Source organism: Corallibacter sp. (assembly GCF_048381695.1).
Lineage (GTDB): Bacteria > Bacteroidota > Bacteroidia > Flavobacteriales > Flavobacteriaceae > Corallibacter > Corallibacter vietnamensis.
Genome location: NZ_JBLXHI010000005.1, coordinates 1 through 57671 on the forward strand (window position 1 = coordinate 1; position 57671 = coordinate 57671).

Here is a 57671-nt window from a genome sequence, read left to right on the forward strand (position 1 = left end):
AATCTTCGCTGCGTCCTTCGCTCATAAACTTAATAGGAATACCAGATGTATTTGATGTAATTAAAGTACCTGGTGTACGGTGTTGTTCTAGTTTTTCAAATACTTGCTTTTTAATGTCAAGTCTTTCTACAACGACTTCCATGATCCAATCTACATTTGCCACTTTTGCTATATCATCTTCAAGATTACCAGTCGTAACTCTGTTAGCAAAATCTTTGTGATAGATTGGTGATGGTTTAGATTTTAATGATGCAGCTAATGCATTGTTTACAATACGGTTTCTTACAACCTTGTCTTCTAAAGTTAGTCCTTTAGCTTTTTCGGCATCGTTTAATTCTCTTGGTACAATGTCTAATAATAAGACTTCTACACCAATATTGGCAAAATGACAAGCAATACCGCTTCCCATAATTCCGGATCCAATAATGGCTACTTTTTTGATTCTACGTTTACTCATATCTATTTTAGAATATTATCTTTTTGATTGTATATTTTCTTGTTTGAAATTAGTTCATTAATGACTTCGGCTACTTCATAAAAGCTTTGAAGCTTCTCTAATGGGATGTGTTTTTTTATGGCATCATTAAAGGTTAATACCTTTTCTCTAGAGTAAGCTCTCTTTTCTCTACCAAAATCTGTAAGGTGTATTAAAACACCTCTGCCATCTTCAGGGTTAGGTTTACGCTCAATTAAACCTCTTGTTTCCATAGTTTTTAGTATTCTGGAAAGGCTAGTTGCTTCCATACCCATTTTAGGGCCTAATGAAGTAGAAGGTGTTCCTTTTTCAGGATCAATACTTAATAGCGTAAAACCTGTTGCCATAGTACTATCAAACTTGGCAGCTTCTTCATTATACATTTTGTTTACTGCTAGCCAAGTAGTTCGCAAAACATAATCAATAGTTTTATCTTTCATTTAAAATATTTTCAATGATTCAAATATAATAAATTTTGTTATGCATGCATAATAAATAATGATAATTTAACATAAAAAAAGACCTTTTATTAAGGTCTTTCTATTTTTGGGTATGTTTAATTGTATATTTTATCATAAAGATCTTGATAGATGCCTTTTATAACATCGCGCTTCATCTTCATAGTTGGTGTAAGTTGACCACCATCTATAGACCAAATATCTGGTGTGAGTTCAAAGCGTTTTATTTGTTCCCATTTACCAAAATGTTTGTTACAGTTATCAATTTCTTTTTGTATTCTGTCTATAACTTCTTGGGATTCTGAAATTTCTTTGTTGCTTGTACCTATATTTAGTTTTTTACGTTCTATCCATTCTTTGATAAATTCAAAGTTAGGTTGAATAAGTGCGGCTGGCATTTTTTGTCCTTCACCAATGACCATTATTTGTTCTATGAAACGCGATTGTTTCAATTCGTTTTCTAATAGGGTAGGGATTACGTATTTTCCGCCAGAGGTTTTGAACATTTCCTTTTTTCGTCCTGTAATTTTAAGGAAGCCATCTTTGTCTACTTCACCTTTGTCTCCAGTATGGAAATACTCTCCAGTCATAACGCTTGCGGTTTTTTCTGGGTCTTTGTAGTAGCCCATCATAACATTAGGGCCTTTTACGAGTATTTCGCCATCATCAGCTATTTTTACTTCAACGTTGTTGATGAGTTTACCTACAGTTCCTACTTTGAACATGTTGTCAGCATATTTACCTACGGAAATAACGGGTGATGTTTCTGTAAGGCCATAGCCTTCCATGATTTGCATTCCGGCGGCACAAAAAATACGTGTTAGTCGTGGCTGTAGTGCAGCACTTCCGGATACCATAGTGTTAAGGTTACCACCTAGGGCTTCTTGCCACTTACTGAAAATGAGTTTTCTGGCAATGCTTAATTTGAATTCATACCAAGCTCCGTTTTGCTTATAGGGTTTCCATTGTTCTCCTAATTCTATAGCCCAGTAAAACAGTTTCTTTTTGATACCTGTAAGGTCTTCGCCTTTGGCGTATATTTTATCGTATACTTTTTCTAGTAGTCTAGGTACCACACTCATGAGGTGTGGTTTTACTTCTTTTATGTTATCGCTTATCTTGTCTATACTTTCAGCAAAGTAAATGTTGGCGCCTGCGTATTGGTAAATGTATATTAATACGCGTTCAAAAATGTGACAAATAGGAAGGAAGCTTAAAACAATAGTTCCGGCACCATAAATAGGTAAGCGCGGAATACTGTCTAGGGCATTACTAACAATGTTTTTGTGAGATAGCATAACGCCTTTGGGTCTGCCTGTGGTACCAGAGGTATAAATGATGGTTGCTAAATCGTCTTCGGTTACATTGTCTTTTCTGGCTTCAACTTCGTTTTGGTTGCTTGTGTCTTTACCTAGTTCAAGTAGTTCAGAATAGTGTTTGCAACCTTTGATATGATTGAAAGAATAAACGTCTTTGATTTTTGTTTTGTGCTTAACCTTATTGACTTTTTCTAGGACTTCTTCGTCAGAAACGAAACAGTAAATAGACTCACTGTGGTTTAATACATACTCGTAATCTTCAGCAGAAATGGTAGGGTATATTGGGATGTTTTGGGCTCCTGTTTGTAGGATGCCTATGTCCATGATATTCCATTCGGTTCTGTTTGAGGATGAAATTACGGCTATTTTATCGTTTTTTTGGATTCCTAAACGTAAAAGTGCACGACTCACAGCATTAGCTTTGTCTATGTAATCTTTTGTGGATGTGGCTACCCACTTACCATCATATTTAGTTACTAAAGCTTTTTCAAGGTTGTATGTTTCCAGTTGGTAATATGGAAAATCAAAGAGTCTAGTTATTTGTGTCATTGGTTTAAGTACGATTGAAGACATGCAAATTATGAAATTAGAAGTGATTTTCAAATATGTTGTTAAAAAAAGGGTGTTATTTTATGATTTTGATGTTTTAAGGGTGTGTAAATTAAGGATATATAAATTTTGTGTTTTTTGAGAATAGCTGTTGAATTCTCTTACATTATTTGTGAGATTATTGGGGTTTTTGACCCGAACTCACCCGAGTTGACCCGACTTTGACCCGAAGTTAACCCGAACTAAACCCGAAGGAAACCCGAACTAGACCCGAAGTAGCTATGGGAAACAGTGTAGGGTGATGGGCGTGGGACTTTTTGTTGTTATTTGTTATTATGTGCGTTGTTTTTTTTGATGATTTTTTCTGTTTGCTATTTTGCAAGATGAATTGGTAAAAGCGGTAAGGGTTAGGAGGAAAACAATACCTGCTATGGAATTAGGGATATATGTTTTGTGAGCGGTTTTGGCTTTGGGAATGGCAGAAGTTTTTGAAATAGATGTAAACAAAATCATTACTTTAGAAGACTCTGATTGGGATTCGTTTATAACTACTAACAGAAACTATGTTTTATGATTACCTGTTATTTTTTAAAATGTACTATAATTGCTAATACAAAAATTAAGAAACCAATCACTCCAAAAGTATAATGTATTACACCATTTTCAGATTTAAAACTACTAGCTATAATAATAAAAGCTCCTGAAAGTATATACAAAAACACAGGATTTGTTTTTTGAAAATTTATCATCATTTAATTGTAATATAAGGTACTTTTCATAATCATTACCAAAAGTTTATTTTGGTTTTAAAGTTATTTGTTTTTTAACTCAGTTCTTTGTTGGCAGCAGTAATTATTTCATTTATTGTAAGTTCAAAAGGAATTACAATGCTTTTATTTGATAATTCATCAATTTTCTCATTTGAGTAATCTATATATTCAATTTTTGGATTAATATCTTCATATTTAAAATAAAAGGGGTCATCCATTGTCATTAATGGTCTAATTTTATTATAAGGAAAGTCTTTTGGTAGTTCACAAGCAATTTTTTTCTTATTATTCCAGTACCTTTCTCTAAATTCTTTTTTTACATTCCAAGGTGATTGTAATATGTAAACAATATTATTTTGTGGAATATTGAAATTAATGGATAATTCTTTAATCCTTTGTGGAATCTCATTTTCAATAGAACCTCTTGCCCAACCAAGGCTAGTTTTAATTTCAATGATGAATAGTTCTTTGTTTTTGAATTTAATTAAAATATCTGGTTGGAATTTCCCTTTTTTTTCTTCCAGTATAATTTCAAAATCATCTGATAGATATGATTTTAGGTAAAAGGCAATTATATCTTGAAACAAGTCAGAGTTCGCAACTTTTTTCATTCTTCTAAATTCAATTTTTTGCTTCCAAAGGGCTAATTTTATTTTAAAAATATGCTTATATATTGATTTAGATATTTCAAGGTTTTCTATATCGAAGTCACTTTTATTTGTTTTATAAAAAGCTTCTATAAATTTTATATAGTTATCTGTTAAGTTGTTGTGCTCCAATGGTTTTGGTTTTTATTGCTGTCAACGTGTTGTGTATGGTTTGTAGTGTTTTAGACTAAGTTAATTAAAAAGGATAGAAGAGTTGCGGGATTTCACTAGAAATCTGCGAAGTTTGATTAAACACTATGAACGATACACGTTGTTGTAGGTAGTTTTTATTTTGCGATTTTCTTTCTTTTCAAATAAGAGATATAAAATTCAATATTATTATCTGTCTTAAAAGGTCCATATAAATTGTTGTTTTCAATATTATCTTGGATATTAAAAAAATCTAATAGCTTCTGAATTTCATTTTCGTTTTTTATAATTTTAGTATTTCCGTCTATTTCTATTTGATAGATACAGAATACACATTTTTTAATATTTAATTGTTCAGCGTATTTAATTGTCCCATATAGCCCTGTAATTAATTGATACTTTAAATCATTAAATTTTTCTATATCAGTGGTCTGCCATATTGAATATAGAATATTTTTAATCCTATTTTGAATATTAGATTTTAACTTATTACCTTCTTCCCACTTCTTTTTTATGGTCTTATCAAAATCTTCATTAACTTTTGCTTCAATACAAATTGCGATTTTTTCATTTTCATTTTCGGAATACAATGTTAAATCATGATTTCTTTGTCCTCCTCTAAAATCATCTAATTTGGTTATTTGTTCTGGAATTGCCAATAGAATATTTTGATTAGAACTTATTTTGTTAAGGATATTATATTTTATATCATCTTCAAAAGTCTCATCTAAAACAAGTTTTGCAAATTCTAAAGCACTATGGTCTACTTTCCATTGAGTTTCTTTATCCTTTGGTCCTGCTTTAGCATACCACTCAAAAATGTTTTTTATTTCTCCTGCAATTGTCATTTTCATGTTTTATCAAATTACCTACAACATATGGATAAACACCCTCGTGTGTTTATTTTGATTATGTATATACCTACAAATCTAACAGATTTTTTATAAAATCAAAGCTGTGTTTTGATATAAGTGTATGAATTTGTGTGGTTTGGGTTGCTGATTAAGTAAAAGTTCTCGAGCCAAAAGGGAGTACGTAGGGTTTTCCGAGTTGGTGAGGACAGTGCCATTACTTATAGGTATTGTTGGTAAACGTAATTATTTATATAAATTTTAAAATGAAACCTGATTAGACCTTTGATTACATTGATTCATTAATTCAACTTTCCATTCATAACCAGGAAAAGCATTTTCTAAAGACTGAGAAGCTGTTTCACCATTAGTACCACAACTACTACCATTATATCTATAGATATCAATAGCAATAGTTCCAGCATTGAAGTCACCAGATTGTAAATTAACGCTATAGCCGTTTGCAGCTATACTAAAATCAGGTGCACCTGGGTTTTTAAAATACAATCTAGTTGGATAACATAATTCAGAAGGATCGCAAGAACCAAATCCATCATTTATTAATGCACCTGAACCATCAGCTGTAAAATCAATTAAAGCAACTATACTTGAATTTTGACAAACTAGTTGAACATTGTTGATAATAGGTGCAGTCATATTTGAGCAAGGGTCGTTCAAAACATTAGCGTTTATTGTTGTTGTTTCAGAAAAACCTTCTTTTGTTATTTCAACATCGAAACTAAAACTCTCATCATCGCCTGATAAAGATTTAAATGAGACATTTTGACCACTTAAAGATTCTAACTCAACATTAGAATTTGAAATGTTTGTAATGGTTATTTGGTCAGAGTTACTGTCAAAATAGACATTTTCAGATGTTTCTTGATAATTTATAGGATTACCAAAAAGAGCTGTAAGTTGAGTCCAATAACCATTTAAAGTATTTAAAGAAGTAATGAAAAATCCTGTCTCTTGTGAAATTCCACTGTCGTTTGAGTTCATACTTCTAAAATTAGGAGTAACATTTAGACTAGCTTCTGATTCACTATTAAATTCTTCTAAAACGTCTAAAAATGTTTCTTGAGTTAATATCCAGTTTGCACCAATAAATGACCTTAAACTTGATTTAAACTGTATGAAATGAGGTCTTACTTCAGTCATATAAATATATGCAGCTGTTCCTAATCCAAGAAATGTACCAACTGCAGATAAGCCAAAAGATGCAGGTGCTAGATATGCAGAAGCACCAGCCAATGTCAATATTTGTAGAAATTCTTTTGAGCTATTCTTTAGTGCGATGGCACTGTTTCCTAAATTTTCAGCGGTACAACTGTAAAATGCTTTGTTGTTACTTGTAGGACAATCTGATTGCGGTGTTCTTGACAATATTGTTGGGCCATTTAAATTAGTGATAATATCATTTTTAAAATTTTCAAAAACTTCTTTATTTGCCTCATAGAACATAGCAGTTTGTCTTTTTTGTTCATCGCTTAATGAGTTATATAATGCTAAAACTTCTGTATTGTACGACTGTGCTTCTGTAATTTCATTTGCAATAAATGGGTCGCTATTATCCAAATTGCCTATGTCAGTACTAAAATTATCAAATACGTTTTGAATTATTTCATCAGTGTTTGAAACTTGTGTTTCTGTAACGTTGAATTGAAGAGTTCCTAAAGAAAGTGATAACGAGTAAGTTCCTTCTTCTATCTCAGGGACTGAAAATATTAGAGAATTATCATCATATTTAATTAATGTGATTTCGCTATTACCAAATGTGGCTTGATAAGTGTTGTTTGTCAGTTCTAAATTACTAACTGTAACTGAAACAACTTCAAATGTTTTGACGTCGTTGTCTTCAACAGCTAAGTTTTGTTCTGTTGGTTGTTCAGGTACTATTAAGGAATTATCATCTTTAGAGCAACCGATAACAATAATTAACGTAAAAATTAGAAGTACTTTTTTCATTTGTTATTACTTTAAGTTTCAAAACTAATTTTTCGCAATTGTAAATAAAATACCTAATAGTAGGTATTTTTGTTCTTATGTTTGCTAATGGTCTTGGCTATGATTTGCTTCGCTAGTTCGCACTTCGTACCCGTGTATGAAGTAGGCGAGAATAAGTAATTACTTATAGGTGTTGTTTGTTTCCAACAGGCTTTATTTTTAATTCCATAATGGGTAGAAATCTACCCTCGATTGAAGTTTCTAACTTTCCAATTACTTTAAATCCTATTTTCTCATAGAAATTTGCAGCATTTGGGTCAGAATCCAATATGATTTTTTCGGTTCTTGTTTTTTTAATCCGCTCAATAAAATCATTCATTAACATTTTTCCATATCCGCATCCTATATACTTTGGTTCAACAAATAAATTCTCCAATTTTATGTTTAGTTCGTCAATTTTGAAGTATGAATAATATCCAATTATTTTATCTTTAGAGTCAACCAATTTATACACTTCTTTTTCAAAAATATAATTTTCAGATACCATTAAATCATCTCTCCATTTTTCGATTTGTTGCATACTATAATCCCAATGAGATTTAGAACGAATTGTTAGTTCCGTTAATTTCTTCGAATCTGTTTGTATGCTTTTCTCGATTTTCATTTTTCAGCTTGTTACTGACATGTAGATAAACACACTCGTGTGTTTATTTTTATAATGTATATACTTATAAATATAAAGGATTTTTTATAAAACCAAAGCTGTGTTTTGATATAAGTATGTGAATTTGTGTGGTTTGGGGTGTGTTGTGCCACAGAATACTTGTGTATGCTTGAGGTTTTTAATGTTTATGAAAAAAAGAGGCCAAAACGTTTTATGGTTTTGACCTCTTGGGGTAATTGATTAATAGCTACGTTTAATTTTGTTGCGCTGGTTTGTAAGTGCCACAAAGACAAGGGAGGTATAGATTATTCATAACTTCTTGTTCCACATTAAAAAATCGTGGTATTGTTGTGCCACCACCGTTTCCTATACTTGTGTAGTTAAAAACAATAGTACCTCTAACTCCTCTAGAGACATCTCCTGCGTTATCTGATAGGTTTTGTGAATTATTATAACCAGAAGAATTAGAAGTATTAGAAGTATCTCCTTTAATAGCAGAAGAGGTAATAACCCAAAAAGAGACGTTGTCATAATTTGAATTAGATGAATAATTACCAATAACAATGGCTTGTGTTATTTGTTCGGCAGTAAATGCTCTTGCATACGGTTCGTTGGGATAGCTATTCTTGCACATTTCATTTGCTGCTTGCCAACCAGTTTTGCCATTGTAACTAAATTTTCCATTACTAGAAGGGGCGCTTCTACCTAAAATATAAGGCTCCATAAGTACTGGGTTAGTTACCGTAGAGGCCGTTTTGGCATGTAGTGCATACGGTACACTTAATAATTGGCTTGTGGCTGTTATGGTATAGTTTGTTCCGCCGGTAGGGTCTGTTTCTGTTTTTATAAAGTATGTGTTATCTGCCCAGTTTATGGTTGTTAAATCTCCAGATATAATTGTACCTGTTCCTATTTCAATACTTATTAGTCCGTTTTGGTTTGTAGTAGGTGCGTGTGTTTCAGTAAAAACCGTATTGCCTGATGCATTGCCTTGTAAAATACTTATTTGCATACTAACATTGGTATTGCTTATAAGCTCATTTGCAGCATCTCTAATTACTGCTTGGTAATTCATTTTTTCTGGTGTTTGAGCTTGCATGCTAAAGTAACAAATAAGGGATAAGGCTATGTATAGTTTTTTCATGTTACTTAATTTTTAATGATTTTGAAAGTTTTGATGTGTTTAGATTGTTTGTAGATACTTAAAAAATAAGTAGCCGCAGGGTATGATTGCATATTGATTATGGTTTGCTGGTTTGATATTTTATGGAGGCTTAAGGTTTTTCCTGAAATGTCTGAAAGGTTGTAAGATGTATCATTATTATAGTTTTCTATTTTGAGTTGTAGTGTGTTTGTTGTGGGATTAGGAAATGCTATCATTTTTAGCGATATATCATTATTAATAGTTCCTAATGTTTGAGAAATAATATAGGGTTGCTGAATACCTTGTTCTATAGTTCCGTGAGTTGATGTACTGTTTGTAAATACCGTTTGACCTATTGTGTAGCTAATAGACCCTTGTGATGATTGTGCATTGTTTGCACTACTTACCATACTATTTTGAGCTAGCGTGCTTATAGCGGTTGATAGAAAAATAATGTGTAATAGTTTTTTCATTTATAAATAGATTAGGTTTTCTGGAGAAATAAGGTGTAAAGTTAGGTTGGTTACTATTTTATGACAATACGTAGGTCTACGTATAGTATTTTATGAAAAAAAGCCAAAACGTTTTACGGTTTTGACCTTTTAAGGTAATTGATTAATAGCCTCTTTGATATTTTTAAATTACGATCATATGGTATTGAGGTGTGCCATATTTCTTAAAAGTGTTGTTTTACATTTTTGTAATTCTTCTTGTTGTTGTTTCATTGTCTGAATAAAGTTTGAAAATGTATGTTCCTGAAGACAGGTCTTGAATGTTGATGACATTTTCAATTTGATTTAGATTCATTACTTGTCTGCCCAACGTATCATAAACTTCAACCTTATCAATCGTTATGTTATTAGGTATTTTAAGGTTTAGTATGCCGCTATTATTCGGGTTAGGGTAGAGTTTGATGTTTTGCAATGCATTAGCATCGTTTACACTTAATGTTGATACAACCGTTACTTGTGCTGTACATGAGCTTGTATTGTTGTTACTATCTTGAGCCGTAAATGTTACATCAAACGTGCCTTCTTCAGTAAATGTGTCTTGAGATAGACTTACGATTAAATCTGTAGTGCTCGTACAGTTATCTGTGCTACCGTTGTTAACATCATCAGGTGATATTGTTACAAAGCCTATCGTTTCATCTAATGGTACTGTTATGTTTTGACATACTGTAGTAGGTGCTATAGCGTCTGTAATGACCACTCTTTGTATTTGTGTAGACTGATTACCTGTAGTGTCTTGATATACCCAAGTAACTAAATACTCTCCTGGTTGGTTGTAGGTTGTAGCATCTGTTGTTGAGGCTGTAACGGCACCACTACAATCATCAGTAGCTGTTGGCGCTGTTAAGGTTACACTACATTCAGCCTCTACTAGCGGTAATGTATTAGTGTCTGGTATAGGCGCAGAATTTGCGTTATAAACCGTAATAACATAGCTTTTTTCTTCAACATCACCATGGTTGTCTGCAATGTTTAAAATCACTTGGTGTTTACCTATTTGGTCTTGCGTAGGTGTCCAGTTTATGACATCACCGGTAAGTGTCATGCCTGCTGGATGTGTAGGCATGGTTAATGTTAAGTCGTCTTCAGAATCAGGGTCAGAATAACTCACCGTAAATGTATAAGGGTTACAAGGATCAGTAACATCTGCTAGACTTTGAGTTTCTAGTTTAGGGATGTTATTAACATCAGGACTGATGAATTCAAAGTCAATGACGTTTGATAAGTTAGATTCAGTAAAAGACCCATCAGCTTCTTCTCTCATAGCCGTTACACCAAATTTGTAAGTACGGCCAGGAGCTATTTCAGTAAAGTCGAAAGCAGTTGCGCTACCAACACCTTGGCTTTTGCTAAAGCGAGAAACTTCTTCTTCATCTATATACATGACGTAGTGATCAGCATCTCTTACTGGATTCCAAGCAAGTTTAAAGACATTGTCAACTAACTCACCAATTAGCGTTGGTGTGTTTACAGGAGACTCATTTACAACAGTAAATGTCGTTGTCGCATAAACGTATTCAGCAGGGTTGGATTCGTCTTCAATTTTAGCATACACATGGTATGTACCACTTATTAAATCTGATGCATTGAACGTGTATTGATTTGTGTTATCGTTTTCAGATATATCTCCAACTATTTGTTTACCATTGGCACCTTTACCATCAATATCATAATATAGAGACACTAAAGCATCACTATCAACGTCTTGGTCGCTCCAAGTAATTGTAAGGTCTTTTGTGGTATTGTTGTAATTTACATTTGTTATTTCGATTTCAGGCGCATAACCCGCACCGAAAATATCAAATTGATATGTGTCAGTTCCTTCAATGTTAATTTCGTAGTCACCCACTTGGGTATCTTTTAAGATATAGAAAACTCTGGTGTTTTCATTACTTTCAGTATATAAAGCACTGTTTGTTTCAGCATTTGTAGGCGTTAAAACAGTACCGTCAGGAAGGCTTAAAGTCGCGTTAGGGTAGTTGTTTTCTCCTTCTATACGCACAATGATGTTATCATAACTTTGAGGCAGATTGAAAGGTATGGCTGTATTGGCATTTCTGGCTTGAAAAACCAAGCTACTACCTTCTAGACGATTAGCCGCTTTTGCATTGAGGTCATTTTCAAAATAATGCCCTTCAGGTAATTGGCCACGTTCTCCGAATGAAATCGGTCCAAGTCTACCGCCAACGTTCACATTACCACCGTATTCAACATCAACATCAACAGTTAAAACGTCAGCAATGGTTGTGCTTGCTTTGAACTTGTCGTTGTTTATTTTAGCTTGAAGATTAGCAACTGTGAAAGGTAAGAAGTTATTAACAGCTTCGCATACCGTGCAGTTACTAGCAGGTATTTCAGGAATGGTAAGAGACATATCAGCCGACGCTTCAGCAAAGAGTCCGTTAGATCTGTTTTCTACAAGCAGAGAAACATCACCTCTAAATATTTGAAAAAGGTTTACATAAGCACTCGCATTAAGGCCTAAACTATTTACTAAAATGCTTCCGCCACCAACTTCTTGATTAAGAACAAGAATGGTACCACTAGCTTCAAGTGATGTACCAAATGTGTATGCCAATTGCATGTTGTCTAGCTTTAAAATATCTATTGGCGCAATAGGTTTTAAATCTACACCCAAACCTATAGAAAGCGGTGGCACTTGAATACCGTTTATAAAACCATTACCACCAGACAATTCCCACCCAGTATTTGCTAATGGTATTCCAGGGCTGATTTCTACTTCTAAAGAAACAGCATCTAAACCGCCATTTATTATTTGTACGCCACCAGCAATAGATGTTGTTTTACCTAATAAAGATAATTTTATAGCCGCAGAACCACCAAAAGAGTTTTCGAAAGTGTCAAAGTTTACTGATGCGTTACGAAGCTCGAACGTATTGAAAACTTTTACAGAAGGGTTTCCGTTTATGCTAGAAGACCCTGCAATGTTTACACCCGATTCTACGACACGTAATCTATCAATAGTGACATTTACTTCCGGGCCAAAAACTTCAGTAGGTAAACTTACCGAGCCACCAATTTCAATACCAGGGTCGGTACCAGATATGATTTCAAATTTTGAAAACTCTATAGGAATACCAACAAGGGTGAAAAAAGTAGAAACTCCTGTTGTAGCAGCATCTAAAGCGGTGTTTATATATGGGTTGCCATCTATGTCTTGTTCTATTTTAAGAGCAATATCTCCTTCCATAAGGTCTACTTGAGGACCACCAAGACTACCGAATTGCGTAATGTCTGTAGTATATACTTTACACTGACAACTTACATTGTTATTTGCCAAGTTTACTGTCACGTCATCACCAAACTCCATTTTACCAGCATGAACATTACCACTTAAAATATATTTTCCATCTCCTAGATTGGTGGTTCTGTCTGCCTCAAACATTAAACCATTGACAATGATTTCAGCAGGTTCAATACTTTCTCCCGTAGTATCAACAATAGCGTATGGCTCTTGAAGGTTTGTGTCAAAACCAATATAGCCATTTACGGTACCAAGAACATCAGGGCTGAATATAACTTCAAAGTCCATAGTTTCTCCAACGCCTAGTGTTATGTTTGTTAATACTCCTTGATCTTTAAACATAAATACGCCATCACCGTATGTGTTGTTTATAACTAAATCTGCAGTTCCGGTATTTTGTATTGTAAAAGATTGAGGGTTAGAGCGGCCAATACTTGTTTCAGGAAAGGTAATAGGTTCTGCATCTAAAACAGTTAGAGCAGGAAGTAAAGCGCCGCCAAAAGCTTTGATTTTAACAGAATAATCAAAGCCACCCACATTTTCGTTATTTAAAATAGGACCTGTTCTTAAAGCAATCTCTCCGTAAGCTGATGCTAACGATGGCGAATAAGCGATAATGATATCGCTACTTTCTCCAGGTTCTATAGTAAAAGGGAAATTATTAAACGTACTCCATTCAGAAGGTAATTCTGTGAAGTTAGGAATAGAAAACGTACCACCAGTTTGATACAGTGCTGTATTTTCGCTATAAATAACCATGGTAGCTGATCCGGAATTGGTTATAGTGTATGGTGTATATGATGTACCACCAATTTCAACATCGGTCATTTCTTTAACGCCTTCGCCTTCAAAGTAAGCCAGGTCTAATACCGTGTAAGACCATAATAAAGGATCTCCTGTTATGGCACCAGGGTCAGTATTTGTAGTAAGTTGTAATTCTACATTTTTATAACCCGTTGATAAAGGTGTTGCTTGAATTTGAACATTACGACTTTGGCCTTCGGCTACATAAAAAGGTAAAGTCATATCAATACTATAATCTGGTTCGTCATCTGCGTCAATTCCAACTTCGACAAGTTCAAAATCGGATATTTCTAAAGTACCAACACCATTGTTTGTAATGGTAAAGTTTTTGGTAACGGTTTCTCCAATTCTAATATTTTCAGGGAAGTCACCATTTTTAGTAATATTAGCATAAGGAGCAATAGCAGTACCACTTAAGAATACACGAAAATCACCATCGTTTGTATCAAGGTTTAATCTAGCCGTATATCCGCCTACGTATGTAGGATTGAATGTCACAGGTATTATTGAAGATTCCCCAGGAGGTATTGTGATAGGTAAGCTTAATGTTTCAGAAATCTCAAACTGAATAGGGCCAAAGTTACCGAGGTTGTTTGCTATATTGGCATCATTGATAATTAAATCGCCACTACCGTTGTTGTGTATAGAAAGTAGTTCGGTACGTCCTTCTGTAGATATTTTTGTGTTTAAAAAGAATATAGATGTTCTGCTTAATTCAATTTCAGGCGCAACGCCAGTTCCCATTAAATTAATACCTATAGAGGCATTATCATCGTTGCTTTCAACCACTAACGGAGCAAAAACATTACCACCTTGTTGCGGATTACAAGTTACTTGAAAAGTTACGCTATCACCAGCAGGAATAGTTAATGGCGTGACAATACCGCTAGCTGCAAAGTCAGCACTAGGTAAAGTGATGTTTTGAATTTCAACAGCATCTGTACCAAACTCGTTTGATAATGTTACTGTTTGCGGCGATGTTGTAGTACCAATTTGCGTTTCAGGAAATTCTAATTCAGCCGGACTCACTCTTAAAGAAGAGCTGGTAGCATTTGCTAAAAGGCTAATGCTATGCGGACTGCTATCTACATTACTTGTGAAATTTATTTCGGCTGTTTTACCACCAACAGAAGAGCCTGAAAACTCTATGTTATAAGTTGCAGAGCCACCAGCAGGAATCGTTTGAGCACTATTATCCGTTATAGAAAATAGCTCGCTATGCGTTCCTGAAATTTCTAATGCAGACACTTCTGTTTCTAAAGTTCCAGGGTTTTGTATTTCTAACGTGTAAGTAGCTACTTCGCCAACTCTGGTGTTGTTTAAGTTTATTTCTGAAGGAAATGCAATTTCTGATTGCACACCAACGCCTTCTATAGTGACTGGAATGGCTGGGTTGGTATGGTTTTGTACTGTGTAATACATATACGCTCTTCTAAAACTAGTATTACCTGGTGTAAAAGATAAATCAACAATTAAGGATTCACCTTGAGCTAAAACCACAGGGAATGTAATTGGTGTTGTTATAGCAAAATCAGCAGTAGCATCAGCACCAACAGGATAATCGTCAAAATATATGCTGTCTATGAAAAGTTCACCTTCACCATTATTTGTTATTGTGTTTGTACCTGAAACCGTTTGGCCAACTTCTACATTGCCAAAATCTGTGTTAGAGTATGACGGGTTACTGGCAAAAACATGTCCGTTTAAATTGATGTCAGTTTGATAGTTAAAAAAGTCATTACTAGTAACAGTGAGTGTTGTAGACCTATCAAAAGCATTACCAAAGGTCATAGGTGTTGGAGAAAATGTTATAGGAACATTATACGTGTTTCCAGGCGTAATGATTAGTGGTGTAGTAGGTGGCGTGAATGAGAATGATGTCTCTGATGAAGTATCTAAATTGAAATTAGAGATTTCTAAATCTTCATTACCTATGTTTTCTAGTATTAAATCTTGTGTTGTGTTTGTGTTTACGTGAATGGTACCGAAGTTGGGATTTGTAACTCTTAATTCAGGATATACAGCCGGTACGGCATAAGCTGTAATAGGTAATTGATAAATTTCAGTACCACTAGTTTCTTCAACTTCAATGTTTAAGGTAGCAGTGTAAGTAACGCCTTCAGTAGTAGCATTAATTCCTACACCTAAATTTCCTTGACCACCGTTAGAATCATAATAATAGTTTCCAGTAAAAAAAACGCCTGCAGCATCATCAGTTATATAAATGTCTGCTATGTAGGATGCATTGGGTTCGGTTTCAGGATCAGAATCAGAAACCATTACAAAAGCTTCCCAATGTTGTCCTACTTCTACATTACCCATATCAATTGGGTTAGGAGAAAATGTCAGTGCTTGAGCATTTAAATTAGTAATACTAATTAAACATAGTATTGCTAAAAAACAGATAGATTTAAGTGATGTAAAGGTTTTCATAAGCATAAAGTTGTTATTAGTTAGTGAGCTTAATGAGGCTGATATTAATGGTTTACTAAATTAATTATGATGTTACTGAGTGGCAATACGTAGGTCTACGTAATAACAAAAAGTGTAAAGAGGCCAAGACATTTTAAAATCTTGACCTCTTAAGGTAATTGATTAATAGCCTCTTTTAATTTTGTTTAATGACTTTAAAACTTTGTGATTTGTCTCCATCAGAGAGTTTTAAAATGTATATTCCAGATGGTAGTTTTGAAACATCAATGGTTTTTGAAGTTTGGTTATTTGCTTTAAAAACCTCTTGTCCTTGAATGTTGTATAAATGATAACTGTATTCCTGACTAGAAGTTTTGATATTTAGAACATCTTTTACAGGGTTAGGGTAAATACTCAATTCTTTAAAATAATTATTATGTGTGTTTAATGTATTTAAGTTGATTGTGTGTGCATCAGAAAATGGAGATCCAGCAAAAGCATTATCAATAGCTTGTACTTTGACTGTAAATTGTGTGTTTTCACCTAGATAGTTATCTGGTATATTCCAAGTAAAACTATTGTTTAACATGGTGTTTCCGTATTGAGCAATTTTGCGCCATCCATTATTTTCTTGAGCCATTGGACTTATTACATGTTCTGGGCTACCTATTGGATTTTCTTTAATTAATATATTATAGCTTAATCCAGAATTTGGTGTTTCGTTATCTGAAGCTGTATTCCAAGTAATTGTAATGGTTTGATTACTATTAATTACTGACGATACATTTGTAGGTGCTGATGGGATTGTGTTTGCTTCAATAGTATTACTTGTAATAGTATTGTTCTTGTATATAGCCGTAAACTGTCCTTGGTCAGAAGGTCCTGAAGTGGTATCTTTTCCTGTTGCTATAAGATCTAAATCGCCATCGTTATCATAATCTCCCCAAGCAAATGAAGATTGAAAAACACCATTTAAGTTTATGTCTAATTTGCTAAATGTGCTATCGCCATTGTTGGTGTAAATTTCAGAAATAAGACCTAATCCTGTAGCAGCGCCTGACAGCAGTATGTCTATATTACCATCATTGTTATAATCTCCCCAAGCTAATGATACATGTGTTGTTTGTGGAAAAGGTTGGGTTCCATTAACAGGGTTTACAAGTTCTGTAAATGAACTACCTGCGTTGTTGGTAAATATTTTTGTTGTTCTGGTACTTGCATTAAATCCAGAAATCATGATATCTATATAGCCATCGTTATTATAATCAGCACAAGCAATAGCTGAAAAGCTATCAACACCTGTTAGGTTTGCTGTTGTTAACTCGGTAAAACTACCATCATGATTGTTTAAGTATATTGAAGAAATACCACCACCACTAGTTACTGTTGTATCTCCAGCTAATAAAATATCAAGATAACCATCGTTGTTAAAGTCAGTCCAAGTAGCTTTACTTTTTGTAACAACAGGAAGTATTGCAGCTGTTTCTTCACTAAATGTTCCGTTGCCATTATTTTTATAAACTTTGGTTATTTCACCACCGCTAGAAGATAAGGTTGTGTCTCCGGTTAATAAGATATCTAAATCACCATCATTATCATAGTCTCCCCAAGTTATAGATGCATCTATAACTCCTGGTAAGCCATGCGTAGTTAATTCGGTAAAAGTATCATTACCATTATTTGTATAAATACTTGTTGTAGGGTTGAAGTTTGAAGATCTTCTTCCAGCTATTATAATATCAAGATCACCATCGTTGTCATAATCTCCCCAGCTAGCATTAGGTAATTGAATACCAGTAAAGTTTCCAGGAGAAAGCGGATTGTTTAGGTAAGAGAATGTACCGTCTCCATTGTTTTTATAAATTCTTGCAACGCTACCAGAACCAATGTGTCCAGACATAAGAATATCTAAAAAGCCATCGTTATTATAATCTCCCCAAGCTACAGAAGAAGAATGTAATGCTGGCAATGTACTAGGTGTAACTTCAGTAAAGATAGAAGGAAGTGGCGTCACTGTAAATAGTGTTGGGTCATTTTCACCACTATGGTTAGGATTTCCATCTCCATTAGGGTCTGGATCTGTTCCTGAATCAGAAAGATCCGTTACTATTACTGAACCAAAGTTAGCATTAATAGTATTTTGTGTGCTATATTCTCCTTCGCCATTGCCTTGATCTGTAATGTTTGTGACTTCAATAACTAGTTGTATTTGGGCTGTGTCACCAGAGGACAAGGCGCTTCCTGAATTAAATATTTCAGTATCTGTAGTACCATTAAAGTTATTATTTATAGATAAGCTTCCTGGGTTGTCAATAAGTGCTAATGGTGAAGATATGCTGTAATTTCCAGAACCAAAAACCATGTCTAGATCTTCAGTAATACTTAAATCAGATAAATTTTCCAACCCTAAATTTTCAATGTAATAATCAAAAGTTACAGAGTTACTGTTTACTGTGGCAGATTTTGCTATTCCAATATTAGCGTTGAAGTACTCATAGGCGCCTAAATCGATAATTACGTTAGATATTCTAGGGTTTCCAGCTAAATCTAGAGTTTGGTTTGTACTACTGTTTTCGCCCGCATTAATAGCAATAGAATAATCTGTTAATTTGAATCCACTTGTATATATAGGGTCTGTGTTTTCAATGTTATTACCACCATCATTTATACCTGATGGAATGTTACCATTATTTCCTGATGTATTATTAAAGAATAAACAATGCGACACAACAGAAGTATTTGTTCCTCCATTGTTTATGTTTCCGTTGCTACCACTGTTGTTAGTGAATATGCTATTTGTAGCCGTAACGTTACCAGCAAATGTATGAATGCCACCACCGTGAGACGCCGTGTTGTTTGCTATAGTACAATTTACCGTTGTAAGGTTACCACTTTCGGCTGAAATTGCGCCACCACCAGCAGTTGCTATATTGTCAAAAAACAGACTATTGGTAATAGTTGTTGTAGTTGCACTGTTGCCAAAATTTATTATGGCACCACCAACACCATTATCGATTCCGTTTCCGTAGGCGATATTATTTTTAAAGATGCAGTTGTTTATGTTGATGTTTTCAGCATTTCTAATATAAATACCAGCTCCAGTACGACCTATGGCTACTTGCGTGTTGTCAGAGTCGTCATCGGCATAGCCGTTTTCAATGATAAACCCATCTAATGTAGCATTGTTTTCGTTTAAGGTTATGATGCTGTGAGAGTCTCCTGAATTTGGCGTGTTGTCATTGTTTAAATCACCTGAAAGTATCGTTAGGTTTTCTGCCCAGTTACGTTCATTGGCTGAAGTTTCTGTAGCATCAAATCCTCCGAGAAGGGTTATGTTACTAGGAATTGTAAAACTGTCAGTTTCAAGTAAACCTGGTTTGTATGTGCCAGATGCTACCCATATCTCATTAGCGCATAAAGCATTGTTGATAGCATCTTGTAGGCTCGTGAATGCGTTGCTCCAATTGCTTCCATCATTTGCGCCAGTTGCACTAGCATTTACATAAAGAACATTAGGTGAGCCAATACAAGAATCAAACTCATAAGCACCTCTGTCAATATTAGAGCCAATAATACGCTCATTACCATCTAAATCATATGTTGTATTGTTATGTGATGAAAGACCTGAATCAATAGCGTTTGAGGTTACCGAAACTCTAAAGTTTTTATTTAAAGCATCAACAAACAAAGGGTCGTTAGATGAATTTGAGTTGGTATTGTAAATGTTGTTTATAATACAATGGGTTGTGTTTGAATTAGGAGCGTAGATTTGTGTGTTTAATTGCGTGTTCTCTGGATCATTTGCCCTTGTATTGTCCCAAATAATTGAATTGTGAACATTTACTGTTGCTGTAGTTCCGTTCCAAACTCTAATGCCAGCTCCAGCTTCAGAGTCGCCATGATTTTCTGTTAATGTGCAGTTAACGATATTATAGGTTGTTACACCATTATCTAATATGCTTATTCCACCACCTATTCCTATGTTACCATAAAATAAACTGTTTGTGATGTTTAGAACACCATCATCATTAGTGTTTTGTCTTGACCAAATAGCACCTCCGTTTTGATTTGCTGAGTTGTCATTAAAAATGCAGTTTTCAATATTTACATTTAAAGTGGCTTCACCAGAGAACGTTTCGATAGTTATAGCTCCGCCATTACCACCATTACCACTAGTTCCACCTGTAGAGGAATTGTCTTTAAATGTACAGTATTCAAGATTTATACCTACTGTACTTCCGGTAACGCCATCTAAAAACAGTGCTCCAGCAGATGTTGAAGATTGGTTGTTTTGAAAGATACAGTTTTTTACATTTGGAGTAGAGTTATTACCACTTAAAGTAGTTCTGTTTAACCAAGCGCCAGCTCTTTGACCATAGGTTGAAATTTTTACAGCATTTCCTTTTTCAATGGTAAAACCATCTAATAGCATATTGTTGCCTACGTTTGTTGTTTTAATGATATTATAGCTGTTGTCATTCATTTCGTTTGGAGCGTTAATGTCTCCACTTAAAACAGTTATATTATTTTCCCAATCTCTTTGGTCAGAACTAGTTTCAGTGCCACTAAACCCTCCAAGTATTATTATATCTTCAGGAAGATGAAATGATTCATCACGATTACCAGCTATTTGGTTGTTACCATCATCTGGATAATAGGTTCCTTGTGCTACCCAAACTTCTTGTGCCGTAGTACCACAATTTGAGTTGTACATATCCAAAGCGTTTTGTAATGACGAAAACGCATAAGCCCATGAACTGCCATCTTGATAACCACTTGTATTGTTAGCGTTGACATACATAACATTGTTGCTAAATGTAGGACATTCAGATGCTCCGTGCTCGTAAGCTCCTAAATCTGTGTTATTACCAGCCAATCTTAAATTATTGTCTAAGTCTCTTAAGCCGTTATTATAAGAATTGTTTCCAAAGTCAATGGCTGGAGACGAACTTTGTAATCTATAATTTTGATTGGTTTCATCAACAAAAAGGGGATTGGTATCCAGAATATTTGTTCCGTTACTATAACCACCTTGTATAATATTTGTGTCTGCAATACCATTAAAGCTTTGAATATTGGTTGTGTTATTCCAAATAATAGAATTGTATAAAGTATTTCCATTGGTAGCATTTAAGCGTAAGGCAGTGCTATTGTTTGAAAACGAAGAATTGGAAATATTAATTATTCCATTTCCATTACTTAAAGCAATAGAAGCATTGTCGTTAAAAAGCGTGTTTGTTATTGTTAGTGTTTTATTCTCGTTTAAATTTATAATATAAGGTATGCTATTGTTAGAGAATTGACACTTGTCAATAAGAATGTTACCATATGGATTAATTACAGAGCCTAAACTATGTACAGATGAATTACCAGAAAAATTACTTTTTGATATTGTTGCGTCTGTACCATTGAAATAAATAGCAGAACCACTTATACCATTATTTGCTATATGTGAATTGTTAGTAAAAGAGCAATTTTCTATAACAGGTGGTAAACTACTGTTTCCACTAGTATAAATAGCTCCACCACCTGAACCTGAAGAGTTGCCGTCAAAAATTGAATTTTTAATAACTGTGCCTTCTGTTGTCCCCATATAAAAAGCGCCTCCTCTACTTGCTGTATTTGATGAAAACGTACAATTATCAATAATAGGACCTCCATAGTCCCAGTTTAAGGTGTTGTTATAAATAGCACCACCTTCGTTTGCCATGTTTGTTTCAAAAGTACAGTCTCTTATTATTAAGCTTCCTGGTTCAATTTCTACAATATATATAGCGCCACCTTTGGCGTTGTAAGAAGTAGTGTTTATTGCTTTATTATTTATGAACTTGCAATTTGAAATAACGGTAGCGTTTGCACCTCGTGCAAACATGCCTCCGCCCTCATTACTTCCATAACCACCTGAATTATCAGCGTTGCTATTTGTAATTGTAAAACCGTCTATAACATTGTAGTCGCCAGATGCCCAAAAAATGGTATAAACAAAGTCTTGTTCATTATTGTTTTGTTGTATATCACCATTTAGAATGGTAGGGTAGAGTTCTGTGTCTCTTGAGTTATTGCTGGCATTGTAACCGCCCAAAAGATTAACATAGTTTTTGTTTAACAAAAAATAACTAGAACGGTCGTTATCGGTTTGGATAGCTCCTAAATCTGGATAGTAATTTCCTTGTGCAACGCGTATTTCATCATAATTGTTGGCTGCATTTAAAGCGTCTGTTAAGTGCTCATATGCATTAGTCCAAGATGTGCCGTCATTGTTTCCGCCAGAAACATTAACATCTACATAAATAGTGTTTTGAGCTGATATACTTATTGTAAAGACTAACGTGAATGATAGTAGTAGCTTTTTCATTTAGTGTGTGTTTAGGTTCTATAGGAAATGCTAAACTAATCACAATGAGGTTGGTATTCAATACGTAGGTCTACGTAGTAAGCAAGACGTTTTTGAGTTTATTTGTTAAAAATTTCTGGATTATTTTTTAACCAAATAATCAAGGCATTTTGGTTTGAAGAGTCTAAATTTAGTTTCTTTATAATATTGCTTCGGTGTTTTTCAACAGTACGTTTTGAAATAAATAATTCTTCAGCTATTTGGTTGCTACTTAAGTTTTCGTTGAGGTATTTAAGGATTTTTATTTCACTAACCGTAAGTTCAAAATTTTCGCTGTTGCTCGTGTCAAAATGTATAGAGTTGCTTAATTTTGAACTGATGTATGTTTTACCAGACTTAACAGTGTTTATACATGCCTCAAGCTCCTGCATGGCACTATCTTTAGTAATATACGCATGAATAGATTTTCCAACTTCATTTAAAAGGGCTTCTTGTTTGTGAAGTGTTAGAATAATAATTTTTGTAGTAATATTTTTTCTAACTATTTCTTCAGCGATTTCTAGACCGTTAAGTTTAGGCATATCAAAGTCTAGAATAGCAATATCAGGATTAAGCTTTATTATGCTGTTGTAAGCTTCTTGTCCGTCAATAGCTGTGTAAATAATATGATATCCTAGTTTTTCTAAAAACTCTTTTGTTCCATTAAGTAATAATGGATGGTCATCTGCAAGTATGAGTTTTGTAGGCATAACGTTATTTTGGGACGCTTATTTTTATCGTTGTTCCTTTGTTTTTATTAGAGTTAATGGTAAGAGTAGCATCAATAAGTTTGGCGCGTTCTTTTAATGTTTTCATTCCTAAACTATCAAGTAAATCAGTGTTTTGAGATACGTTAAACCCAATACCATTATCCTTTACTTCAAATATAAGGTGAGAATCGTTTTCAAACAAACTTACTTTGCAAGCTTTTGCTTGTGAATGTTTTTCTACATTATTCAAGCATTCTTGAATCATTCTATATATGTAAATTTCTTTGTCTTTAGGTATAGACGTTTTTGGAGTTTCTATAGCTTCAGAATAAAATATTTTAGAGCTTTTTTGAAATGTTTCTATTGTGTGTTTTAATGATGCTATGAGTCCTAACTTTTCAAATCTAAAAGGATGAAGCCTATGAGAAATATTACGAACATCATTTATGGTATCATCTACAAGTGTTATATCGTTGTTGTCTTTTGGGTTTTCTGTTTGTTGAAACCTGTTTTTTATGAGTAGTAAGTTTTGACCAATACCATCATGTAACTCGCTAGATATGCGTTTGCGCTCTTGCTCAATATTTTTTATTAAATTTTGAGAAAATTGCTTTTGTAATGCTTCTTTTCTTTTTAAAAACTTTTTAGAACGCCATAAATAAGCAATTAAAAAAAGAGCAAATATGGCAATGCCACCAAAAAGTAGCCATTGGTTTTTTAATTTGTTTTCAGCAGATAGTAGGGCAATATTTTTTTGTTGTTTAGAAATTTCTAAATCCTTTTTTTCTGACTCAAAAAGCGATTGCACATAGGCAAACTTTTTTCTAGATGCAGCCTTATCTACAGAGTCTTTAATGCGGACAAATTTTTTATAATGATTAAGTGCTTTTTTTGATTGCCCTTTATTCTCATTTATTAAGGCAAGCAAATGCTCTAGTTGCAAGAGGTTTGAAGCTTCATGAGAGTTTTTTATTGACGAAATTATGGTATTTACATATGTTTCTGCTAGCTCATATTTACCATTAGCATTCGCGTTATATGCACGCGCAAGTGTGTAGTAACTATTTAAAAAAGCGCTATTGGTAATACTATTTATTTTTGTGTTTAGTTTTTTTAAATACTTATTTGAAAGTTCAATGTTATTTTGTCTAGCATAAGTACTAACAGCAGATGATAAAATTAAAATATTTACAATTTCACTAACATCAGAACTGGTACTTATGTTTTTTAAAGCAAGTTCTGTATGGTATAATTCTTCTTCAGTATTATTTTTTATAGACGCATCAATTGCGGCACGAACATGAGCCATTGCAACCACTTGCTTTTCGTTGATAGAAGCACCAAGATTATATATGGGTTTTCTGGCTTCTTCAGCTTCGTCATACAAGCCATTATTACTAAAAAGTGTACTTAAACCATTTTGAGTCCATAAGTAAAACAATGTGTCTTTTTGAAATGAAAAAAGCTCGCCTGCTTTTTTAAAATAGGCGGCACTTTCAGATATACTATTTACTTTAGTGCTGTTTTCTCCTGCTTTTAAATACGCATAACCAAACTCATGAAGCGAAGAATCTTTACTTACTTCAAACATGGATATGCTTTCATTTAAAATTTCTAATGACTTTCTATACTTTTGAAGGTAAGTTGCAGCTTCGGCATAGTTTATATAAAAGCTAGCAATTTCTTTATCATTGCTGCAAGCCTCTAGGTTAGGATACATGCTTTTGCAAAAATCGAATGCTTTTTGATGCTCAAGTGCCTTAAAAATATAGTAGTTTGCTAATTTATTTGTGTAAAGTAAAGCACTGTCCCAATTTTTAGTTTCTATAGCAACGGCTCTATATTTAGCAATTATATTGGCAGAAACGCTGTCATTAATTATGGAACCGTTTGTTAGAAGTTCGCTTAATAAATTTAGTTTTTCATTTGAGTTATTAAGACGATTTAAATCACTTTGAAGGTGTATGCTATTTATAGTGTCTTGACTGTAATTAAGCCAAGACACCATAAATAAACAATATGTGATTAGTTTTATTTTGATAAATTATTTTTTATTCTCAATCCAAAGTCTAGCATTCACAAAGGCTTCTAACCAAGGAGAAACTTCATCTTTACGTCCATTAGGGTAATTGGCCCAGTTCCATTGAAATGTTGAACGCTCAATATGCGGCATAGTTACTAAATGACGCCCTGTTTTATCAGTCATCATAGCGGTGTTGAAATCTGAACCATTTGGATTATGAGGATACTCAGCATAACCATATTTTGCTACAATATGGTATTTGTCTTCAGAGTATGGAAGGCTAAATTTACCTTCTCCATGCGAAATCCAAACACCTAAAGTGCTACCTGCTAATGATGATAACATCACAGAATTGTTCTCTTGAACTTTTACAGATGTAAATGAACTTTCGTGTTTATGAGAATTGTTATATGTCATTTTACCATGCTGCTCATGGTCTGGATTTATTAAATCTAACTCCATCCAAAGTTGGCAACCGTTACAAATACCAACCGAAAGTGTATCTTCTCTTTCAAAGAAGTTTTTAATAACTTCATTTGCTTTTTCGTTGTACTTAATAGCGCCAGCCCAACCTTTTGCAGAACCTAAAACATCAGAGTTTGAGAAACCACCAACAGCACCTAAAAATTGAATATCTTCTAAAGTTTCACGCCCCGAAATTAAATCGGTCATATGCACATCTTTCACATCAAAACCAGCTAAATACATAGCATTTGCCATTTCACGTTCAGAGTTACTTCCTTTTTCACGAAGTATGGCTGCTTTAGGTCTAGGATTGTGGTTGTTTATTTCAGGAAGTTTTCCTGTAAAATGCTTTGGAAATTCAAACTGTAAAGGTTGATTTTTGTAATTATCAAAACGGTCTTTTGCTAAACCGTTTGCTGTTTGTTTTTGATCAAGTAAAAACGACGTTTTATACCACATATCACGCAAACGCGAAATAGTCATAGTAAATACATCAGTACCATTAATAATGCTTAAAACATCAGCATCCGTTACGTTTCCTATGTTGAAAAATTCAATATTAGCTTCAGCTAAAACTGTTTCAATAGAAGCATCAGCAGCTTGAATAACAAGCCCTGCATTTTCAGCAAATAATAATTTAAACGAATCATTTTCAGCTAAAGCAGATAAATCTAATTCGGCACCTAAATTATTATCAGCAAAGCATAATTCAAGAAGTGTCGTTATTAATCCACCTGAAGCTACATCATGCCCTGCAACAATTTTTTCATCTAAAATTAATTGCTGAATGGTGTTAAAAACGGTTTTTACATAATCGGCACTCTTAACCGTTGGCGCTTCGTTACCGATTTTATTTACTACTTGAGCAAATGAGCTACCTCCTAATTTAAAGTTATCTTGTGATAAGTTGATGTAATAAATATCACCAGCATTTTTTTGTAAAACAGGTTCAACTATTTTGGTAATATCCGTACAGTTTGCACCAGCAGAAATGATAACTGTTCCAGGAGAAATAACTTCTTCATTAGCATATTTTTGCTTCATAGATAGGGAATCTTTCCCTGTTGGAACATTCACACCTAAACCAATAGCAAATTCAGAAACTGCTTGTACAGCTTCGTATAAACGCGCATCTTCACCTTCGTTTTTACAAGGCCACATCCAGTTTGCAGAAAGTGATACATTTTTTAAGCCGTCTTTTAAAGGCGCCCAAATAATGTTGGTTAAGGCTTCGGTGATAGAATTTCTACTACCTGCAACCGGATCTATTAATCCAGAAATAGGCGAGTGCCCAATAGATGTAGCAATACCTTCTTTTCCTTTAAAGTCTAAAGCCATGACGCCTACGTTGTTTAATGGTATTTGTAATGGGCCAACACATTGTTGTTTGGCTACTTTACCACCAACACAACGGTCTACTTTGTTTGTTAACCAATCTTTACAAGCCACGGCTTCCAATTGTAAAAGTTGATCTAAATAATCGTAAAATTTATCTTTATTGTAAGCTACATCAGTATAGTTTCGTGTAACCGTGCTATCTGTCATTATTGTTTTTGGCGAGCTTCCAAACATATCTTCCATAGCTAAATCCATAGGTTTGTTGCCTTTGGTTTTAGACTCGAATGTAAATCTATGATCGCCAGTAACTGTACCAACTGTGTACATTGGCGAACGTTCTCTATCAGCAATTTTTTGTAAGGTTTCTAAATGCTTTTCAGCAATTACAAGTCCCATACGCTCTTGCGACTCGTTACCAATAATTTCTTTATCAGAAAGTGTTGGGTCTCCAACTGGTAATTTATCTAAATCAATGTGTCCGCCAGTATCTTCAACCAATTCACTTAAACAATTTAAGTGACCACCAGCACCATGATCGTGAATAGAAACGATAAAGTTTTCGTCACTTTCTACCATGCCACGAACTGCATTTGCAGCACGTTTTTGCATTTCAGGATTAGAACGTTGTACGGCATTAAGCTCGATACCCGATTCAAACTCACCTGTGTCGGCACTAGAAACTGCTGCGCCGCCCATACCAATACGGTAGTTTTCACCACCAAGAATAACGACTTTGTCGTCTTTTTTTGGAGTGTCTTTAAGGGCTTGGTCAGCTTTACCATAGCCAATACCACCTGCAAGCATAATCACTTTGTCAAACCCAAGTTTGCGAGCTTCCTCTTCATGTTCAAACGTTAATACCGAACCTGTAATAAGTGGTTGTCCGAATTTGTTACCAAAATCTGAAGCACCATTACTGGCTTTTATTAAAATATCCATTGGAGTTTGGTATAACCAATCACGCTCTTTAACCGCTTGTTCCCAAGGACGGTTTTCTTCTAAACGCGAATAAGACGTCATGTAAACTGCAGTTCCGGCTAAAGGAATAGACCCTTTTCCACCAGCTAAACGGTCGCGAATTTCACCACCCGAACCTGTTGCAGCACCGTTAAAAGGCTCAACCGTAGTAGGGAAGTTGTGTGTTTCGGCTTTTATTGAAATTACCGAATCGAAGTCTTTTGTCTCGTAAAAATCAGGAATATCGGCACGTTTTGGTGCAAATTGTTCCACTTTTGGGCCTTTTATAAAAGCCACATTATCTTTATAAGCAGAAACAATATCGTTAGGATTTTTGTTTGATGTTTCTCTAATCATTTTAAAGAGTGACATCGGTTTTTCCTCACCATCAATAACAAACGTGCCGTTAAATATTTTGTGGCGACAGTGCTCTGAATTGATTTGAGCAAAACCATATACTTCAGAATCGGTAAGTGGTCTGCTTAATTTTTTAGAAAGATTATTTAGGTATTCAACCTCTTCATCATTTAAGGCTAAACCTTCTTGCTTATTGTAAGTAGCAATATCCTCAATGTTTTTTATAGCTTCAGGCTCAATATTGATTATAAAGCTGTCTTGATGTAAACCCTTATATTTTTGAGAAATCATAGGGTCGTAATCTTTGAAATCTTCAGAAACAGATTGAAACTCTTCAATGCGAATAATCCCTTCAATGCCCATGTTTTGGGTGATTTCAACTGCGTTTGTACTCCAAGGTGTTATCATGGCTGCACGTGGGCCAACAAAAAAAGCATCTAATGATGCTTGCTCTATTTTAGGCTGGTTGCCAAATACCCATACTAATTTTGTAATTGTATCGGTAGATAATTCTTTTGTTGCTTGAACAGCAAAAACTTTACTGTTTTGGTTTCCGAAGAAATGAATCATTGTATATGTTAGTTTGTGTTGTTTAAAAAGGCAAATTTAATGCTTTTCATTAATATTTTAATGATAAAAATCACAGGATATTATTGAGTTATTCACGCGGTTATTAACTATAAAAAAAGCGACTCGTTAGAGTCGCTTTTGCTGTTATTTTTTAATAAGCTTTTTACTTATTGAGGCATTGCCTTGTTTTATTTTCATAATGTAAATACCACTTGTTAACTCTTGCGTGTTTATAGTGCTTGAGTTGTAAATAGTTTTTGAGAGAACTTTTTTACCTAATACATTAAAAATATCTATTTGAGTTTCTTGCTGGTTAGCAAGTTTGATATTTAATATGTTTTTTACCGGGTTAGGATAAATACCTATGTTAGCGATATTGAAATCTATTGTGCTTAATGTTTGTGTATGGTCTCCTAAATCAGTACAATCGTTTTGAGGAAATGAATCCCATTCAGCAATATTAAAAGTGGTTGTTGGTTCAGAAACCGTTGGTTTTCTAACCAAAGTTACATCTTTTGCATAATCAGCATCACTATTAAAATCTCCTAGAATATCTATTAGAACGTCATTTTTAAAAAGACCTATGGCATCATTTCCGTTAAATGATGTAATGCTGTTATTTAAGTCGTCATATTCAGAAGTACAAACAGTAGAAGATCCGTTGGCAATGACATATACATCTTCATTATTGATTATAGCATTGCTTGGAAAGCTATAAACATTGGCCCAAGATGCGTTACCATTAAAGCTTATTTTTAGTGTGTAAGCAGATAAGTCAGTAATATTTGAACCAGTGAAATTTGCTATTTCTAAAGCTTTATTTGTGCCGCTTCCTTCTATGTATTCAGAAAAGAATAAGTCAACGCCACCTTCAGAAGAGCCATTATCTGTTGTAGTTTCACAAGCTTGATTACTAAAACTAGATTCGTTACCAGCTGCATCTTTTGCTTTTATGGTGAAGCAATATTCAGTGTTTGATGATAATCCAGTTACAGTAAATGATGTAGATGTTGTATTTAGAGAATTAACACCATCAATATAAATATCATAAGATACTACAGCAATATTATCAGTAGATGCATTCCAAGATAAATCAATGCTATTGCCTGTAGGATTAGAGGCAACAAGATTTGTTGGAGTAGAAGGAACTTCATTGTCTGGTGTTGGGTTCCAAACTAAAGCAACATATTCTGGGTGATCTATGTATGGGTTTCTGTTAGACTGATTGTGGTTATAGAAAATATCATTGTTTCTATCTATTTCTTTTTGAGATACAGGATCCATGTTGTGCCACTCTAAAAGAATATTTAAAAATGTATTATCAAAAACAATATTTGATGTTCCATTAAACATAGCATAGCTTCCCCAGCCAGAAATTTGATCTTCATAGCGTGTAGCAAAGTAAAAATAAATTCTTGCTATATCTCCTTTAAACTCATCAATAGGCTCAAAAACAATACCTGTATATCCAGCAGAATATCCGCTGTTTAAATTATTACCAAGTTTAGAACCATTTTGAGTTGGATTTGATATACTGCTTTGTGACACTAATTGCGAGTTATTAACAACGCCAAAAGGGTAATTATTTCTAAAACCATTCACACGACCATCAGTTGGAAGTAATGCATGAGCATCACTACGCATAGGAGGTTGCTGGCTAAATACAGACTGCGGGATCACATGCTCTTTATTATAGCAATCTCCTTCTTCGTCATATTCGCCACATTCTTGAGTAACAGGTGTGAAATTGTAAGGGTCTGCGCCAGAAGGGTTTTCAGAATATGGATCTAAAATAGTATTGCTACCTGTTTCATAATAGTTATCTATATCATAATTAGCAATAAATGCATCCATAGCATCATAGCCTTGATCGTTGTGTAGATATTCTGTATCTAAGCCATCATTTACGTTGTCTATAATTTCTTTAAGTTGTGTTTTTAACGTAAATCCAGTTCCAGTTGCTGAATCATAGTAACCAGTGGGAACTTGAGCAAATGTTGTTGTTGCAATTAGCGTTAAAAGTAGTGTGTAAAAATGTTTCATTACAATATATTATTTTTTCTTTTCCAATAAAGCCATGTAAAATCCGTCAAAACCAGATTCATGAGCTAAAACTTTTTTATCTTTTACAAAGGTAAAGTCTTTTCCAGACTCGGATGTTAAAAATTTGTCAACTTGTTTTTGATTTTCTGAAGGTAAAACAGAACACGTAGCATAAACTAGTTTTCCGCCAGGTTTTACCATTCTAGAATATTGTTGTAAAATGTCTTGTTGTGTTTGTTTTATTTTTTCTAAAAAAGATGCCTCTAACTTCCATTTAGCATCTGGGTTTCTTCTTAAAACACCAGTTCCAGAACAAGGAGCATCAATAAGAACACGATCAGCTTTGTCGTATAGTTTTTTGATAACTTTAGTTGAATCTATATGCCTAGGTTCAATGTTATGAGCGCCATTTCTTTTGGCTCTTCGCTTTAACTCCTTTAGCTTATTAGCATAAATATCCATGGCAATAATTTGCCCTTTGTTTTCCATTAAAGAAGCTAGGTGAAGTGTTTTTCCTCCAGCACCAGCGCAGGTATCTACAACACGCATACCAGGTTTGATGTCTAAAAAATCTGCTACTAGCTGTGATGAAGCATCTTGAACTTCAAATAAACCGTTTTTAAAAGCTTCAGTTGAAAAAACATTGGCACGCTCTTTAAGTTTAAGCGCATTAGGGTAATCTTTTAAGAATTCGGTTTCAATACCTAAATCAAAAAGTTCTCCTTGAAGTTTTTCTTTGGTTGTTTTTAAGGTGTTTACACGTAAAATTACATCGGCTTGTTCATTTAGAGCAGAAATTTCTTTAGTCCAAATGTCATTTCCTAATTCTTTTTCTCCAAGTTCATCTAACCAATCAGGTAGTGATTCTTTGATTTTTCTAATTTTAGATAACTCATCAAAACGCCCTTTTATTTTTCTAGAAGGTGTATTGTCAAAATATTTCCAGTCAGGTAATTTTATACCTTTTAATGTTGCCCAAACAGCAAACATACGCCAAAGATTATCTCTATTGAAAGGCTCTTTAACATCAGCTATTTCAGCATAAAGCCTTTTCCAGCGTACGATATCGTAAGTGGTTTCGGCAACAAAAGCACGATCTCTGCTTCCCCAACGTTTGTCTCGTTTTAGGAGTTGTTGTATAACCTTGTCAGCGTATTGACCTTCGTTAAATATTTGTGTTAAGCCATCTATTGTAGCAAAACATAAGTTTCTGTGTAAACGCATTGTAAAAAATTAAGCATGCAAAGGTATGGTAAATGCCACGAATTCACGAATTTTTTGTTTAATATTGATTTGTATTAGTTTAAAAAAATAAAAATATGAGATATTTCTTGTTGGTAATGTTAGTTTTTTTTGTTGCTTCTTGTAAAAAGGAACCTGCTTATAAAGAGCGATCTTTTTCTTCGGTAAAAATTAAAACAGTTTTACAAGATTCTACATTAAGTATTAGAGCAATCGATATTTTAGATGATGGAAACCTAGCGTTTGCTGCTAATAACAATACATTTGGATTGTATTATGATGCAGAAGATAAGCTGTTTGTGTCTCAACAACAACATGACTCTTTAGATATTCATTTTCGTTCTGTAGCAAGTACTAGTAATGATTTTTTTATGTTAAGTATAGCCAATCCTGCGCTGCTTTTTAAAACAGGAAAACAAAATGCGATGAATTTGGTTTATAAAGAAGTTCATGAAAAGGTGTTTTATGATGCGCTTGCATTTTGGAATGACAATGAAGGTATTGCAATAGGTGATACTACAGATGAATGTTTGAGTATTATAATAACAAGAGATGGAGGCAATACTTGGAAAAAAATAGCGTGTGATCAATTGCCAAAGTCTGAAAACAATGAAGGTGCTTTTGCCGCAAGTAATACAAATATTGCTATAGTAGGAGATAAGACATGGGTTGCTACAACAGCTGGTAGGATTTTGTATTCAGAAGATAAAGGTGCTACTTGGCAAGTGTTTAATACACCAATTGTTAAAGAAAAAGATACAGAAGGTATTTACTCCATAGATTTTTATGATGCAAATAATGGCTTTGCTATTGGTGGAGATTATACAAAACCAGAAGCTAACGTGTCTAATAAAATGCGAACTGTAGATGGTGGTAAAACATGGGAATTAGTTGCAAAAGGAGCTGAACCTGGTTATAGAAGTTGTGTACAATATGTACCTAATAGTTTTGGAAAAGAACTTGTAGCTGTAGGTTTTAAGGGAATTGATTTTTCTAATGATAATGGAACAACATGGAAACACTTAACCGATGAAGGTTTTTATACCATTAGGTTCTTAAATGATAGTACAGCTTTTGCAGCAGGACAAGGAAGAATAAGTAAACTGCTTTTCACTGAATAAAAAAAAGAGCCAACAAGTGGCTCTTTTTTTATGGTTTATCATTTTTGTCGTGACGACGTTTTTTAAACTCTTCAAACATTTTACGTTTAAAATTGTCTTCAGCTTGTTTTAGCATAATAACTTTTTTGGCAGGTAAAATACTGCGTATATCCTTCATGTAGTTTGAGAATAATTGATGCCTTTTATTGTAGCTGTTTTGCATGTCATCTAGCAATTTACTTGCTTCAGATTCAGACATGGTTGTTACATCAACGTCTTTTCTTTTTTTGTAGCTAGCTTCTCTTAATGCGTGATTTTCTTCATCAAACTTATTGTAAACAGGCCAAAATTTTTGAGCTTCGGTTTTTGATAAGTTTAAAGCATCTGTAATAAAAGCTATTTTGAGAGTTTTAATTTTTTCATCTCTATCCATTCGGTCTTGTGCATTTACAAACGAACTTGTAAAGACTATAACTAGGAGTATAAATATCTTTTTCATGGATTGTTTTTTTGTTTTTTATTCTAAAATATAATCTTCTATATCTGTGTCGTCATATAAGTAATTCTCTAGCGCAGAATCGCTTACTGTTTCTTCCATAATGGCGTTTTCTAATACTGTTGGGTCTGTAATAAGAGTACTTATTTCAGCTGATTCTACATCAGATAATAATAAGTAGCTTTCTATGGTTTCATTATCTAATGATGAGAATGTTACAGCTTCTTTATTAGAAAAGTTTAAGGTAAATAATAGGGTGATTACAGCGGCAATGCTAGAGATAGAGAGCCAAGTATTTTTGTTAAATAACGGAATAATTTTAGTTTTTTCTTTTTCTTCTTTTGAAATTGAGACACTAAAGTTTTCTAAATATCCATCAGGCATGTTAAAACCAGGTGTGTCAACCTTGCTTTTTAGGTTTAACTCACTTAATAAATTACTTTCTAAATTATCAAAGTAATTGTCTGGAGTTTTAAATCCTGATTGTGTGATATTATGTATTCGCTTTTTTGTCATAATATTAAGACTTACTTTTTTAAGAAAGGTTTAAAATATATGTTTCTATTTTTTTTATTGCAATATGATAAGATGCTTTTAAGGCGCCTTCGCTAGTGTCAAGTATTTCAGACATGTCTTTGTATTTCATATCCTGAAAGTATCTCATGTTAAAAACAAGTTGCTGCTTCTCTGGTAAGGTAGCAATGGCTTGCTGTAACTTTAATTGAATGTCGTCTCCTTCAAAGTATTCATCAGCTTTTAAGTTTTTTATAGCTAGATTTTGCACTTCTTCATTTGATATTTGAAGTTGTTTTGCGCGTTTACTAATAAATGTTAGCGACTCATTTGTTGCAATACGATACATCCAAGAGTACAGTTTGCTGTCACCTTTAAAGTTGTTTATGTTTTTATAAATTTTTATAAAGGTGTTTTGCAAAACATCATCTGTATCATTGTGATCTTTTACAATATGACGAATATGCCAATATAAACGTTCTTTGTATTGCGCAACCAACTCATTAAAAGCACTGTTTTTGTGTTCAGCTTGTTTTAGTTTTTTTAATAAGTCTGTTTCTTCAATCACGCGAAATACTATTTTTATAGTAAGACTAAAATTAGTTTAAATGGTTTAATAATGTTACTGTTTATTTTAAAAAAAATAATCTATTAAGCTATTGTTCTGGTAGAAAAAAAGGGCAAAACTAAAATGTTTTGCCCTTTTTTATTTGATTAAAGTATGTTGTATGTTATTCAAAGCTTTGCATTTCTACTAGCTTTTTATACATACCATCTTTTGCTAATAATTCTAAATGCGTTCCTTGTTCAACAATTTCTCCTTTTTGCATTACAACAATAAGATTTGCATTTTGAATTGTTGATAGTCTATGCGCAATAACTATTGAGGTTCTGTTCATCATCATTTTTTCTAGAGCTTCTTGTACTAGTTTTTCACTTTCGGTGTCTAGGGCAGAAGTAGCTTCGTCTAAAATCATGATAGGTGGATTTTTAAGTACAGCTCTCGCAATGCTTAAACGTTGTTTTTGTCCGCCAGAGAAATTGTTTCCGGCATCACCTACATTGGTTTCAATACCATTAGGAAGGTCTTTAACAAACTCCCAAGCGTTAGCGATTTTCAATGCATTTATAACGTCTTCTTCAGAAGCATCAGGTTTTCCTATAAGGATGTTGTTTTTTATAGAGTCATTAAATAGAATAGAGTCTTGAGTTACAAGTCCCATAAGGTTTCGTAAAGATTTTTTGGTAACATTTTTTATGTCTATACCATCAACTTTTATATGTCCTTCATTTACATCATAAAACCTAGTTACTAGATTGGCAATTGTACTTTTACCACTTCCAGATTGTCCTACTAGGGCTACCGTTTTTCCTTTAGGAACTTTTACTGAAAAATTCTTTAATACTAAATCGTCGTCATATTTAAAGGATATGTTTTCAATAGAAATTTCGTTTGTAAAATCTGTTATGTTGGTTGCATTATTTAGATCAGGCATTGTGTCTTCTTCATGTAAAATTTCAAAAACACGATCAGCAGCTGCCATACCGTTTTTAACTTTATATGATGCTTTACTGATAGCTTTTGCAGGTGTAAGAATAGCGTAAGCTAGTCCCATAAAAGCAATAAAAGTGGTGCCTTCAATAACATTATCAATAAGTACAAGTTTACCACCGTACCAAAGCAAAACAGCTATTGTAATGATTCCTAGAACTTCACTAACAGGACCAGCTAAATTGTTTTTTAAACCAATTTTATTTGATAGGCGTAAAATTCTATCTGCTGATTTTGTAAAGTTGTTAGTGAAAATAGGTTCGGCGTTATAGCTTTTTACTATTTTTAATCCTGTTAAAGATTCTTCAACAATTGATATTAATTTTCCTGATTCTTGTTGCGCTTTTAGAGAATTACTTTTTAAGCTTTTACCTATTCTTGATATTAAAAAACCAGCAAGAGGTATAAAACAAAGTACAAAAATTGATAATTGCCAACTTATAGAAAACATGAATATTAATGAGAAAATAATTGTAGCAGGTTCTCTTACTATTAGCTCTAATACAATAAAAAAGGAGTTTTGCATCTCATTTATATCGCCTAGTATTCTAGCCATAACATCACCCTTTTGTCTTTTTGAATAAAAGCCAAGCGGGAGTTTTATTATTTTTTGATACATATCTTTTCTTAATGCAGTAAGAATACCGTTTCTTAAGTACATAATATGTTGCATGGCAAAATAACCAAATAGGTTTTTAAGAAGAAATGTTGATATTACTATGGCTATTACTATAACAAGAGCCATTTGTGAGTCACCATTTTCTAAATAGCTACTTACTTTGTAGTTTAATAATTGCTCGCCGTAGTCTTTTATATCTAATATGCCATTCCACACTGGAGCTTCTGTAACGGTTGCTGTTTTGTCAAACAAAACTTTAAGCATAGGTATTAATGATACAAAAGCTAAAGCGCTGAAAAGTGCATAAAGTAAATTAAAAAACACATTTAAGATAACATGTGTTTTAAACTTCTTAATAAAAGGAAGTAATTGTTTTATTATTTTTTTCATTTAATTAAGCTGCATATCTTTTATGATAGCATCAATTTTTGTTTCTAGTTCTTTCTCTGTATTTGCAAACGAAGAAACGGTTTCTAAAGCGGTATTTACACTGATGTAAAATTTAATTTTAGGCTCGGTACCACTTGGTCTTAAAGCTATTTTACTACCATCTTCTGTGTAATAAATTAGCACATTAGATTTTGGAATACTGATAGCTGTTTCTTGACCTGATACAATATCTTTAGAAAGCGATAATTGATAATCTTCAATTTTAATAATTTTAGAACCATTAACTTCTTTTAAAGGCTTTTCTCTAGCATCTATCATCATTTGTTTGATTTCTTCTGCACCTTGAATTCCTTTTTTTGTAATTGAAATTAAACGTTCTTTATATAAGCCATGTTTTACATAAAGCTCTAATAGTGTTTTGTAAAACGAACTTCCGTTATTTTTTGCTTCACTAGCAATTTCACAAGCTAAAAGTGTAGATGTAACTGCGTCTTTATCACGAACAAAATCACCTACCATAAAACCAAAACTTTCTTCGCCACCACCAACAAAATTTTGATTAGGTGCGTCTTTAATCATTTTGGCAATCCACTTAAAACCAGTTAGGCCAACTTTGTATTCAACATTGTAGGCACTAGCCAATTCCTTCATCATTGGTGTAGATACAATAGTCGAGCCAATAAACTCATTGCCGTTTAATTTGTTGTTCTTCTGCCATTGTTTCAGTAAAAAATCTGTCATGACAACCATCGTTTGGTTTCCGTTAAGCAAAACCATTTCATTGTTGTTGTCTCTTACAGCAACACCTAGTCTGTCACTATCAGGGTCTGTTCCAATAACAATATCAGCTTGTACTTTGTCTGCTAAATCTAAAGCCATTTTTAGTGCTTCAGGTTCTTCTGGGTTTGGAGATTTTACAGTTGGGAAGTCTCCGTTTGGTTCACGTTGCTCTTCCACAATATGAACGTTTTTATAACCAGCACGTTTTAATGTTTCTGGGATAGTTGTTATAGATGTACCATGCAATGATGTAAATACAATAGATAGGTTGTCTTTAGCTTCTTGAGATGTAAAACTTCCGTTTTTTACAGAAGCATCAATAAAAGCATTGTCTACATCCTTACCTATAAGTGTTATTAGTTTTTCATTGGCTTCAAATTTAATTTCTGAATAATCTAATGCTTCTATTACAGAAATGATAGCACCATCTTGAGGTGGTACTAATTGTCCACCATCTTGCCAGTAAACTTTGTATCCGTTGTATTCTGGTGGGTTATGAGACGCTGTAAGAACAATACCGCAGTGACAGTTTAAGTGTTTTACAGCAAATGATAGCTCTGGTGTTGTTCTTAAATCTTCAAATAGAAAAACTTCAATGTTATTAGCAGAAAATACATCGGCTACAACTTTTGCTAATGTATTACTGTTATGTCTGCAATCATAAGCGATAGCAACTTTTATAGATTCTCCAGGGAAGACTTTATGTAGATAATTACTTAACCCTTGTGTGTTTTTTCCTAATGTATATTTGTTAATACGGTTTGTGCCAACACCCATAATGCCACGCATACCGCCGGTTCCAAATTCTAGGTTTTTATAAAAACTTTCTTTTAGTTCTGTAGGGTTTGATTCTATTAAGTTTTTAATATAATCTTGCGTTTCATTGTCAAAAACTGGAGTTAGCCATGAGTTTGCACGTTCTAACAATTCAGGTTCTATATGTGTCATAATATCAATTGGTAAAATGCAAAAATAAACAATTTAACATGCTATGTGTGAGCTTGTTTTAATGATTGCGTTACAAATTTAATTCGTCTTTAATAAGGTATCGTTTTTTATCTTGTTTAGAGCGAAGAATAATTTCTCCTAAAAAGCCGGCAACAAAAAACTGTGTTCCAATTATCATAGTTGCTAGCGCGATATAAAATTGAGGGCGTTGCGTGATTAATCTGCCATAAGGGTTTAAAAATAGCTTGTCTATACCAAGATAAAAAGAAAAGCCAAAACCTATAGCAAACATAAGAACGCCTAAAGCACCAAAAAGATGCATAGGACGTTTTCCAAAACGCGAAATAAACCATATGGTAATTAAGTCTAAAAAACCGTGAATAAACCGATCCATGCCAAATTTAGTTTCGCCATATTTTCTTGCTTGATGCTTAACAACCTTTTCACCAATATTAGTAAAGCCAGCTGTTTTTGCTAAAACAGGAATGTAGCGATGCATTTCGCCGTTTACATCAATGTTTTTTGTTACATCTTTATGGTAAGATTTGAGTCCGCAGTTAAAATCATGAAGCTTTACGCCTGATGTTTTTCTAGCAGCCCAATTAAATAATTTTGATGGCAGATTTTTACTAATTACAGAATCATAGCGCTTTTTCTTCCAACCAGAAACCATATCAAACCCTTCATTTATAATCATATTATAAAGTTCTGGTATTTCTTCTGGATTGTCTTGCAAATCTGCATCCATGGTGATTATAACATCACCTTGCGCTTTGTCAAAGCCAGCATGTAAAGCTTGAGATTTACCAAAGTTTTTTAAAAACTTAATGCCTTTTACGTTGCTATCTTTTTTAGATAATTGCTGTATGATTTTCCAAGAATCATCGGTACTTCCATCATCAATAAAAATGATTTCATAAGAAAAATGATTGGACTGCATAACATTTGCAATCCAATCATGTAACTCTTTTAAAGATTCTTGTTCGTTAAGTAGTGGTATAACTACTGATATATTCATTGAGATAATTTCAAATTTCTTGTTTCAAAAATATGAAATTTATTCTGCGTTAGGGTCATTTTTTTTAACTATTAAAGCAGCAATCAATCCTAATATACTATAAAACACTAATCTAGAGATATAAGCTTTTAGTTGAGATGCTAAAGAAAAGTTGTCAGTTTTTTCAGCTTCCATTAAGCTTTGTTGAATAACTTCTTGAGGCGCACCAAAACTTTCCATAGTTTCTTTTGTCATAATCAAAATTTGCTCATTTAAGTATTTTGCTGCTTCAGGGTCAACAAACGTAAAAATAATAATCCCAACAATTGTAGAAATTAAAGTACCAATAGCGATAGTGATAAAATATGAGCTAAAAGCTTGTTTAAATGAAATAAAACCACCTTGTTGTTTTTTAATTTGTATAGAAGAGTAAATACCAAATCCAAAAGCAATAAGAAATAATATGATGCCAAGCCACCATTTTGTAAATAAATCTAGGTTAACAGCATATACTACAACAGTAACCACGGACAAAATTAAACCTAAAATAAGCCCGTTGTTAATTGATATTGATTTTAATGATTTTTCCATTTTTAAGTGATTTTAGTTGATTATATTTGGTTAGTAAACAAATATACCAAAACGTTACAGATTATAAGAGAAATAAAAAAAACAAAAAAGTATTGTGTATTAATAAAAAACGCTTAAATTTGCACCTCAAAATTTGTAAGACAATAAAGCGTTTAGCGATGAAAAAAGATATACATCCAGAAAATTATAGAGTAGTAGCATTTAAAGACATGTCTAATGATGATGTGTTTTTAACAAAGTCTACAGCAAATACAAACGAAACTTTAGAAGTTGATGGTGTTGAGTACCCATTAGTAAAAATGGAAATCTCTAGAACATCTCATCCTTATTACACTGGTAAATCTAAATTAGTAGATACTGCTGGTCGTATTGATAAATTCAAAAACAAATACGCGAAATTTAAAAAATAAGTTTCAGCTAAAATATATTTTAAAAGCCTTCATATTTATACTGAAGGCTTTTTTTGTTTTCAACAATTAAGCTATTTTTGAGAATAGATTAATTTTATTAGAGTTTTTAATACCTAACCTTAAGCTTGCTTGCTATGAACTACATACTCTTTGATGGTCCTTTTCGTAATAATTTATTACCATTTACTTACACACGACCAGTTGCTGACATTCGTATAGGAATTTTAACTATTAGAGAAAAGTGGGAATTGCTTTTAGGATATACGACAACCACAATCACAGAAGATTACTTGTCAGACAAGTATCCTATGGTTGAAATGGATGAAAATATTATGATAAATGCATCTTTTCTTCCAAATGTTGAATTAGCAGAAATGATTAAAAGTTTAGAAGAAAATCAAGCTATTTTTAATGATGAAGATGTTATTGCTTTTTTTACAAAAGACACACAAGAAGCAATAGATTTTGATACTTATGAAGCAATAGAATACAACGAAGATGTAGTAAAAATAGAAAACACTTGGGATATTTTTTCAAAAAATGGTATCGCAATTCAAGATGATTTTGATTTACTAACAAAAGATAAAAAGTCACAACCAATACCTGCATCTGTAAACACAATTAATGCAAGTCAAATTTTTATAGAAGAAGGAGCTAAACTTGAATTTGTAACGCTTAATGCTACTAACGGACCAATTTACATAGGTAAAGATGCTGAAGTTATGGAAGGTAGTATTATTCGTGGCCCTTTTGCATTATGTGATCATGCCACAGTAAAAATGGGCGCTAAAATATATGGGCCAACCACTGTAGGACCACATAGTAAAGTAGGAGGAGAAATTAATAACTCTGTAATTTTTGGATATTCAAACAAAGGTCATGACGGTTTTTTAGGTAATTCGGTATTAGGAGAATGGTGCAATTTAGGAGCCGATACTAATAATTCTAACCTAAAAAATAATTATGCCGAAGTGCGTTTATGGAATTACGAAACTGAAAACTTCGCCAAAACAGGATTGCAATTTTGCGGATTAATGATGGGAGATCATAGTAAATGTGGTATCAACACGATGTTTAATACAGGAACTGTGGTTGGTGTGAGTGCTAATATTTTTGGTAGTGGTTTTCCTCGTAATTTTGTTCCTAGTTTTTCTTGGGGTGGCAGTAGTGGTTTTACAACGTATTTAACTAAAAAAGCTTTTGAAGTAGCAGAAGTAGTAATGTCACGTAGAGATGTAGAGCTTACAGATGCTGATAAAGCTATTTTAGAGCACGTTTTTGAAGAAACTAAAAAATATAGACGCAATTAGTTTTTTGTTTTCTTAACGCGTTTTAGTTCTAATAGATTAGTAGGGTTTATACCTAATCCATTTACGTTTTTTCTGGTAAAACGAACAACTTCATCATAAAATAAAGGAACAACAGGAGTTTTACTCATCACAAGGCTATCCATTTTTTTGTAAAGCAATTCTCTAGTTTTAGTATTGGTTTCGGTAAATGCTTTTTCGTACCAAGTATCAAACTGCTTGTTTTTAAAATGGGTGTAATTAGGACCATTTGGCGCAAAGTTTTTACTGTAATATAGTGATAGATAATTTTCGGCATCTGGGTAATCGGCTACCCAACTAGCTCTAAACATATCAAGTTTTCCGTTTGCCTTTGCGTCTTTAAGCGTTGCAGCAGGAATAACATCAATATTAACCTGTAAGCCAGTTTTTTGAAGCTCTCTTTGTATATATTCGCAAAAACTTAAATAATTACTCGTTGTTGTAATGGTTATTTGTGGATTTTGATTTCCTGTCTCATTTTTAAATTGAGAAACTAGCGACCTCGCTTTTTCAGGCTGATAAGAAAAACCAGCATTAGCATTATATCCAGGAAGTCCTTTTGGTATAAAGCCGCCATAAGCAGGAATACCAATGCCATTACGTAGGTATGTCATCATTTTTTGTCGGTCAAAACCGTAATTTATAGCCTGTCGTAATTTGTTGGATTGCATTTCAGGAATGTTAGAGTCCATATAAAATGCTAAATATTCAGTGTTTAAATAAGGACCTCGTATCATGTTTACATCATCGGAATAAGCATCTCGTAACTGTCCGTTAGCTGTTAATATTTCATCTTTATAAGATGCATCTAAACCGGATACATAATCAATATTTCCTTGAGCAAATTGTAAAAATTCACTTTGTTTATCAGGTAAAAAAGTAATGGCTACAGCTTCAAGATAAGGAAGTGAATTGCCAAGATTGTCTTTTTCAAAATACGTATTGTTTTTTCTTAAAACCAGCTTAATATTTTCTTCCCAACGCTTAAATTTAAAAGGTCCAGTGCCAATCGGGTTGCTTCTAAAGTCTGTTCCGTAAAAATCTATAATTTCTTTAGGAACTACTGAACAATATTTCATTGTTAATAGCCCCAGAAAAGCGGGAAAAGGTTGCTTGAGTGTTATTTGAAAAAGCGTGTCATTTACAGCATGAAAATTATCAACTTTGTTAAGCACCCAGCTACCAGGTGAAGCAACTTGTTTGTCTTTTAATCTGTTTAAACTATACTCAAAATCCTTGGCGGTAACGTTTCTTGTAGAATCTATGCCAAAACGTTCATGTTTATGAAAAAAAACGTCACTTCGTAATGTAAATGTATAGGTTTTGGCACTATCAGAAACTGTCCAATGTTTTGCAATACAAGGCTTAACATTTAGGCTGTCATCCATTTGCACTAAACCATTAAAAAGTTGGTTAGTAGCCCAAATATCAGCAATATCTTTTGAGAAAGCAGGGTCTAAAGATCCTATATTCTTGTGTTCATTATACCTAAATACAAGGTGTTCTTTATTAGTTTCTTTTGTGTTTTTGCATGATAGGATAAGCAACAAAATACAACTAGCTGTAAACATGTTAATAGAGAAACGTATGTTTGTTTTTATGTGTTTTATCATGTTAGAGAATAGTTGTAAATTTGCAACTTGGTAAAAGTACGAGAATGAACGCAAGAAAAAAAGTCGCATTTTACACATTAGGATGTAAGCTTAATTTTTCAGAAACATCAACAATAGCAAGATCTTTTAAAAATGAAGGTTTTGACCGTGTTGATTTTGCTGACGAAGCTGATATTTACGTGATTAACACTTGTTCTGTAACAGAAAATGCAGACAAACGTTTTAAAACTATTGTTAAGCAGGCTCAAAAAGCTAATCCAGATGCTTTTGTTGCAGCCGTAGGTTGCTATGCCCAGTTAAAACCACAAGAATTAGCAGATGTTAATGGTGTTGATTTAGTTCTTGGTGCTACAGAAAAATTTAAGATTACCGATTATTTAAACGACTTATCTAAAAATGATTTTGGAGAAGTTCATTCATGTGATATTGATGATGCTGATTTTTATGTTGGGAGCTATTCTATTGGCGATAGAACACGTGCTTTTTTAAAGGTTCAAGATGGTTGTGATTATAAATGCACGTACTGTACAATACCATTAGCAAGAGGAATTTCACGTAGTGATACCATGAAAAATGTTTTGAAAAACGCTAAAGAGATTTCAGAAAAAAACATAAAAGAGATTGTGCTAACTGGTGTAAACATTGGTGATTATGGTAAAGGTGAATTTGGAAACAAAAAGCACGAGCATACATTTTTAGACTTGGTGACAGAGTTAGATAAGGTAGAAGGTATAGAGCGTTTAAGAATATCATCAATAGAGCCTAATTTACTGAAAAATGAAACCATTGATTTGGTTTCTAAATCCAGAGCATTTGTACCACATTTTCATATTCCATTACAAAGTGGCAGTAATGATATTCTAAAAAAAATGAAACGACGATACATGCGTGAGTTGTATGTAGATCGTGTCGCAAAAACCAAAGAAGTAATGCCTCACGCTTGTATAGGTGTTGATGTTATTGTTGGTTTTCCAGGAGAAACAGAAGAACGTTTTTTAGAAACGTATAACTTTTTGAGTGAGTTAGATATTTCATATTTGCATGTTTTCACGTATTCTGAACGTGACAATACTGAAGCAGCAGCTATGGATGGCATTGTGCCTAAAAAAGTGCGTTCTAAACGCAGTAAAATGTTACGAGGTCTGTCTGCAAAAAAGCGCAGAGCTTTTTACGAAAGTCAAGTAAATACTTCTAGAACCGTTTTATTTGAAAGTGAAAATAAAGAAGGCTATATCCATGGATTTACTGAAAACTATGTAAAAGTTAAAACTCCTTGGAATCCAGAATTAGTAAATACTTTGCATGAAGTTCAGCTTACAGAGATAGACGATGATGGATTAATGCGTATAGCGTTTATAAAAGAGTTAGCCTCATAAAAAAAATCCGAAGTTATTGCTTCGGATTTTTTTTATTATAGTTTTAATGTTTACAATTTTAAATTCTAACACCAACAGGTAGCATGCTTTTGTACTGCCTGTTTTTTCTAATAAATTTGGCGATTTCTGGACTTGTAGGAACCACACTTAAATTACGCTCTTCAATATTTTCAAAAACAAGTTTTATAAAATCATTTTGAAAAGTGTCGTTAAAAATCTCTTCTGGTATAATGAGCTTAGTTAAAAATATTTTTCTCTCTTGAAGTGAATATTCAATTTTTGCCATATGCTCATCTACCTTTAATTCAAATTGACGTAAAAAATCATTGTCAACAAGTTCTGATGCATCTATCATAATAAATTGTTTTTTTATTCAATGGAATTTATAGGGAGTGGAACTATATTTTATATAGCTTTGTAACGCAAATTTACGAAAAATTATTGTTAATATAAAGAGATATAGTGGTTTAAACCTTATGAGTCAAGATATAATACACGTTTACTTTATGCCAGGAATGGCAGCTAGTTCATTAATTTTTGAACACATCAAATTACCTGAAGATTCGTTTCAAATGCATTATTTAGAATGGTTGGTTCCTGAAAAAAACGAAACATTACAAGACTATGCAAAGCGTACAGCAGCATCAATAACACATGAAAACGTTGTGCTTGCTGGTGTGTCTTTTGGCGGTGTTTTGGTTCAGGAAATGAGCAAATTTGTTTCAACAAGAAAGGTTCTTGTGATATCTAGTGTAAAATCTAGAGGAGAACTTCCTAACCGAATGAAGCTAGCAAAGTTTACTAATGCATACAAGTTAATTCCAACAAAAAAACTATCAAATATAGATGTGTTAGCAAAATATGCTTTTGGAAAAGTAGCAAATGATAGGATAGAGCTTTACAGAAAGTATCTTTTAGTTAATGATCCGTATTATTTAGAATGGGCTATAAAACAGTTAATGTTTTGGAAACCACAAGATATACAGGCTAATATTGTACATATTCATGGAGATAAAGATAAAGTGTTTCCTACATATCATTTAAAGAATTTTATACCAGTAAAAGGAGGATCTCATATCATGATTATTAATAAGTATAAGTGGTTTAACGAAAATTTAGCTAAGATTATTTTAGATGAAAAACTGGCTTAAAATTTGCTGCTTTTTTCATAACTTTAAAGAAAACTTGATATAATGAAAACGATAAAAAATATATTAGCCTTAATAGGGTTGTTTTGTGTAGCTAGCTTGTTTGTGTTTGCTATGCAAGATGCTCCAACAGATGAGAATTTTGAGAAAAAAGTAATTAATGATTATAATGTTTATGCACTTCAGGTTCCAGAATATTTAGATTTTGCAGGAGAACCAATGCCGCTAAACAATCCAGATATTCATGAGCGTATGGATAGAGAATTATTAGTAAATACTTACTGGCAGTCTAATGGATTATTAATGTTTAAAAGAGCTGCAAAATACTTTCCTGTTATTGAACCAATTTTAGCTAAACATGGTGTGCCAGATGATTTTAAATATTTGGCAGTTATAGAAAGTGGTTTAACCAATGCTGTTTCTCCAGCAGGAGCAAGAGGTGTTTGGCAAATTATGAAAACCACTGGTCGAGAATACGGACTAGAAGTAAATGATAATGTAGATGAGCGCTATAATTTAGAATTAGCAACAGAAGTGGCTTGTGAATATTTGAAAAAATCTAAAGAAAAACTAGGCTCATGGACACTAGCAGCTGCAGCTTATAATGCAGGGATGGCAGGTGTTTCAAGACGATTAGAAGAGCAAAATGTAAGTGATTATTATGATTTGCTTTTAGGGGAAGAAACAGGGCGTTATATGTTTAGAATTGTAGCGCTAAAAGAAATTTTATCTCATCCTGACAAGTATGGGTTTAACTTTAGAGATAAAGATTTATATAAAGAAGTTCCAACGTATAAAGTTGAAGTAGATACAGCAGTAACAGATTTCACAAAATTTGCTGAACGTTACGGTATAAATTATAAAATATTAAAAATACATAACCCTTGGTTGCGAGAGCCTCATTTAAATAATAAGTCAAGAAAACAATATTTTATTAGCCTTCCAGAAAAAGGACATTACACAAAACAACCTTAATGCTTACATTTATTAAGGAGCACATCTTGACCATTCTTATAGTATTAAACTATATAATTGCTATTTCAGCAGCATTCACAATACTATTAAAGAACATAAATCCAACCAAAACGTTGTCTTATATCATCGTTTTGGTTTTTTTTCCGTTTTTAGGAATCCTTGTATATTATCTTTTTGGGCAAGAATATCGAAAGAATAAAATATTCAATAGAAAGCATATTCTAAATAGAAGTTTAATTAAAAAAATAAACAAAGATTTAGAGCTTAATGAACAAGAATTAAAAGAAGTTGATCAAACATTAGAAGAGAAAATTAAACTTGTAAAATTGCTTCATAAAAGCGAAAATGCGCCATTAACACTACATAACGATGTGGAGATATTGATAAATGGTAATAAGAAATTTGAAGCACTTTTAGAAGATTTAAAACAAGCTAAAAATCATATACATTTAGAGTATTATATCTTAAAAGACGATAAAATAGGAGGTCAGATTATAGATATACTTTGCGAAAAAGCTAAACAAGGTGTAGCTGTAAGATTAAGTGTAGATGATGTGGGTAGCAAAATATCTTCAGCGTCAAAAAAGAGATTAAAAAATAGCGGTGTTTCGTTTTATCCATTTATGCCTGTGTTATTTCCAAAGTTTACAGGAAAAATGAATTATAGAAATCATAGAAAAATAGCAATTATTGATGGATTAATAGGTTATTTAGGCGGTATCAACATTTCTGACAATTATGTAAATTACGAAAACGATGCGTTGTTTTGGCGTGATACTCACATACGTATACAAGGCGAAGCTGTTAAATTACTTCAAATACATTTTTTAACAACCTGGGATTTTGTTTCTGGTAGTGATATTCAAGTTTCAAAACAATTCTTTCCAGAATCTAAAACAAAAAAAGAGACAAAAGTACAGATAGCAGCTAGTGGGCCTGATACAGATTGGGCAAATATTATGGAAGCTATACTTACAGCCATTAATACAGCTGATAATTATATTTATATAACAACACCTTATTTTATACCAAATCAACAAATTATAACAGCGCTTCAAATTGCGTCAAGAAGCGGTGTAGATGTTAGAATCATCATTCCAAAAAAATCAGATTCTTGGATAGCTAATCATGCAACAAACTCTTATTTACAATCGCTTATGGAAGCAGGTGTTAAAGTATATAGGTATACCAAAGGTTTTGTTCATGCAAAAACTCAAGTAGTTGACGATATTTTCACATCAATAGGAACAGCAAACCTTGATTACAGAAGTTTTAATATAAACTTTGAAATAAATGCTTTAATCTACAATGAAGCCGTTAGTAAACAACTTAAAAAACAATTTCTAGAAGATATAAAAGATAGTCAAGAGATAGAATTAAAACGTTGGGAACAACGCCCAAAACTTATGAAACTAAAAGAATCTTATTCGCGTTTGTGGGCGCCTTTGTTGTAAATTACCCTCTACGTTTTTGAGCACGAATAGAACCACCAGCACCAAAATGTTGGTTTGGCGCTTGTGCACGTTTCATATTGTCTTTCATCATTTTTATTTGGTCAGTAAGTATACCGCGCTTATCTAGTTTTTGAGCTTCATTTAGTAATAATTTAGCTTCATTTTTTCTGCGCTTAGTAAAAGCAATACCAGCTAAATTTAATTTAGCCATAGCCAAATCATGATCCATAGATAAACCAAGTGAAATAGCTTTTTTAAAGCGTTTTTCAGCCTCATTCATATTCGTTTGAGACACCATAATACCATGTAAATAATGAAAATACCCTTCTTGTTTTGTTGTTAAAGCAGCAGATGGGTTTTTAATTTTATCCAACCATTTTTTAGCGCCATCAAAATCTTGCTTACGTAAACGTAAAAAAGCCAACAAGATAAATTCATTTTTAAAATATAGAAAAACAAATATTAAGGCTAATAAAATATACATAATACCATTGCCTATATTTCCTTCAATAAACTGATAAATAGCGTATCCAAATATTAAAAAAGCGATGATTAATTTTATAATTTTATTATACATGAGTTTTAAGTTTTATAATTGTTGTAGTTTTGTTGAATGAAATTTTAAAAGCTACCATATTATGAAAGCTTTTATTTCACTGGTTTTTTGATATTAATTTTTGCGATACAAAGTAACTAAATTTTTATTGAAAAAATATTTTTAAATAAAGGTTTGTCAAATAAAAAAGGCTTTGTATATTTGCGCTCGGTTTTGAGGAAAAAATAAAACCCTAGTTTTTAAAAAGAATAAGAAGATTTTAAAGATATAAGTAATGAGTAAAAGAACATTTCAGCCATCAAAAAGAAAGAGAAAAAATAAGCATGGCTTCAGAGAAAGAATGGCTACAGTTAATGGTAGAAAAGTACTTGCTCGTAGAAGAGCTAAAGGTAGAAAGAAATTGTCTGTATCTTCTGAAACTAGACATAAGAAATAATGATTAACAATTGTTAATATTAAAAAGGTGTTGCTTGGGGTAACGCCTTTTTTTGTATCCTATAGTTAACTATTTTTGCAAAACAAAACAACACAACATGCCTAAAAATAAAAACATAAAATCTATTCTACTTATAGGTTCTGGTCCTATAATTATTGGTCAAGCTTGCGAATTTGATTATTCTGGAACACAAGCACTTCGTTCATTAAGAGAAGACGGAATTGAAACCATCTTAATCAATTCTAACCCTGCAACAATTATGACAGATCCTTCTATGGCAGATCATGTTTATCTGTTGCCTCTTAATACCAAATCTATTATAAAAGTTTTAAAAGAACATCCTCAAATTGATGCTGTACTTCCTACTATGGGAGGACAAACAGCACTAAATTTAGCTATTGAAGCTGAAGATAAAGGTATTTGGGAAGATTTTGGTGTAAAACTTATTGGTGTAGATATTGATGCCATTAATATCACTGAAGACAGAGAGCAGTTTAGAGACTTAATGACAAAAATTGGAGTGCCAATGGCGCCACAAGCAACTGCTACGTCATTTTTAAAAGGAAAAGAAATAGCCCAAGAATTTGGTTTTCCATTATGTATTCGTTCATCGTTTACTTTAGGAGGAGCAGGAGCTGCAATTGTTTATGATGAAGCAGATTTTGATGAATTATTAAGTCGTGGACTTGAAATTTCTCCTATTCATGAAGTAATGATTGATAAGGCCTTATTAGGTTGGAAAGAATATGAATTAGAGCTATTACGAGATAAAAATGATAACGTAGTTATTATTTGTACTATTGAAAATATGGATCCGATGGGAATTCACACCGGAGATTCTATTACAGTAGCGCCAGCAATGACTTTATCAGATACAACTTTCCAACGTATGCGTGATATGGCAATACACATGATGCGAAGTATTGGTGATTTTGCAGGAGGTTGTAATGTGCAGTTTGCTGTGAGCCCTGATGAAAATGAAGATATAATTGCTATAGAAATTAATCCTCGTGTATCGCGTTCTTCAGCATTAGCAAGTAAAGCAACAGGATATCCTATTGCAAAAGTAGCAGCAAAATTAGCTATAGGTTACACACTTGATGAGTTAAGTAATCAAATTACAGGATCAACATCAGCGTTGTTTGAGCCTACATTAGATTATGTTGTTGTAAAAATACCACGTTGGAACTTTGATAAATTTGAAGGATCTGATAGAACTTTAGGTTTACAAATGAAAGCGGTTGGAGAAGTTATGGCTATTGGTCGTTCATTTCAAGAAGCGCTACATAAAGCAACACAGTCGCTAGAAATAAAACGTAATGGTCTTGGTGCAGATGGAAAAGGCTACAAAGACTACGAGCAAATTATAGAAAAACTTACTTATGCAAGTTGGGATCGTGTATTTGTTATTTACGATGCTATTCAAATGGGAATTCCATTAAGTAGAATACACGAAATTACAAAGATTGATATGTGGTTCTTAAAGCAATATGAAGAGCTATATAAATTAGAAAAAGAAATTTCAACGTATACTATTGATACCATTGATAGAGAGTTGTTGCTAGAAGCAAAACAAAAAGGATATGGTGACCGTCAAATAGCGCATATGCTTAAATGTTTAGAAAGCGAAGTATACAATAAGCGTGATGAGTTAAAAATAAACCGTGTTTACAAACTGGTAGATACATGTGCTGCCGAATTTAAAGCACAAACACCATACTATTATTCAACATTTGAAAACGAATTAGAAACAGCCAATGGAGATATTTATTCGGCAAATGAAAGTGTTGTTTCTGATAAGAAAAAAATCATTGTTTTAGGTTCTGGACCAAACAGAATTGGACAAGGTATAGAGTTTGATTACTGTTGTGTTCATGGTGTTTTAGCCAGTTCAGAATGTGGTTATGAAACCATCATGATAAACTGTAATCCTGAAACAGTTTCAACCGATTTTGATATTGCTGATAAACTTTATTTTGAACCCGTATTTTGGGAGCATATTTACGACATAATTCGTCATGAAAAACCAGAAGGTGTTATTGTTCAGTTAGGTGGTCAAACAGCACTAAAATTGGCTGAAAAGTTAGATCGTTACGGTATTAAAATTTTAGGAACAACTTACCAATCTTTAGATTTAGCTGAAGATAGAGGTAGTTTCTCAAAATTATTAAAAGAGAATAATATTCCTTACCCAGAGTTTGATGTTGCAACATCAGCAGATGAAGCACTTGCTGTTGCTGATAGATTAGATTTCCCAATTCTTGTAAGACCATCTTACGTTCTTGGTGGACAAGGCATGAAAATTGTCATTAACAAAAAAGAACTAGAAGAGCATGTTGTAGACTTACTTCGTGGTATGCCTGATAATAAGTTACTTTTAGATCATTATTTAGATGGCGCAATAGAAGCTGAAGCCGATGCCATTTGTGATGGAGAAAACGTTTACATTATTGGTATAATGGAGCATATTGAACCTTGCGGAATTCACTCGGGTGATAGTAACGCAACGTTGCCACCATTTAATTTAGGAGATCTTGTGTTGGAACAGATAAAAGATCATACTAAAAAGATTGCATTAGCCTTAAACACTGTTGGATTAATTAACATTCAATTTGCTGTTAAAGATGATACCGTTTATATTATTGAAGCAAACCCTCGTGCGTCTCGTACAGTTCCATTTATAGCAAAAGCTTATGGCGAACCTTATGTAAATTATGCAACAAAGGTTATGCTAGGAGAGAAGAAGGTTACAGACTTTGAGTTTAATCCAAAACTAGAAGGTTATGCTATAAAACAACCTGTATTTTCATTTAATAAATTCCCTAATGTGAATAAGAAATTAGGACCAGAAATGAAAAGTACAGGAGAAAGTATTTTGTTTATAGATAGTTTAAAAGATGACGAATTCTATAATCTTTATACAAGAAGAAAAATGTACTTAAGTAAATAAGAAGATACAATTGTAAATAAAAAAAGGAGCTTTAATTAAAGCTCCTTTTTTTATTTTAATCATATAAGTTTTAAATATACAATGCCAGTTATAATGGCTATTCCAAAACTAATTAATGTCCCTATCAAGATGTATTCGGTTAGTTTTCTGTGCTTACTTTCTTTTAAATCTCCAAATCTAAATACCGATTTTGCTGTAATTAAAAAACCAACAGCTTCCCAGTGATTTGTTATTATAAACACAAACACTAATAACCGCTCAAGAATTCCAATATACTTTCCGGCATCTTTAAGAGATTCGTTTCCTTTAGTAAGCTTTTCAATATTCCATTTATTAAAAATAACTTTCATAATAATAGAAACAGGCTGTGTTAAGAATAATAAACAAGTTATTAATAACAACGTGTTTTCACTAATGACATTTGATATATCAAATACTTGATTCGTGAATAAATAATAGGCGCAAAAGATGCTAATAATATGAAACGCTTGATCTATAAAAAACCAAAGTCTTTTGGTAGACTTTTTTTGAAACAGAAGTTTTATAGCATCTATTATAAAGTGCGATATACCTATCAAGATAATAAGTGACCAGCGCGTAATGTCAAAAACTAATATGAATAATAGAGCAGTATGAATGGCAATGTGAAAATATAGCTTTGAAGATTTTAGTTTTAGTTTCTCTTTTTCTTTTACCCATGTTTTAGGTTGAAGAAAAAAATCACCTATAATATGAGCTAATATGAGTTTTATTAATAAAATCATTCTATAATTTTTGACTGTGCTATTTTTGAAATAAGCATTTCATTAACTTCTAAAATTTCATCAAGATAAGCGCGTTTCATACGTTTACTAACAGCATCCTGGCTAATACCAATAATTTTTGCTAATTCTTTTTGAATTTTATTTTCGTTTTCTAAATGTAATTTAACAATTTCAGCCGAATTAACAGACCAATTATCCATAAGAATCCCGATAAGCTTTAAATATAGATTTAGCTCGTTGTCTATATTAGGAATTCCTTTTAATTTTAAGTTTGTTTTAGATTGCTTTAAAATTTCTAGCAAGTTTCCGGAGTCTTGAAAAGCACTTCCATTAGATTCTGTTACCGTATTTCCGTTAAATGTTTTATGGCCAAAACCTATAGCCATTCTAACATCCAAGCCTTTTATCATTTTTATACAAGCTTTTATATAAACAGCACTTATAAAGGATTGATTAATATCTGAAATTTCAATTTGAAAGCTATCACCTCTAAATATTTCCCAATTGTTTGTGTTGCTACTTACTTGCTCTAAAGCTTGTTTTAAGGACGTTAGCCAAACATTTGGGTTGCTATGTTTGGTTGAGTTTATAATGTCACCAGTTATTACACTTGTCATGGCTTTTTTTATTTTATGTGATATTCTTTAGCTATCACAAATGAGTTTGATACTCAAATATATTCCTTTTTTATGGAATAATCAAATATATTCCTCTTTTAAGGAATAATTTAATATATGCCTTTTTTATGGAATAAAACAAAAGGGAAGTAAATAGGCGAATAGTGTGTTTTTAAATACTTTCAGGCAACTCTATTTTAATTTTGTAGCCCTTTAGGTCTTCAATGTAATTACCAAGAGCAAAAGAATCACTATTAAATTCTTGTTGACGATGTATTTTAGTGTCTTTACGTTTTATGGCTTTTAAAAACCGTTTTACTTCGGTTTTATCGTTTAAAATTAAACCAGGAACATCAACAGTTTTTCCATTATCATCTTTAGCAACCATAGTAAAGTAAGACGAATTACAATGCTTTACAGTTCCGGTTTGAATGTTTTCAGATTCCACACGAATACCAACAACCATAGATGTACGACCAACATAATTTACCGAGGCTTTCATAGTAACTAACTCACCAATTTCAATAGGGTTTAAAAAATCAACTGTATCAACCGATGCTGTTACACAATAGGCTTCAGAATGCTTTGAGGCGCAAGCAAAAGCAATTTGATCCATTAAACTTAAAATATAACCACCATGAATTTTTCCACCAAAATTAGAATGCGAAGGTTGCATAAGTTGAGAGATAGAAACTCTAGAAGAATCAACGGGTTTGAAATTGTGTTTACTCATCGTCATCGTTTATAGCGCGTTTTAAAATTGGTTCTGGTAGTGATTTTTTTGCTTTGGCACCCATTTTTTTAAGTTTTTCTACACGACCAATAATGTTTCCTTTGCCTTCTACCAGTTTATTCATCGCTGCTGAATAGTCACTTTTTGCTGCATCTATTTTTTTGCCAACACCTGTTAAATCAGAAACTAAACCTTCAAATTTATCATAAAGTGCACCTGCTTGTTTTGCAATTTCTAACGCATTACGCTGTTGCTTTTCGTTGCTCCACATTGTGTCAACAGTGCGCAATGTTGCTAAAAGGGTAGAAGGTGTAACGATTACAATATTCTTCTCAAAAGCTTTGTTATAAAGCGTATTGTCTTCGTTTATAGCAATGGCAAAAGCAGGTTCAATAGGAATAAACATCAATACAAAATCTGGAGATTCCATATCGTATAAATCCTCGTATTTCTTTTCTGAAAGCTGATTAACGTGTTTGTTTATAGAGTTAACGTGCGCTTTTAAATGCATTGCTTTTTCGTCATCTTCAGCATTAGCAAAACGTTCGTAATCGGTAAGTGATACTTTACTATCTATAATCATGCGCTTGCCATCTGGTAAATGTAGGACAACATCAGGCATAACACGCGAACCATCTTCGCGATTAAAGTTTTGTTGAACAAAATATTCGCGGTCTTTTTCCAGTCCAGATTTTTCTAAAACACGCTCTAAAACCAATTCGCCCCAATTACCTTGCATTTTGCTGTCGCCTTTTAAAGCTTTGGTTAGGTTATTGGCTTCTATGGTCATTTTTTGATTAAGATCTTTAAGTCCTAAAAGTTGCTCTTTTAAAGCCGAATGCATGCTGATGCTTTCCTTTTGAGAATCTTCAACTTTCTTTTCAAACGTCTGGATTTTTTCTTGAAGCGGATTCAGAATTTGTTTAATGTTTTCTTTATTCTGAATGGTGAATTTTTCACTTTTTTCATCAAGGATTTTGCTTGCCATTAACTCAAAATCTTTACGCAGTTGCTCTTGTTGTTTAGCAAGCTCTTCGTCGCGTTTAAGGTTTTGTTCTTGAAGGTTTTCAAGCTCTGTATTTCTTCTGGAAAGTTCGGTGTTTAAAAGGTCTTTTTCTTTTCTAATGGTTTCGCGTTCTGTTTCAATTTTAGAAATAGTGTCTTTTAAATCTTGTAATTGCTGATTAAAAAGTGCATTTTGTTTTTGGTTTTCAGATTCGGTATTTAATTTTAAATCTTCAAGCTGTTTGCTTAAGTTGGTATTGCGTTCTTCAAGCGTGCTCGTATTTCCTTTGCTTTTTAATTGAGCAAATTTTAAGCCCAAAAAAGCACCAATTCCAGCAGAAAAAATAATAGCGATAAATAAAATGAGTGTTTCGGTCATGAGCAAATTTTAAAAGTAAAGATAAAAAAAAAGCACCCTTAAAGAGTGCCTTTTTTATTGTTTTTGAAAAAATTAGTGATACCAGCCATGTACATTGTACATTACTGTTTTTGGTTGATTTTTTGCGTAAGCTAAATTAATTTCTTTAGCCGCTTGCACATAGTCTTTTACAGCGTCTAAAACTTTTAGCTTGTATTTCCAATCTCTATCTTGAAGATCAATTACTCTACTCTCAATTTTAGAAAATAAAGCTTTCACATCTCTAAAACAAGAAGCTTGAGGCTCTATAGATGCTAATAATGCACCAGCTTCGTTAGCTGCATTGATGTCTTGATTTGCTGCCCAAATCGACTGCGCTTCAAGTAGTTTTACTTTACAATCTCTATCAATAGCTTTTTGATATAATGATTTTATTTTTCCTTCTACTTTACTAAAACAATCGCTTGAAACAGGAACATTTGCTATTAAGGATAAGGCTTCTTCTAGGTTATTTTGATTTTCTAATACTTTTGCTTTTGATACTATTTGATCACAATTTGTGTTGTAATAATCAATTATTTTAGATTTTCCGTTAGCAATAAAGTTTTGTAGTGATTTATTACCGGTTTTTAGTTGTTTTATAGCTTGAATGTAAGCTTTGTTTTCATTTAGACCAACACCTTTCAATGAAAAGGACTCACTTGCAAATAAATCGCCAGAAATTCCATCACCTATATATAACGTTAATTCAATATTTAGAGCTACTCTTGTTGGCGCTGTGCCTAGAATATCTTTTGATATGATGTTAAGGTTAGGAGCTATTATAAATCTTGGATAGTTAGAATTTTCTCCAATTCCATTAGCAGTGATGACTTGTCCTAGTTTATTAGAAAGCATAGATTTAGCACTTGATGGAATATTTTCAACTTGACTTGGTATGTGTAAACCAAGTGAAATGTCGTAATTGTTTTCTTGAGCAAAAGGTGCTAAAGATATAAGACTTAATATTATAGTTAGTATTTTTTTCATGATGTTTTTATTTTCCTCCTAAAATTATTGTAGCTCTACCTAATCCTTTCATTACTAATTTGTTTGGTATGTTGTAAGGAGCGCTGCTTAAATATTTACTCAATTCTCTAACAAATCTTCTAGCGTCAATTGCACGTCCTTTATCATTAAAAAGAGGCATTCTAACTTGTTCAAATAAAGCCATGCTTTCTGTCATGTCTGTTGTATTATATCTGCCTTTAACGGTGTTAACATCAAGCCAGTCTTCAATAATATATCCAAGTTCTTCACCATCGTTACCATATTCAGTTTCTAAATCACCATCCCAATCATCCCAGGTTTGAATTCTCACTATGATTTCTCTTCCGTTTTCAAACATATCATCAAAATGAGTTTGCAGTGTTTCGGTAAAGTTATCCATGTGAGCAAGAACAGCTTCAGATAAAAGAACTGCGGTTTCAGCAGAAAAAGATGGCGCTCCGGTTCCTGTTGCAGTGGCAATTTGCTTATCAGTGTAAGAGTCTAGACCTTGTAAATTAAATGAAATAGATTTTTTTGGGCCAGTTTGATTCACCGTCCAAGTTAGCTGAATGATTATATCAGCTTTAGCAACTTTTTTTAGTGCATCTATAGGACTTTCGTTTATTTCGCTGCCTGAATTTTTTGATGTTCTCATGTTGTCTTCAGCAGCATTAGATTCTAATGTTTTTATGGCAGATTCCATGTTTTTTAGAGGGAAACCTCTTTCAGACATAAGTCCGTTTATTTGACTGATAACTTGAAGTACTTCAGCATTTTCCTGAAATGCTCTTTTATAATCAGGAACCTTAACATTTGACCCTTGATTGTCATAATTTATCATGTAGCCATTTTGATTACACCAAACATCACTAGGAACAACCATAAGGG

General features: G+C 33.0%; 42 protein-coding genes (1 of these 42 running past the window's edge). 9 read left to right on the forward strand and 33 right to left on the reverse strand.

Features of this window, described 5'->3' with window-relative positions; genetic code table 11:
* From ACN5J3_RS08510 to ACN5J3_RS08590, 17 genes are all read right to left on the reverse strand, one after another.
* A partial coding sequence (locus ACN5J3_RS08510) for a 3-hydroxyacyl-CoA dehydrogenase family protein (RefSeq protein WP_418511454.1) occupies positions 1-457 on the reverse strand: 457 nt, incomplete at its 3' end.
* 2 nt (positions 458-459) lie between these two features.
* The gene (locus tag ACN5J3_RS08515; protein WP_344729827.1) at positions 460-915 is read right to left on the reverse strand and encodes a MarR family winged helix-turn-helix transcriptional regulator; all 456 of its coding nucleotides are present in this window, start codon (positions 913-915) and stop codon (positions 460-462) included.
* A 116-nt stretch (positions 916-1031) separates the two neighbouring features.
* Positions 1032-2801 carry an AMP-dependent synthetase/ligase gene (locus ACN5J3_RS08520; RefSeq protein ID WP_417290049.1) on the reverse strand — a complete coding sequence of 590 codons (1770 nt, stop codon included), beginning with the start codon at positions 2799-2801 and terminating at the stop codon, positions 1032-1034.
* Between the two features lie 581 nt (positions 2802-3382).
* The gene (locus ACN5J3_RS08525) at positions 3383-3553 is read right to left on the reverse strand and encodes a hypothetical protein (protein WP_418511455.1); all 171 of its coding nucleotides are present in this window, start codon (positions 3551-3553) and stop codon (positions 3383-3385) included.
* 71 nt (positions 3554-3624) lie between these two features.
* Entirely contained in the window at positions 3625-4350 is a 726-nt protein-coding gene (locus ACN5J3_RS08530; RefSeq protein ID WP_418511456.1) for a hypothetical protein, read from the reverse strand.
* A 155-nt stretch (positions 4351-4505) separates the two neighbouring features.
* The gene (locus ACN5J3_RS08535; RefSeq protein WP_418511457.1) at positions 4506-5216 is read right to left on the reverse strand and encodes a DUF6946 family protein; all 711 of its coding nucleotides are present in this window, start codon (positions 5214-5216) and stop codon (positions 4506-4508) included.
* A gap of 264 nt (positions 5217-5480) precedes the next feature.
* On the reverse strand, positions 5481-7187 hold the full coding sequence (locus ACN5J3_RS08540; protein WP_418511458.1) for a hypothetical protein: 1707 nt from the start codon (positions 7185-7187) through the stop codon (positions 5481-5483).
* Positions 7188-7350: 163 nt separating this feature from the next.
* Positions 7351-7830 (reverse strand): GNAT family N-acetyltransferase, encoded by a 480-nt coding sequence (locus tag ACN5J3_RS08545; protein WP_418511459.1) that lies wholly within the window; start codon positions 7828-7830, stop codon positions 7351-7353.
* A 253-nt stretch (positions 7831-8083) separates the two neighbouring features.
* On the reverse strand, positions 8084-8974 hold the full coding sequence (locus ACN5J3_RS08550; RefSeq protein WP_418511460.1) for a hypothetical protein: 891 nt from the start codon (positions 8972-8974) through the stop codon (positions 8084-8086).
* Between the two features lie 5 nt (positions 8975-8979).
* Positions 8980-9447: a T9SS type A sorting domain-containing protein gene (locus tag ACN5J3_RS08555; protein WP_418511461.1), complete on the reverse strand. Its 468-nt coding sequence runs from the start codon at positions 9445-9447 to the stop codon at positions 8980-8982.
* A 217-nt stretch (positions 9448-9664) separates the two neighbouring features.
* The gene (locus ACN5J3_RS08560; protein WP_418511462.1) at positions 9665-15988 is read right to left on the reverse strand and encodes a choice-of-anchor D domain-containing protein; all 6324 of its coding nucleotides are present in this window, start codon (positions 15986-15988) and stop codon (positions 9665-9667) included.
* Positions 15989-16163: 175 nt separating this feature from the next.
* Positions 16164-22322 (reverse strand): FG-GAP-like repeat-containing protein, encoded by a 6159-nt coding sequence (locus ACN5J3_RS08565; RefSeq protein ID WP_418511463.1) that lies wholly within the window; start codon positions 22320-22322, stop codon positions 16164-16166.
* Between the two features lie 98 nt (positions 22323-22420).
* On the reverse strand, positions 22421-23050 hold the full coding sequence (locus tag ACN5J3_RS08570) for a response regulator (protein WP_418511464.1): 630 nt from the start codon (positions 23048-23050) through the stop codon (positions 22421-22423).
* A gap of 4 nt (positions 23051-23054) precedes the next feature.
* Complete coding sequence (locus ACN5J3_RS08575) at positions 23055-25058, reverse strand: sensor histidine kinase (protein WP_418511466.1); 2004 nt, start codon at positions 25056-25058, stop codon at positions 23055-23057.
* 36 nt (positions 25059-25094) lie between these two features.
* Complete coding sequence (gene purL / locus ACN5J3_RS08580) at positions 25095-28760, reverse strand: phosphoribosylformylglycinamidine synthase (protein ID WP_418511467.1); 3666 nt, start codon at positions 28758-28760, stop codon at positions 25095-25097.
* Positions 28761-28904: 144 nt separating this feature from the next.
* The gene (locus ACN5J3_RS08585) at positions 28905-30803 is read right to left on the reverse strand and encodes an endonuclease (protein ID WP_418511468.1); all 1899 of its coding nucleotides are present in this window, start codon (positions 30801-30803) and stop codon (positions 28905-28907) included.
* A gap of 9 nt (positions 30804-30812) precedes the next feature.
* Positions 30813-32027 (reverse strand): RsmB/NOP family class I SAM-dependent RNA methyltransferase, encoded by a 1215-nt coding sequence (locus tag ACN5J3_RS08590; protein WP_417290060.1) that lies wholly within the window; start codon positions 32025-32027, stop codon positions 30813-30815.
* A gap of 95 nt (positions 32028-32122) precedes the next feature.
* Here ACN5J3_RS08590 and ACN5J3_RS08595 point away from each other — a divergent pair, with 95 nt between their 5' ends.
* Positions 32123-33166 carry a WD40/YVTN/BNR-like repeat-containing protein gene (locus ACN5J3_RS08595; RefSeq protein WP_418511470.1) on the forward strand — a complete coding sequence of 348 codons (1044 nt, stop codon included), beginning with the start codon at positions 32123-32125 and terminating at the stop codon, positions 33164-33166.
* Between the two features lie 28 nt (positions 33167-33194).
* Here the strand turns inward: ACN5J3_RS08595 and ACN5J3_RS08600 are convergent, their stop codons facing one another.
* The 7 genes from ACN5J3_RS08600 to ACN5J3_RS08630 form a co-directional block, all read right to left on the reverse strand.
* Positions 33195-33644 (reverse strand): hypothetical protein, encoded by a 450-nt coding sequence (locus tag ACN5J3_RS08600; RefSeq protein ID WP_417290062.1) that lies wholly within the window; start codon positions 33642-33644, stop codon positions 33195-33197.
* A gap of 18 nt (positions 33645-33662) precedes the next feature.
* Positions 33663-34157: a hypothetical protein gene (locus tag ACN5J3_RS08605; RefSeq protein ID WP_418511471.1), complete on the reverse strand. Its 495-nt coding sequence runs from the start codon at positions 34155-34157 to the stop codon at positions 33663-33665.
* Between the two features lie 19 nt (positions 34158-34176).
* Complete coding sequence (locus ACN5J3_RS08610; protein WP_418511472.1) at positions 34177-34722, reverse strand: RNA polymerase sigma factor; 546 nt, start codon at positions 34720-34722, stop codon at positions 34177-34179.
* Positions 34723-34885: 163 nt separating this feature from the next.
* The gene (locus tag ACN5J3_RS08615; RefSeq protein ID WP_418511473.1) at positions 34886-36715 is read right to left on the reverse strand and encodes an ABC transporter ATP-binding protein; all 1830 of its coding nucleotides are present in this window, start codon (positions 36713-36715) and stop codon (positions 34886-34888) included.
* The gene (locus tag ACN5J3_RS08620; RefSeq protein ID WP_418511474.1) at positions 36716-38443 is read right to left on the reverse strand and encodes a phospho-sugar mutase; all 1728 of its coding nucleotides are present in this window, start codon (positions 38441-38443) and stop codon (positions 36716-36718) included. It abuts the gene before it with no gap.
* A 70-nt stretch (positions 38444-38513) separates the two neighbouring features.
* Positions 38514-39461 carry a glycosyltransferase family 2 protein gene (locus ACN5J3_RS08625; protein WP_418511475.1) on the reverse strand — a complete coding sequence of 316 codons (948 nt, stop codon included), beginning with the start codon at positions 39459-39461 and terminating at the stop codon, positions 38514-38516.
* A gap of 39 nt (positions 39462-39500) precedes the next feature.
* Positions 39501-40031, reverse strand: a complete 531-nt coding sequence (locus ACN5J3_RS08630; RefSeq protein WP_418511476.1) for a DUF4199 domain-containing protein — start codon at positions 40029-40031, stop codon at positions 39501-39503.
* Between the two features lie 158 nt (positions 40032-40189).
* On the opposite strand from ACN5J3_RS08630, the gene ACN5J3_RS08635 reads away from it, so the two are divergent.
* Both ACN5J3_RS08635 and ACN5J3_RS08640 read left to right on the forward strand, forming a co-directional pair.
* Positions 40190-40441 carry a type B 50S ribosomal protein L31 gene (locus ACN5J3_RS08635; protein ID WP_344729879.1) on the forward strand — a complete coding sequence of 84 codons (252 nt, stop codon included), beginning with the start codon at positions 40190-40192 and terminating at the stop codon, positions 40439-40441.
* 134 nt (positions 40442-40575) lie between these two features.
* Positions 40576-41751 carry a GlmU family protein gene (locus ACN5J3_RS08640; protein WP_418511477.1) on the forward strand — a complete coding sequence of 392 codons (1176 nt, stop codon included), beginning with the start codon at positions 40576-40578 and terminating at the stop codon, positions 41749-41751.
* On the opposite strand, the gene ACN5J3_RS08645 is transcribed toward ACN5J3_RS08640, so the two are convergent.
* The gene (locus ACN5J3_RS08645) at positions 41748-43382 is read right to left on the reverse strand and encodes an ABC transporter substrate-binding protein (protein ID WP_418511478.1); all 1635 of its coding nucleotides are present in this window, start codon (positions 43380-43382) and stop codon (positions 41748-41750) included. The two genes, ACN5J3_RS08640 and ACN5J3_RS08645, sit on opposite strands and share 4 nt — an antisense overlap.
* Positions 43383-43426: 44 nt before the next feature.
* Between ACN5J3_RS08645 and mtaB the strand changes: the two genes are divergently transcribed.
* A complete protein-coding gene (mtaB, locus tag ACN5J3_RS08650) occupies positions 43427-44758 on the forward strand; it encodes a tRNA (N(6)-L-threonylcarbamoyladenosine(37)-C(2))-methylthiotransferase MtaB (RefSeq protein ID WP_417290072.1) in 1332 nt (443 codons plus the stop codon).
* A gap of 58 nt (positions 44759-44816) precedes the next feature.
* Here mtaB and ACN5J3_RS08655 read toward each other — a convergent pair whose 3' ends face one another.
* Complete coding sequence (locus tag ACN5J3_RS08655) at positions 44817-45113, reverse strand: N-acetyltransferase (RefSeq protein WP_344729887.1); 297 nt, start codon at positions 45111-45113, stop codon at positions 44817-44819.
* 121 nt (positions 45114-45234) lie between these two features.
* Here ACN5J3_RS08655 and ACN5J3_RS08660 point away from each other — a divergent pair, with 121 nt between their 5' ends.
* The 3 genes from ACN5J3_RS08660 to cls are packed head-to-tail and all read left to right on the forward strand — an operon-like array spanning position 45235 to position 48335.
* On the forward strand, positions 45235-45909 hold the full coding sequence (locus ACN5J3_RS08660; protein ID WP_344729889.1) for an alpha/beta hydrolase: 675 nt from the start codon (positions 45235-45237) through the stop codon (positions 45907-45909).
* Between the two features lie 42 nt (positions 45910-45951).
* Positions 45952-46881, forward strand: a complete 930-nt coding sequence (locus ACN5J3_RS08665; protein WP_344729891.1) for a lytic transglycosylase domain-containing protein — start codon at positions 45952-45954, stop codon at positions 46879-46881.
* Positions 46881-48335, forward strand: coding sequence for a cardiolipin synthase (gene cls / locus ACN5J3_RS08670; protein WP_418511479.1), 1455 nt, complete (start codon positions 46881-46883; stop codon positions 48333-48335). The genes ACN5J3_RS08665 and cls overlap by 1 nt, the downstream gene beginning before the upstream one ends.
* A 1-nt stretch (position 48336) precedes the next feature.
* Here the strand turns inward: cls and ACN5J3_RS08675 are convergent, their stop codons facing one another.
* Positions 48337-48912 carry a DUF2892 domain-containing protein gene (locus ACN5J3_RS08675; RefSeq protein WP_417290075.1) on the reverse strand — a complete coding sequence of 192 codons (576 nt, stop codon included), beginning with the start codon at positions 48910-48912 and terminating at the stop codon, positions 48337-48339.
* Between the two features lie 253 nt (positions 48913-49165).
* On the opposite strand from ACN5J3_RS08675, the gene rpmH reads away from it, so the two are divergent.
* On the forward strand, positions 49166-49327 hold the full coding sequence (gene rpmH / locus ACN5J3_RS08680) for a 50S ribosomal protein L34 (RefSeq protein WP_344729897.1): 162 nt from the start codon (positions 49166-49168) through the stop codon (positions 49325-49327).
* 97 nt (positions 49328-49424) lie between these two features.
* A complete protein-coding gene (gene carB / locus ACN5J3_RS08685; RefSeq protein WP_417290076.1) occupies positions 49425-52277 on the forward strand; it encodes a carbamoyl-phosphate synthase large subunit in 2853 nt (950 codons plus the stop codon).
* A gap of 59 nt (positions 52278-52336) precedes the next feature.
* On the opposite strand, the gene ACN5J3_RS08690 is transcribed toward carB, so the two are convergent.
* The 6 genes from ACN5J3_RS08690 to ACN5J3_RS08715 all read right to left on the reverse strand — a co-directional run.
* Positions 52337-53041 (reverse strand): DUF3307 domain-containing protein, encoded by a 705-nt coding sequence (locus tag ACN5J3_RS08690; RefSeq protein WP_418511480.1) that lies wholly within the window; start codon positions 53039-53041, stop codon positions 52337-52339.
* Positions 53038-53658, reverse strand: a complete 621-nt coding sequence (locus ACN5J3_RS08695) for a SatD family protein (RefSeq protein WP_418509707.1) — start codon at positions 53656-53658, stop codon at positions 53038-53040. Before ACN5J3_RS08695 ends, ACN5J3_RS08690 begins: the two co-directional genes overlap by 4 nt.
* Before the next feature lie 172 nt (positions 53659-53830).
* Positions 53831-54397, reverse strand: coding sequence for an acyl-CoA thioesterase (locus ACN5J3_RS08700; protein ID WP_418511481.1), 567 nt, complete (start codon positions 54395-54397; stop codon positions 53831-53833).
* Positions 54384-55775, reverse strand: coding sequence for a DNA recombination protein RmuC (gene rmuC, locus ACN5J3_RS08705; protein ID WP_335976512.1), 1392 nt, complete (start codon positions 55773-55775; stop codon positions 54384-54386). The genes ACN5J3_RS08700 and rmuC overlap by 14 nt, the downstream gene beginning before the upstream one ends.
* A 72-nt stretch (positions 55776-55847) precedes the next feature.
* Complete coding sequence (locus ACN5J3_RS08710; protein ID WP_417290081.1) at positions 55848-56783, reverse strand: hypothetical protein; 936 nt, start codon at positions 56781-56783, stop codon at positions 55848-55850.
* 7 nt (positions 56784-56790) lie between these two features.
* On the reverse strand, positions 56791-57671 hold the 3' portion of the coding sequence (locus ACN5J3_RS08715) for a DUF6175 family protein (RefSeq protein ID WP_417290082.1). Its footprint extends 70 nt past the window's final position; only the last 881 of its 951 coding nucleotides appear in the window; its start codon lies beyond the right edge, outside the window — the gene reads right to left on this strand; it ends in the stop codon at positions 56791-56793.

Excerpts from the sequence above, each read along its gene's own strand:
- ACN5J3_RS08515 (WP_344729827.1), bottom strand. The coding sequence starts at position 915 with ATGAAAGATAAAACTATTGATTATGTTTTGCGAACTACTTGGCTAGCA.
- ACN5J3_RS08520 (WP_417290049.1), bottom strand. The coding sequence starts at position 2,801 with ATGACACAAATAACTAGACTCTTTGATTTTCCATATTACCAACTGGAA.
- ACN5J3_RS08525 (WP_418511455.1), bottom strand. The coding sequence starts at position 3,553 with ATGATGATAAATTTTCAAAAAACAAATCCTGTGTTTTTGTATATACTT.
- ACN5J3_RS08535 (WP_418511457.1), bottom strand. The coding sequence starts at position 5,216 with ATGACAATTGCAGGAGAAATAAAAAACATTTTTGAGTGGTATGCTAAA.
- ACN5J3_RS08540 (WP_418511458.1), bottom strand. The coding sequence starts at position 7,187 with ATGAAAAAAGTACTTCTAATTTTTACGTTAATTATTGTTATCGGTTGC.
- ACN5J3_RS08545 (WP_418511459.1), bottom strand. The coding sequence starts at position 7,830 with ATGAAAATCGAGAAAAGCATACAAACAGATTCGAAGAAATTAACGGAA.
- ACN5J3_RS08550 (WP_418511460.1), bottom strand. The coding sequence starts at position 8,974 with ATGAAAAAACTATACATAGCCTTATCCCTTATTTGTTACTTTAGCATG.
- ACN5J3_RS08555 (WP_418511461.1), bottom strand. The coding sequence starts at position 9,447 with ATGAAAAAACTATTACACATTATTTTTCTATCAACCGCTATAAGCACG.
- ACN5J3_RS08560 (WP_418511462.1), bottom strand. The coding sequence starts at position 15,988 with ATGAAAACCTTTACATCACTTAAATCTATCTGTTTTTTAGCAATACTA.
- ACN5J3_RS08565 (WP_418511463.1), bottom strand. The coding sequence starts at position 22,322 with ATGAAAAAGCTACTACTATCATTCACGTTAGTCTTTACAATAAGTATA.
- ACN5J3_RS08570 (WP_418511464.1), bottom strand. The coding sequence starts at position 23,050 with ATGCCTACAAAACTCATACTTGCAGATGACCATCCATTATTACTTAAT.
- ACN5J3_RS08575 (WP_418511466.1), bottom strand. The coding sequence starts at position 25,058 with ATGGTGTCTTGGCTTAATTACAGTCAAGACACTATAAATAGCATACAC.
- purL (WP_418511467.1), bottom strand. The coding sequence starts at position 28,760 with ATGATTCATTTCTTCGGAAACCAAAACAGTAAAGTTTTTGCTGTTCAA.
- ACN5J3_RS08585 (WP_418511468.1), bottom strand. The coding sequence starts at position 30,803 with ATGAAACATTTTTACACACTACTTTTAACGCTAATTGCAACAACAACA.
- ACN5J3_RS08590 (WP_417290060.1), bottom strand. The coding sequence starts at position 32,027 with ATGCGTTTACACAGAAACTTATGTTTTGCTACAATAGATGGCTTAACA.
- ACN5J3_RS08595 (WP_418511470.1), top strand. The coding sequence starts at position 32,123 with ATGAGATATTTCTTGTTGGTAATGTTAGTTTTTTTTGTTGCTTCTTGT.
- ACN5J3_RS08600 (WP_417290062.1), bottom strand. The coding sequence starts at position 33,644 with ATGAAAAAGATATTTATACTCCTAGTTATAGTCTTTACAAGTTCGTTT.
- ACN5J3_RS08605 (WP_418511471.1), bottom strand. The coding sequence starts at position 34,157 with ATGACAAAAAAGCGAATACATAATATCACACAATCAGGATTTAAAACT.
- ACN5J3_RS08615 (WP_418511473.1), bottom strand. The coding sequence starts at position 36,715 with ATGAAAAAAATAATAAAACAATTACTTCCTTTTATTAAGAAGTTTAAA.
- ACN5J3_RS08620 (WP_418511474.1), bottom strand. The coding sequence starts at position 38,443 with ATGACACATATAGAACCTGAATTGTTAGAACGTGCAAACTCATGGCTA.
- ACN5J3_RS08625 (WP_418511475.1), bottom strand. The coding sequence starts at position 39,461 with ATGAATATATCAGTAGTTATACCACTACTTAACGAACAAGAATCTTTA.
- ACN5J3_RS08630 (WP_418511476.1), bottom strand. The coding sequence starts at position 40,031 with ATGGAAAAATCATTAAAATCAATATCAATTAACAACGGGCTTATTTTA.
- ACN5J3_RS08635 (WP_344729879.1), top strand. The coding sequence starts at position 40,190 with ATGAAAAAAGATATACATCCAGAAAATTATAGAGTAGTAGCATTTAAA.
- ACN5J3_RS08640 (WP_418511477.1), top strand. The coding sequence starts at position 40,576 with ATGAACTACATACTCTTTGATGGTCCTTTTCGTAATAATTTATTACCA.
- ACN5J3_RS08645 (WP_418511478.1), bottom strand. The coding sequence starts at position 43,382 with ATGATAAAACACATAAAAACAAACATACGTTTCTCTATTAACATGTTT.
- mtaB (WP_417290072.1), top strand. The coding sequence starts at position 43,427 with ATGAACGCAAGAAAAAAAGTCGCATTTTACACATTAGGATGTAAGCTT.
- ACN5J3_RS08655 (WP_344729887.1), bottom strand. The coding sequence starts at position 45,113 with ATGATAGATGCATCAGAACTTGTTGACAATGATTTTTTACGTCAATTT.
- ACN5J3_RS08660 (WP_344729889.1), top strand. The coding sequence starts at position 45,235 with ATGAGTCAAGATATAATACACGTTTACTTTATGCCAGGAATGGCAGCT.
- ACN5J3_RS08665 (WP_344729891.1), top strand. The coding sequence starts at position 45,952 with ATGAAAACGATAAAAAATATATTAGCCTTAATAGGGTTGTTTTGTGTA.
- cls (WP_418511479.1), top strand. The coding sequence starts at position 46,881 with ATGCTTACATTTATTAAGGAGCACATCTTGACCATTCTTATAGTATTA.
- ACN5J3_RS08675 (WP_417290075.1), bottom strand. The coding sequence starts at position 48,912 with ATGTATAATAAAATTATAAAATTAATCATCGCTTTTTTAATATTTGGA.
- rpmH (WP_344729897.1), top strand. The coding sequence starts at position 49,166 with ATGAGTAAAAGAACATTTCAGCCATCAAAAAGAAAGAGAAAAAATAAG.
- carB (WP_417290076.1), top strand. The coding sequence starts at position 49,425 with ATGCCTAAAAATAAAAACATAAAATCTATTCTACTTATAGGTTCTGGT.
- ACN5J3_RS08690 (WP_418511480.1), bottom strand. The coding sequence starts at position 53,041 with ATGATTTTATTAATAAAACTCATATTAGCTCATATTATAGGTGATTTT.
- ACN5J3_RS08695 (WP_418509707.1), bottom strand. The coding sequence starts at position 53,658 with ATGACAAGTGTAATAACTGGTGACATTATAAACTCAACCAAACATAGC.
- ACN5J3_RS08700 (WP_418511481.1), bottom strand. The coding sequence starts at position 54,397 with ATGACGATGAGTAAACACAATTTCAAACCCGTTGATTCTTCTAGAGTT.
- rmuC (WP_335976512.1), bottom strand. The coding sequence starts at position 55,775 with ATGACCGAAACACTCATTTTATTTATCGCTATTATTTTTTCTGCTGGA.
- ACN5J3_RS08710 (WP_417290081.1), bottom strand. The coding sequence starts at position 56,783 with ATGAAAAAAATACTAACTATAATATTAAGTCTTATATCTTTAGCACCT.